This is a genomic window from Marinobacterium lacunae (genome assembly GCF_000705555.1).
In the GTDB taxonomy this organism is placed as follows: Bacteria; Pseudomonadota; Gammaproteobacteria; order Pseudomonadales; family Balneatricaceae; genus Marinobacterium_D; species Marinobacterium_D lacunae.
This window is the reverse complement of sequence record NZ_JMQN01000018.1, coordinates 114,380-172,050: the sequence shown is the minus strand read 5'-3', so window position 1 is coordinate 172,050 and position 57,671 is coordinate 114,380. Positions and strand designations below refer to the sequence as shown.

Here is a 57,671-nt window from a genome sequence, read left to right as displayed (position 1 = left end):
CAGCTCAAGGACGAATCGGAGAAAACCGTCGACGAGCTACGCACCGCGCTGACCGATATTTTGGTTTCCCAAGGCTTTCAGGATATTACCGGACAACTTATTCGGCGGGTTATTACCTTGTTGACCCAGGTTGAGAGTCAGCTGGTCAAGTTGATGGATATGGCCTCCAAGGTCGAGCGCCTCAGCGGCATAGAAGCTGGCACCCCGAGCCGTCCACAAGCGTCCGCCCGTACCGTATTGAACGATAAAAAGAGTAAAGAAAGCAGCGAAGTCGAGGCTGAAGGTCCCCAAGTCCCGAAGGGTGGATCTTCGCTTGCCTGTGATCAGGATGACGTTGACGAATTGCTTTCAAGCTTGGGTTTTTGATTAGGAGCGCCCTATGAGTTTCGATGTCGATCAGGAGATTCTCGAGGATTTTCTCGTTGAAGCAGGGGAGATCCTGGAGCAGCTCTCTGAGCAGCTTGTGGACCTTGAGCAGCGTCCGGATGATCGGGATCTGCTGAACGCCATTTTTCGAGGCTTCCATACCGTAAAGGGCGGGGCAGGCTTCCTTCAGCTCGAGGCGATGGTGGAGTGCTGCCATAAGGCCGAGAATCTGTTTGATCAGCTGCGCAACGGTGAGCTGGCGGTGACTCCTGAGTTGATGGATGTCGTCCTGCAGGCGCTGGACGCGGTGAATTCCATGTTTGATTCGGTGCGCAATGCCGTCGAACCTGAACACGCCTCGCCTGATTTGCTGCAGCGTCTGACTGATATCGCCGAGGGGCATGGGGCTGTTGCAGCTGCGCCTGCGTCTGCGTCAGCCAAACCAGCAGCTCCCGCTGCGCCTTCCGCACCGCTTCCCGCCAACCCCAATACGCCGAACGATGATTTCGAATCGCTGCTGGGGGATCTCGCGGGAGTCGCTGAGTCTCCGGCTGCCGCGTCTACGGAAGTATCGGGTGATTCCGATCTTATAACCGAGGATGAGTTCGAAGCGCTTCTCGATGAGTTGCACGGCCCGGGCGGTGCGCCGGGGACGGAAAGTCACAGTGCTCCAAGTGCTCCTGCCGCCAAGCCGGCCGAGTCGCCGGTGAGCACTGGCGGAGGCGACTTGATTACCGACGACGAGTTCGAAAATCTGCTCGACCAGCTTCAGTCAGAAGGTCGGGGGGCATTTGCTTTTACCGGTTCGGGTCAGCCGGATGAAAGCCCGGTTGTTCAGGAGATTGCCCCTAGGGCGGCAGCTCAAACAGCTGTGGAGCCTGCCCCCGCAGCTGCGCCGGTCGCTGCTCAGCGTACCGGAGGTGCTCAGAAGCCTGCGCCTGAAACCAACGTACGTGTCGATACGCGCCTGCTCGACAAAATTATGAACATGGTGGGTGAGTTGGTGCTGGTCCGTAACCGTCTGGTGCGTCTTGGTGTGACGCACGAAGATGAGGATATGGGCAAGGCACTGGGTACTCTGGACATGGTCACCGCGGATCTGCAGTCTTCGGTCATGAAGACCCGAATGCAGCCGGTTAAGAAGGTGTTCGGTCGTTTCCCGCGCTTGATAAGAGACCTTTCCCGCAACCTCAAGAAAGAGGTAGCACTGGAATTGCGCGGTGAGGAAACCGATCTTGATAAAAACCTGGTGGAAGCGCTTGCAGATCCTCTGATTCACTTGGTGCGCAACGCAGTTGACCATGGTATTGAGCCGCCTGATGTGCGTGCTAAAGCCGGTAAGCCCCGCGAAGGGCACGTACTCCTGTCGGCCGAGCAGGAAGGTGATCATATCCTGCTGATCATTCAGGATGATGGTGCCGGCATGGATCCGGAGAAGCTGCGAAGCTTGGCTGTAAAGCGTGGCATGCTTGATGTTGAGGCTGCCCGTCGCTTGAGCGATCAGGAGTGTTTCAACCTTATTTTCCAGGCTGGGTTCTCGACCAAAACGGAAGTTTCCGATGTCTCCGGTCGTGGTGTAGGCATGGATGTGGTCAAGACCAAGATCACCCAGCTCAATGGTACTCTCAGCATCGATTCCGTTATTGGGCAGGGTACCCGCATTGCGATTCAGGTGCCGCTGACGCTGGCAATCATGCCGACGCTGATGGTTATTCTTGAAGGGCAGGCATTTGCGCTGCCGCTGGTAAACGTCAACGAAATTTTCAACCTTGATCTGACCAAGACCAATATCGTCGATGGTCAGCAGGCGATTATCGTGCGAGAGCAGGCATTGCCTTTGTTCCATCTCAAGCGGTGGCTTGTCAACGGCGAGGAGTACGCGCCACTGCCGGAGCAGGGGCATGTTGTCATCGTAACGGTGGGGACAACCCGTGTCGGCTTCGTAGTCGATCAACTGGTGGGTCAGGAAGAGGTGGTGATCAAGCCATTGGGTACGATCCTGCATGGCACACCGGGTCTCTCCGGTGCCACGATCACAGGTGATGGTCGCATCGCATTGATTATCGATATACCGAACCTGCTCAAGCACTATGCGCAGGCTTGATCGCGCGCGAACAGGTGAGCACGGAGGTGGTCAATGGCGATAAAGGTATTGATCGTCGACGACTCTGGCTTCTTTCGTCACCGCATAGAAGAGATATTGCGCGAAGATAAGCGCGTTGAAGTCGTGGGAAGTGCGGTTAACGGCAAGGAAGCTGTTGAAAAAGCCCGTGATCTTCGGCCCGATGTCATCACCATGGATGTCGAGATGCCGCAGCTTAACGGTATCGACGCGGTCCGCATTATCATGCGAGAGTGCCCGACCAATGTGTTGATGCTCTCATCCCTGACCCATGAAGGGGCGCGCATAACCCTTGAGGCGATGGAAGCAGGCGCTGCGGATTATCTGCCCAAGGATATTCGCGCCTGGATGGACAAGAGCCAGAGTATTCGGCAGCAATTGATCGAGCGCATACTGGCGCTCGGTACGTCCCGCCGATTCCGATCAGGTTCTGTTTTCGAGCATCGTTACCCTCGTTCCCGCGCCTCCGGCAGCTCGACAATGGTCTTTCGACCGGAGTCAGCCCCTTCTCCACGTGCGGGGCAGGAGCGCACAGCTGCTGCGGATGCTCGGCGCACTGTAGCCCCGCGTCCAGAGCGTGAGAGTGCTAGGGCACCCTCACAGTCACCTGCACTGAGGCCGCGTGCGGCCGAAGAGAAGGATCCTCCGACCAGTCAGGCGTCAAGGGTGCGTTTTCCCGATTGCCGTCTGGTGGTGATCGGTACATCGACAGGGGGGCCGGCGGCCCTTCAGCAGATCCTGACGCAGATTCCGGCGGAGTTTCCCTACCCCATCCTCCTTGTGCAGCATATGCCGAAGACTTTCACTCAGGTGTTTGCCGAGCGTCTTAATCAGCAGTGCAAGATTGCGGTTAAAGAGGCTGAGGATGGCGATCGTCTTAAACCCGGAACGGCTTTGCTGGCGCCGGGCGGTTTGCAGATGATGGTCGACCCGCGCCAGACTGACCGTGTACGCATTCTTGAAGGTGATGTGAAGCTTACGTACAAGCCCAGTGTCGATGTGACTTACGCGTCGGCGGCCAGGGCCTATGGTTCGAGGGTGTTGGCGCTGATACTGACGGGCATGGGAGCCGATGGTTGCGATGGTGCTCGCCTTCTGAAGCGGGAAGGGGCGACCGTCTGGGCGCAGAACAGGGCCAGTTGTACGATTTATGGAATGCCACAGGCTGTTGTGAACGCCGGGCTTGCGGATGAGATATTGGATTTGGAAGACATCGGGCCCCTGCTGGCCCAGCAGCGTAGGCGTGGCTGATGTTCGGACTCTTAGGGATAGCACTGGCGTTACTGGCGATAATTGGCGGTAACTATCTGGGGGGAGGGCAGCTCTCTGAACTCTACAACCCCACGGCTGCGATGATTGTTGTAGGTGGAACGCTGGCGGCTTCGGTCATCCAGGCGCCACGTGAGGATTTCAAACGGGCATGGCGTCTGTTTGGATGGGCGTATACCGCTTCTAATCCTGATTTTCAGGACGGCATGAAATCGATTCGTGGCTGGTGCCTATTGGTGCGCCGCCGAGGCATGATTGTACTAGAGGGCGAGGCGCGTAAAGAGTCGGACGCCTTTGTTGCGAACGGACTTCAGTTGCTTGCCGATGGTCGCTCACCGGAGATTATTCGTTCAGTGTTGGAAGTAGAGCTGATTGCAAACGAACAGCGCGATCTTCAAGCCGTACGAGTGATTGAAAGCCTGGGTGGCTATGCACCTACGCTGGGTATTATTGGTACGGTTCTCGGCTTGATACAGGTTATGGCCAACCTTGCCGAGCCGGAGACCTTGGGGCACGGTATTGCGACAGCCTTTGTCTCCACAATTTACGGAGTCGGTGTGGCGAATCTTCTGTTGATTCCGACCGCCAACAAAATCAAACGTCTGGTACAGGGACGCGCACAGTATCACGAGATGCTGATGGACGGCCTGGTCTATATCGCTGAAGGTCAAAGCCCCGAGGTGATCCGCCAGCGCCTACAAGGCTATCTGGGAGCGGATGATGCCGCGTCGAAGACCGCCTGAGCCCGATGCGCCGCTGGACCGGTGGGTGCTTTCATGGGCGGACTTTCTAACCCTCCTGTTCGCCTTTTTCGTCGTGATGTACGCGATCTCCTCGGTCAATGAGGAGAAATACCGGTCGATGTCGGAGGCCCTTTCTCAGGTATTCTCGGGTCCCGGCGCCCCGAAAGGCGCAAACCGGGCGTTGGATGGCGGCAGCGGACTGCTTGAGGGCGGTGAGACCGATAAAAAGTCCTCTGCCAATCTGGTCGGGCCCGCAAACGAAGGGGCTACCCTGCTGCTCAATCAGGTGCGCGCCCAGCTCGAGTCGGATTTCAGCGAGCAGTCGGCATCGGGAGAGATCGAGGTGAGTGGCTCCGATCTTTGGTTTTCGATCGAGTTGCGATCAAACCTGCTGTTCGCAAGTGGTGGCGCGATACCGTCTATCGAGGCGGACAGTATATTGGCACGTATAGCTGAACGCCTGGAGGGGTTGGATAATCCTATTCACGTTGAAGGGTTTACAGATAATGCGCCCATCTCCACCGACCAGTTCCCTTCCAATTGGGAGCTTTCAGCCGCGCGCGCTGCGGCTGTCGTTAGACTCTTGGAGATGAACGGTATTAATCCGGCGCGCATGGCTGCCGTAGGTTATGGCGAGTATCAGCCAGCCTATAGCAATCGTACCGAAGAGGGGCGCAGATTGAATCGCCGCATCGTCATTGTGGTATCGCGTGACGAGAAGGTGCGCAGGGCCGTCGTGTCCTATGGCAGCGAGCAGGTAAGCTCGGATGCGGTCAGCACGATGCTGACCGATGATCAGGATTCAGAGGCCGCTCCTGGTGCTATGGAGCAGGTTGAAACCGAAGATGGGATACTGTTTCGGCAGGCTAATCCGGAACAATAACTGGAAGAGACTCTATGCAGGTATGGGCTGTTGCTAACCAGAAAGGGGGGGTCGGCAAGACAACGACCGTCGTCACACTGGCGGGTCTGCTGGCTGAAGTGGGTTACAAGGTGCTGCTGGTCGATCTTGACCCTCACGGCTCACTGACCAGTTACTTCCGTTACGATCCGGATGAGCTGGAGCACAGCGTTTACGACCTTTTTGAGCAGCTGCAGGTAGAGCCTGAACGCACCCGAGGCCTGATTCTCGATACCAACCGTGAAGGTGTTGATTTGATGCCTGCGTCTACCGCCTTGGCGACGCTTGAGCGCCGGGCTGTAGGCAAGGAGGGGATGGGACTTCAGGTGGCTAAGGCGCTGGCGACTCAGAAGCAATCCTACGACTTTGCCCTGATTGACAGCCCGCCGGTGTTGGGGGTGTTGATGGTGAATGCATTGGCCGCCTGTAACCATTTGTTGGTACCGGTACAGACTGAGTTTCTTGCACTCAAGGGGCTGCAGCGAATGATCAGGACCATTGAGATGGTCAACCGGGCCCGGCGTAACAAGCTCGAGTACACTATTGTGCCGACTTTCTACGATCGCAGAACGCAAGCCTCTGTCAGCAGCCTGCGTGAGCTGCACCGCCTGTACGAAGAGAATATCTCCAGTGCGGTCGTGCCAATTGATACCAAATTTCGAAATGCCAGCTTAAAGGGGCTAGTACCCTCTTCTCTGGATGCCGGTAGTCGCGGTGTGCATGCCTATGCGAAACTGCTGAGAAATCTGCTGGAGCGGCGCAGACAGGGTAAAGTCGATGGCTGATCAGAAAAAAGTTGTTTTTGAGTATATCGAAGCGCTGCTGGCAGACCCGGACAGCATCGAAGGCTTTGTGCCTGCCGAAGACTCTTCGCCTAAAAAGCCGCCGAGCGAAACAGGTGATGAAATGCTGCCTGTCGTTGACAGCAGAACTGAGCTCTCGGACAGCGATATGGAAGAATCTATTGACCCGGCAGCGTATGGCCTAAGCGATACTGTCGAGCCTGAGCCTGAGCCTGAGCCTGAGCCTGAGCCTGAGCCTGAGCCTGAGCCTGAGCCTGAGCCTGAGCCAGAACCAGAACCAGAACCAGAACCAGAACCAGAACCAGCGATGGTTGCCCAAGCACCCGCTGCACCCGCTGCACCCGCTGCACCCGCTGCACCCGCTGCACCCGCTGCACCCGCTGCACCCGCAAGCAAGGCGCAGGTAAAGGTCATGAACTGTGTGCTGCTGGACATGCACGGCTTGAAACTGGCCGTGGACTTTGAACGCATAGAAGGTGCGTTGCACATTGGAGATCTGGCGCTGGATATCGCCGGTCAGCCCGAGTGGGTTTTGGGTGCATTTGGTTCGGAATATGACCAGACGCTTGTAGTGGATACAGCGCTGTGGCTCATTCCTGAGCGATACAAGCCTGAGCATTCCAAGTATGAAGAGGTTGTTATTTTGCAGGGGCGTAAATGGGCCTTGGCTTGCGACGGGCTGATCAAGTCGGTGCAGATACCCATGGATCAGGTCAATATCAATGAGGACAAGGCCCACCGGTCCTGGCTGACCGGGACGTATATGGCCGAGCGTTGCGCGATTCTCGATATTGATCAGTTAGTGGAAGAGTTCGAGGCGATGCTGGCGTGAGCGATATGACGGGCCTTAATCTCCTGTTGTTTGGGCTAGTCGCGCTGGCGCTTCTGGTCAGTGCGCTTTGTGCGTATCTGTTCGTTAGGGTGCAAAAGCAGGAGCGGCGGCATCAGGCGCTGATCAATGTGCTCCGCAATGAGATCCGGGCGATGACCAACGGTTCTATCGGTATGGGTAATCGCCTTTTGGCCATTGAGCACAAGCTGAATATGACGGTGGAAAAACAGCAGGAGCTCGAGAATCGCGATCCGGGTGTGCTGGCTTACAATCAGGCTGCGCGTCTCATGGAGATGGGGGCCGATGTCGATGATCTGGTGCGAAGCTGCGGTATTGGCCGTCCTGAAGCTGAACTGATGGCGCTGCTGCATCGCGAGTTGAACACCGGCGAGTCATTGCCGTCCCGTCACTGAGGTCTGCCGGGCTCGCTTTCGCTGCTGCGGTCGCCGTCGGGCTTTGGCTTTAGTCCATAGGCAAAGGCGATCACTTCAGCAATCGCGCGGTAGAGTGACTCCGGAATCTCATCTCCAAGCTCCAGCCTGATCAACACCTCGAGCAGTTCGGGGCTTTCATAAATATGTACGTCATGCTCACGGGCCAGCTTGATGATTTGCTCGGCGATCAGGCCTGATCCTTTGGCCGTGATGCGCGGTGCAGCGCCCGTTTCAGCGTCATATTTCAGCGCCACTGCCTTGAGTGACTGGATATCGTCTTCGTGATCGCTCATGTGTGCAGGTCCACCAGCCGTCGACTGACAGGCGCTTGATTATCATGAGGTTGTCGCCCCCGCTCGACGTGCAGTGTATCCACCTTAAATCCGCTTGAGTTTAGTTGGTCGGCAAAATCATCCAGTCGGGTTCGAATGAGTTGTGCCGTTTCACTTTGCTCGGCCCAGAAGCGCGCGGTGATCTGCCATTCATTTTGCAGGCTGATACGACTGTCGATAGCCCCCAGATCCTGCAGGTTGAAGTGAAGGTTGATCGACCACTCCGAGACATACTGGTCCTCTTCGTCACGCCGTTTGTGCTGAGTGATGCGTATCTCTGTATTGTCCAGATGCTCGTCGTTGACCCTTATCGGAAGGTCGAGTCGGTATTGCCTCTCGATACTACCATCCGGCAGGTCCTGCCAGTGTTGCAGGCTTGCCGCCTGGTGAGTGGCGGTGCGGGCTTGTATCCCCTGCAGTAACGACTGAAAACGAGCACGCGCCTCAGCGGGCAGGCGCTCTCCGATCTGCTCAAGCCGGGCCATATTCTCCCTGAGTGAGGGCTGTGTGCCTTCCGGCCCCTTGGAATGGGTGTTTTTTGGGCTGGGTGCCAGACCTGTAGAGTTCAGTTGCTGTTGTACCGCTTGTCGTGTCGACTTGGCGTCCGGCTTCGCGGATACCGAGAACATGCTCAACATAGAGCGTACGACCTGACCGATCGCATCCCGCTGGCGTCCCGAGTCTGAGCGACTGAACTGGCGCAATTGGTTCAATGCATCGCCCATCGGTACCTGCACCGGCAGACTGTCACGCAGGATCTGCTGCAGCCCCTCCTGCATTCGCGCCTGGGCATCAGGCGAAATCTTGGGTGGCAATATATCGAGCTGAACAGTGTTTTGATCAACCCGTGTCAGTCTCACTTCCAGACCGGCTTGCAGTGGGCGTGGGGTCACCAGTTCGATGCGCTGGTTGTTTACCGACAGCTGCACGGTATTGGGTGACGACGCGGGGCTCTGAATTCCGGGGCTTGTGACCGGTGTTGGACGCAAAGCGGTATCGGCCTGAGTGGCCGTTTGACTGTTAAGTCCTTGCACGGTCATCACGCGCGGCTGCACGTTTGGGGCTTGAGGTGGGGAGGTATTACCGGCGCGATCTCCCTGAGGCACCTGCGCGGCATTGCCGGTGCCGGCTGCAGGTCCTGGGGTTGGGGCTCTTGTGCCTGCTTCAGTTGGCATTGTCGGGGCCGGGTTATTGCTGCCGATGTTGGATAGTGCAGCCTGAGAGCCTTCAGCCCGAGCGCTTTGAGCAGGCGTAGCCGGTGACGGGTTTGGATTCGCTGGGCGGGCATCCGAAGCGGTACTGGCTGAAGCGGGTGATGAGTTAGTCGGCGCTTGGGTAGTTTGGGGGCTGCTCTGTGGTGGCGCTGATGTGCTTGGTGTACCGACGCTGGCAGGCGCCTTTGGATCCGCAGCCGTTTGAGCAGTAGCTGTCGCAGTTGCATTGCTTACCGCCGGTAGGCTGTTTTGTGCCGAAGGTAAAACACGGCCCGTCTGGGGTTGGTTAAGGGGCAGTGCCCGCAACAGTGCGTCGATCTGCTGTTGCGCGTTGTTCGGTATCTGAAGACGCAGCCCTTGCGCTGCACCCCCTGCATCCGTGAGGCTGGGTGTTTGAATCGTGGTGGACGGCTGTGCGGTGGCAGCGGTCTGACGGGCTTGGCCCTGCTCGGCGACACTCAGCTGCAAAGCACCGTCGCTGCCTCTGCTGAGCGTTACCTGAGCGCCGATCGATAACGGGCGGGAGGTCATCAGTTCCATCAGCAGGTTTTGTGCTTCAACCTTGATCCTGAACAGGTTTGGCCGCTGCGTATCAACGACGACTTCCTTTACACTTGCGCTCAGCGTTCGACCGGCATCCAGTTGCGTGCGCGGGTCGGCCCCACGGGTTTCGCCCTGGCGACTGAATGTCTGTAGTGACTGTACCGCAAGCGTCAATGGCAAGGTCCGGTATCTCCGTTATCGCAGTGTAAAGCGGCCTTAGGTAGGACAGTGTACAACCTTCGACCTAATTGGCGCCGGTCGTCCCCTTGCTGCCTGACGTCAGTGGGGAATCTGTTTATAATGGCGCGTTTGAAAATAGTCGGCCAGCGTCGGCACAACTGAAGCATCTATGGACCGCCTTAGGCGGCATCCATTCACGGATTGGGAGTCACTGTTTGTCCGGGCCGATGTTACAAGTGGAAAACCTGTTTTGCGAACGGGATGACCGCATGCTGTTCGAGGGCCTCGGTTTTTCGGTCGACGCCGGTGAAATCGTCCAGATCGAAGGCGCCAACGGCAGCGGTAAAACCACGTTATTGCGCATACTCAGCGGCCTTTCCCGTAACTACGAAGGCGACATCTTCTGGCGCGGTGAACCGATCGATCGTGTGCGGGATCAATTTTGTCGTGAGTTGCTCTATTTCGGACATCAGCCGGGTGTAAAAGCTTTGCTGACCCCAGAGGAGAATTTGCGCTGGTACTGTGCCCTTCATCCCTCATTGGATGCATCTCGGGTGGCTGAGGCGTTAGAGCAGGTGGGTCTTGCGGGCTTTGAAGATGTGCCGTGTCATTCGCTTTCCGCCGGCCAGCATCGGCGAGTCTCCCTCTCCCGGCTTTATCTGAGTGATGCGCCTTTGTGGATACTCGATGAGCCGTTTACCGCAATCGACAAGCGCGGGGTGGCCGCGAAAGAGGCGCTGATCGGCCGGCATATTGCGCGCGGTGGCAGCGTGATCCTGACCACTCATCAGGATTTGCAGGGCAGTAGCGTTGTACGTTCGATCAATCTGGACCGGCAGGGTGGACATTGATGGCTGACCTGATAACGCAAGCCGCGTCGGAAAGGGCGCAGATCGGCCCCGGCGGACTGTTTGTCGCGACCCTTCGTCGTGACCTGATGCTGTCATTGCGACGTAAGAGCGAGCTGGTGAACCCGTTGATCTTCTTCTTGATGGTGATCACGCTGTTCCCTCTGGGGGTCAGTCCAGAGCCCGGTTTCCTTGCCCAGCTTGCCCCCGGGGCCCTGTGGGTAGCCGCCTTGCTGGCGACGCTGTTGTCGATGGACAGTTTGTTTCGTACCGACTTTGACGATGGATCGCTCGAGCAGCTGCTGCTTAGTCCCCAACCGCTGTTTATCGTGGTGCTGGCCAAAGTGCTGGCGCACTGGATGCTCAGTGGATTGGCGCTCACACTTGTGGCGCCGGTTATCGCGGTGATGCTGTTCTTACCGGCGGAGGGTATGCCCGGGTTGATGTTGAGCCTGCTGATCGGTACACCAACGCTCAGTCTTGTCGGCGCCATCGGTGCTGCTTTGACTGTAGGGCTCAAGCGCGGCGGTGTATTGATCTCTTTGCTGGTGTTGCCGCTCTATATCCCGGTGCTTATTTTTGGTACCAGTGCGGTTCAGGCTGCGGTGACGGGACTGCCGTTGGGCGGCTATCTCGCCTTGCTCGGGGCCTTGCTGGCGTTAGGGCTTGCGCTGGCGCCGCTGGCGATTGGTGCAGCGCTAAGAATTTCTGTAAGTGGTTGATTGGTAGGTGAATAACGGATATGGCTGACAGTAAATGGATGCCGCGCTGGTTCTACCAGTTGGCGTCACCGCGTTGGTGTTATCAGATATGCGGCAAGCTTCTGCCCTGGTTTACCGTGGCAGCATTGGCGTTGCTGATCGGCGGCACCCTATGGGCACTGATCTTCGCGCCCGCCGATTATCAGCAGGGTAACAGCTTTCGAATAATCTACCTGCATGTGCCCTCCGCTATTCTGGCGCAGTCCTGTTATATGCTGATGGCTGTTGCTGGCGCCATCGGCCTGATCTGGAAAATGAAGGTTGCCGACATGGTGGCCAAGGCCTGCGCGCCTATCGGCGCATCTCTGGCGGTGCTCGCGCTGCTGACTGGCGCCATCTGGGGTAAACCGACCTGGGGTTCCTGGTGGGTTTGGGATGCCCGATTGACCTCGATGCTGATCCTGTTTTTCCTCTATCTCGGCGTCATGGCATTGAACTCTGCCATCGAGAGCGAGTCTACCGCTGCGCAGGCAACCGCCGTGCTGGCATTGGTGGGGCTGGTCAACATCCCGATCATCAAGTACTCCGTCGAATGGTGGAATACGTTGCACCAGCCAGCCACGTTCAAGCTGACCGAGAAACCCGCCATGCCAGCGGAGATGTGGGTACCGCTTCTGGTGATGGTGATCGGGTTCTATGCATTTTTTGCCGTCACTCTGATGATGCGTCTGCGTAATGAAATTCTGCGCCGTGAACGTCGCGCGGGCTGGGTCAAAGAACTTCTGCTGTCCAAGTGAGGTAAGTGTGAGTTTCAACTCCTTTTCCGAGTTTCTGTCGATGGGCGGGCATGGCCTGTACGTCTGGCTCAGTTATGGGCTGGGCGTAATCATTATTCTGGGTAACCTGATAGCGCCGCTACAGGCTGGGAAACGTCTGCGTGCCCAATTGACCCGCCGTCTGATAAGGGAGAGCAAAGGCTCATGAATCCGAAGCGTAAGCAGCGTCTGCTGATAGTTCTGTTCATTGTTGCCGGTGTCGGGGTTGCCGTGGGCCTGACCCTGTTCGCCCTGAACCAGAATATCAACCTGTTCTACTCACCCAGCCAGATCGCTGCGGGCGAAGCGCCTACCGAAACGCGGATCCGTGCCGGTGGCATGGTGGTCGATGGCAGTGTTCAGCGCGCGAATGACAGCCTTGAGGTCGGGTTCGATATCACCGACTACGAGCACACCGTCCATGTGCGCTACACCGGTATCCTGCCGGACCTCTTCCGTGAGGGGCAGGGTATCGTGGCTCAGGGTGAACTCGATAAGAGCGGTGTACTTCAGGCTGTAGAAGTGCTGGCCAAGCACGATGAAAACTACATGCCGCCGGAAGTGGCCGAGGCGCTGGAAAAAGCCGGCAAGATGCCCAAGCCTACCGGTCAGGAGTTCAATAAATGATTCCTGAGCTCGGTCAATATGCATTGATACTCACAGCGTGTCTGTCGGTTCTGCTGGGCACTATACCCATGGTGGGGGCGACCGTCGGCAATGCGCTCTGGTGCAGTTATGCCAGGCCGCTGGCGATCGCGTTGTTCGGTTTTGTGTTGTTCAGCTTTTTGTGCCTGGGCTGGTCGTTTTTGCAAAGCGACTTCTCCGTTGCCTATGTTGCGAACAACTCCAACACCGCGTTGCCCTGGTATTATCGGCTAAGCGCCGTGTGGGGCGGTCATGAAGGGTCGCTGCTGCTCTGGTTACTGATCCTTACAAGCTGGACCCTGGCCGTTGCGTTGAAAAGTAAAAACCTGCCTGAAGATATTCTGGCGCGGGTGCTTGCCGTCATGGGCCTGATCACCACCGGCTTTGCACTGTTCATCCTGTTTACCTCCAGTCCCTTTGAGCGGATTCTTCCGCGGGTACCCGAGCAGGGCGCGGACCTCAACCCGCTGCTGCAGGACTTTGGCCTGATTGTGCACCCCCCGATGCTCTACATGGGCTATGTCGGATTTTCCGTTGCCTTCGCCTTTGCGATTGCAGCGCTCTTAAGTGGTCGTCTGGATGCCGCCTGGGCGCGTTGGTCACGTCCCTGGACCAACATCGCCTGGGCGTTTCTGACCCTCGGGATCGCCTTGGGCAGCTGGTGGGCTTACTACGAGCTGGGCTGGGGCGGCTGGTGGTTCTGGGATCCCGTTGAAAACGCATCCCTGATGCCCTGGCTGATCGGAACCGCACTGGTGCACAGTCTTGCTGTTACTGAAAAGCGCGGCGTATTCAAAAGCTGGACCGTATTGCTGGCGATCTTCGCGTTCTCGCTGAGTTTGCTCGGCACCTTCCTGGTTCGTTCGGGCGTGCTGACATCAGTGCATGCGTTCGCCTCGGATCCTGACCGCGGATTTTTCATTCTGGCGCTGTTGGCGATCACCATTGGTGGTTCGTTGTTGCTCTACGCAATCAAGGCATCGCACGTGAAAAGCGAGTCCAGCTTCGGACTGCTCTCGCGTGAGAGCTTCATGTTGATCAATAACGTTCTGTTGACCGTATCCTGCGCGACGGTGTTGCTGGGTACCCTGTATCCGCTGCTCGTGGATGCATTGAACCTCGGTAAGATCTCCGTGGGCCCGCCGTATTTCAATGCGCTGTTTGTACCACTGGGTGCGCTTTTGGTGCTTACGCTTGGCGTCGGTATTCTGCTGCGCTGGAAGCAGACCCCGGCAACACTGATACTGAAACAGATCTGGTTGCCAGGCGTATTGGCGTTGATCGCCAGCGGCATCTCGTTGGCGTTGCTACCCCATTGGCCCGGTATCTGGACATCAGCCGGATTGTTGCTGGCCTGGTGGGTTGTGTTTACCGCGGGGCGAGACCTCCTCAACAGGGCTCGAAACAGAAGCCGCGGTTTCTCGGCACTACTCAATCAGTCCCGTGCCTACTACGGCATGATGCTGGCGCATGGCGGTATCGCCGTGCTGGTTGTTGGTATTGCCCTGGTTTCTACCTTCAGCGAGCACAGCGATTTGAGAATGCAGCCAGGCGATCGCAAGCAGTTTAACGATTACGAGTTCGTATTCGACGGTATTCGCAAAGTCGATGGCCCAAACTTTCACTCCGATACAGGTGTCATACGGGTGTTGTACAAGGGCGAACCCTACACCGAAATGTATCCGGAGAAGCGCCTGTACACGGCCCGTGGCAATGTCATGACAGAAGCCGCAATTGATCCGGGACTGTTTCGGGATCTCTATGTGGCACTTGGTGAATCGCTCGGCGATGACGCCTGGGCGGTTCGTGTGCAGTACAAACCGTTTGTTCGCTGGCTGTGGTTGGGCGGTCTGATGATGACCGTTGGCGGCATACTGGCTGCCACTGATCCACGCTATCGCAAGCAGGCCCGCCGTGAGTTGGCCGCTGCCTGAAACCCTGGATAGGACTGACCGTTTATGCGCCGCATAATGCTTTTCGTACCGCTGCTGATCTTTATCGGTTTGGGCTATTTCCTCTGGCGGGGGCTCTCAATCGATCCTACAGAGTTGCCCTCGGCACGACTGAACCAGCCATTTCCCGCATTCGAACTGGCATCGTTGACCGAGCCATCACGGATGATGACGCAGGATGATCTCAAAGGTCGCCCCGCACTGGTGAATATCTGGGCCACCTGGTGTCCTACTTGTAAGGAGGAGCATGCGTTCCTTAATCAGTTGGCGCAGCAGGGTGTGACGATTTACGGCATCAACTACAAGGATGAACCGCTGAAGGCGCGGGAGTGGCTCAAGCGTTACCTTGACCCCTACGCAGAGGTCGTACTGGATAAGGATGGCTCTTTGGGTATCGATCTGGGTGTATACGGAGCGCCCGAAACCTATGTTATTGATGCCAAAGGTGTAATCCGTTATCGACATGTAGGTGCAGTCGACGCTGTGGTCTGGAAAGATCTTAAAGCGGTCATGGATCAGATTGAGGCAGAGGGCGCTTCATGAACCATGTATTGAGATCGCTGTTGATCAGTGCCGCTATGATGTTTGCTGCGTCCTCGGTTCAGGCCACCATCGAAGCCTATGAGTTTGAAGACAAGGCCACGGAGGAGCGTTTTCAACAGCTGACGGAAGAGCTGCGCTGTCCCAAGTGTCAGAACAACAATATTGCCGACTCCAACTCGCCCATCGCCTCTGACCTGCGCCGGGAGGTCTACCGCATGCTGAATCAGGGCGCCAGTGACGATGAGGTGATTGACTTCATGGTGACGCGGTACGGTGAGTTCGTGCTGTACAAGCCACGCGTGACTGAGATGACCTGGATCCTCTGGTATGGCCCGTTTGTGCTGCTTGGCATCGGTGGTTTGGTTGTCTTGTTGATCAGCCGGCATAAACGCAGGCCTGTATCGCGTGAAGTGGAAAGCGGTCTTGATGCGAGTGAACGCGAGCGACTGAATCAATTGCTGGAACAGGATAAAAAACGATGATGGCACTATGGGGCTCAATTGCTCTGCTGACCCTTATCGCCGTAGCCGTGGTTTTCTGGCCGCTGCTAAGCGCCTCCCGCCGTACTCGCAATGCCCGTACCGATCAGGCGGAGGATCGCCAGCATCAGAATATCGAGATATACCGTGAGCGCCTGGCTGAGCTGGAAGAGGAGCGTGTTGCAGGTACTCTGGACGATGAAAATTTCGAGGTACTTAAGTTAGAGCTTGAGCGTAACCTGCTGATTGATGCAGAGCAGCCGGTCGAAGAACTCAAGCACCCAAGACCCAGCGGCGCCCAATTGGTGACTGTTGTGCTCTTGGCACTGCTGGTTCCGGTTGCATCCCTCGGCCTGTATCAGACACTGGGCAGCGCGCCGGATCTCGAAGTTGCAATGAATCCGCCGAAGGCCCCTGCCACCCTGGAAGAGGCGATTGCTCAACTCGAGCAGGAGCTCGAGCGCCATCCGGAAAATGCAGAAGGTTGGTATCTGCTGGCCAATACCTATGTAAATCAGGGGCGTTTCGATGAAGGGATCAGTGCCTTCAATAAGGTCCTTGAGGTTTTGCCGGCAGAGGCTCCGCAAGTAGCCGGCGTTCATGGACAGATCGCACAGGCCCTTTATTTCCGCGATGGCGGAAAAATGTCCGATGAGGTGCGCAAGCAGATCGATCTCACACTCTCGATGGATCCAGGCGATATGGCGGCACTGGGCATACTCGGCATCGATGCCTATGAAACTGGAGACTACCGTCAGGCGATAGAGTACTGGAGTCGTGCGCTGCCGGGTGCAACCGGTGATGCCGCGCAGTCATTGCGATCCGGTATCGAACAGGCGAAACAGCAGCTGGTGGCGGCCGGTGAGCCGGTACCTGAAATGCCTGCGGTGAAAGGTGCCGTCATCAACGTGTCGGTGGATATTGCGGACGAACTGAAAGCAAAAGTGTCCCCGGATCAGGTACTCTTTATCTATGCCCGCCCTGTCGGAGGACGTATGCCGCTCGCTGCAGTCAGACGCAAAGCGTCGGAGCTGCCGATTGAGGTTGAATTGAACGACAGTATGGCTATGATGCCCGGCGCTGAACTCTCCAGTGTCGGCGAAGTCGAAATTGGAGCGCGGATCAGTAACTCTGGTCAGGCAATAGCCGCGCCGGGCGATCTGATCGGTAGCCTCTCACCGGTGGCTGTCAGTAGCGATGCCCAATCGGTTAAACTGGTGATCGACAGGGTAGTAGAGTAGTCTGTTAAGCGAATAATTCGAACATGAATCAGATAGCGGATAGGAATAGAACCTAATCATGGAGATCAGTCTGCGCGAATGGCTCATCATTGGCGGAATTCTGGTAATTGCGCTGATTCTGTTTGATGGATGGCGTCGGATTCGCGGTAATCGCAATCGTATCCGCCTGGATATAGATCGTTCCGCTATTGGTGAGGCTCAGGCAGAAGAGTCGCCGCTATCCAATCCCGAGTTGCCAAATGGCGGTGCCCGTCGCCGCAACCATCAGGGAGTGGAGGTGGAGCGTCATGAGCCCACCTTCGCAGCTGACGCATCGCCTGTGGATGAAGAATCCGACCGTCTACCCGAGTTTGACGTTCAGCCCGCGCGGGCCAACTCTGATGAACGCATACGCGAAGAAGAGGAGCAGCCGCAGTTCGAGGTGAACAGAAGCGGAGCGACCAAGTCGCCTGATGATGCACTTCAGCATATGGACCCTCTGTTCGACGACGTACCGGTTGAACCGCGGCCGAAGCGTGCCAAACGCGAACCCGTACCCACTATGGATACCGCCTACAAGCAGGCTGTCGCCGAGGAAGCATCCCCGCCGCTGAGAGCGCAGCGTGAAGAGGATGATGGCGATGCCGAGCCGTTGGAGATGAGCTTTGATTTCGATCCAGAGCAGCCAATTCCTGTTTTGATGGATCGGGTGCGCGCGTCGTCTTCAGCGGTCGAGCGGGACGATAGTCGTGCGGTCGACGCTGCATCACCAAAGCGTACGGCGGCAAATAAGCGTAGACATCCACAGGCGCACCCCGAGTTGCCATTCGACGATACTGACACAGAAACAGAAGATGTTGTCGAAACCCACTATGAGTCTCAGACCGATGTCACTGAGCCTGCACCGCTAAAAGCAGACAGAAATGTGGATACTGGTCGCGCGAATACGGCTGCGTCCGTATCGAGCGAGCGCGACAAGAAGGGGCAGCGCCCCGCACCTGAGATAACGCCCAATCCCGAAGACATGCTGGTGATTTTTGTCGTAGCACGTCGCGGTGAAACCCTGTCGGGCGCGGTTATTCACCGCATCGTGGATGCCTGTGGCATGGACTTCGGTGAAATGGGCATTTTCCACCGTTATGAGCAGCCCGATGCAAAAGGCAGTCTGCAGTTCAGCATGGCCAATGCGTTGCAGCCGGGGACGTTCGATTACGCGACGCTGGATACTATCGAAGTGCCCGCCGTGACATTCTTCATGTCAATGCATGACCCCGCCGATGCCCTGGAGGCTTACGAGTGCATGCTGGCAACAGCCGAAACACTGGCACGCCATCTGGACGCCGAACTGCTTGATGGCGACCGCTCGGTGATGCGTCCGCAAACCAAGGAGCATTACCGCGAGCGTATTCGCGATTTCGAAATACATAGACGGGTGAAGCGCGCTCACTGACCCTCGTCAGTTGCCGCTTGCGTCCCGATACACGTAAGCGGCCCAGCGTTACTTACCCTCAAGCCATACCCTCCTGAGACAGCCGTTGACTGATGAACACCTCCGTTTCTGAGCGAATACTCGCGCTTCGTGAACAGATCGATAGCCACAATCATCGCTATTACGTGCTTGATGAACCCAGTATCCCCGATGCCGAATATGATCGCCTGTTCCGTGAGCTGAAAGCGCTCGAAGAGGCTCACCCGGAGCTGGTCACATCCGACTCCCCCACCCAGAGAGTCGGGGCCAAGCCCATTGGCGGCTTCGCGGAGGTGTCTCATGAGCTGCCCATGCTGTCACTGGACAACGCGTTCAGTGCCGAAGAGTTGCGCGCCTTTGTAAAACGTATTGGAGATCGGCTCAAAGATGTGGATACCACCCGACTGACCTTTGCCTGCGAGCCCAAACTGGATGGTTTGGCCATCAGTCTGCTCTATGAAAATGGTCTGCTTGTAAGGGGGGCAACCCGCGGTGACGGCTACACAGGCGAAGATATCACCCTGAATGTGCGCACCATCGCCAATATCCCGTTAAAACTCATGGGTAGCGGATGGCCTCAGCGTCTCGAAGTGCGAGGCGAGGTGTATATGCCCAAGGCCGGGTTTGAAGCATTGAACGAGGATGCCAGAGCACGCGATGAGAAGACGTTCGTCAATCCGCGTAATGCGGCAGCTGGCAGCCTGAGACAGTTGGATCCGTCGATCACGGCGAAGCGCCCACTGGAGTTTTGTTGCTACAGCACCGGCGTTGTTGAAGGCGGGAGCCTGCCGGACAGTCACAGCGAATCACTCAAGCAACTGCGTGAGTGGGGGCTCAAGATCAACCCCGAAATGAGGGTGGTCGAGGGTGCCGAAGGGTGCCTTGAGTATTATCGGCAGATGGAACAAAAACGGGGATCTTTGCCCTATGACATCGATGGGCTGGTGTTCAAGGTCGATGACCGTGGCCTTCAGCAGCTGCTGGGCTTCGTCGCCAGAGCTCCGCGCTGGGCCATCGCGCATAAATTCCCGGCCCAGGAGGAGATAACACGTCTTAACGATGTGGAGTTTCAGGTTGGCCGTACCGGGGCGGTCACGCCGGTTGCGCGACTGGAACCGGTGTTTGTCGGTGGTGTGACCGTCAGTAATGCCACGCTGCACAACATGGACGAGATCGCCCGACTGGATGTGCGTATCGGCGACTATGTCATGGTCAGACGTGCCGGTGATGTCATTCCCCAGATTGTTAAGGTGGTCACAGAAAAGCGCAGCGGCGATGAGCGGCCTGTCGAACTGCCGGATCACTGCCCTGTGTGCGGCTCGGAGGTGGAGCGTACCCAGTTGGTCAAACGCGGTAAAAGTGGTCAGCAGGTCAGTCAGGGGGCGATCTATCGTTGTGTGGGGCGCCTGGCCTGTCAGGCCCAGTTGAAACAGGCGCTGATCCACTTCGTATCGCGCAAGGCGATGGATATCGACGGCCTGGGTGAAAAGAATATAGACCAGTTGGTAGAGCGGGAGATGGTAGCCTCGCCTGCTGACCTGTACCGCCTGACCAAGGCGCAGTTGCTGAGGCTTGAGGGGTTTGCCGAGCTCTCCAGCGAAAACATCGTCACCGCTATCGATCAGAGCCGTACGGTAACGCTCGACAAGTTTATCTATGCACTGGGTATCCCCGAGGTGGGAGAAGAGACGGCGCGCGTCTTGTCGAACAGCCTGGGTACGCTGGAGCGCATCCGCAAGGCGCTTCCTGAGCTGCTGACTTGGTTGCCCGATATCGGGCTTGAAGTGGCGCATGAAATCCATAACTTCATGCAGGATGAACACAACGCGTCGGTGATCAACGCGTTGCTCGAGTTGAATGTCAAACCCATCGAGCCTGGAGAACTGGCGGCACAGCTGCAGGGTAGCGTTACCTTTGCCGATCTGATCGACAAGCTCAACATCGCGGGCGTTGCCAAAACCGGCGCGACGCTATTGGCCGATCAGTTCCAGACCCTAGAGGCGTTGCTGAATGCTGATGAAGCGGCACTGAGTGCTATTCCCCGCTTCGGCAGTCGGGCGCGCAATGGGTTGCTCGAACGTCTGGCGGATCAGCTCTGGTGTGAGCGAGCAATTGCACTTGAGCAGCAGCTGCGGGATTTCGGCATGCATTGGGAGTCCGCTGTAGAGCGTCCTAAACAGAGCTTGCCGCTGGAAGGCGAAACCTGGGTGCTGACTGGTACGTTGGAGCAGCTGACGCGAGACGATGCGAAGGCGAAACTCCAGGCTTTGGGGGCCAAGGTCGCGGGCAGTGTGTCCGCCAAAACAACGGCCGTTGTGGCGGGTGAGAAGGCGGGTTCGAAACTCGCCAAGGCTGAACAACTTGGTATCCGGGTGCTGAATGAAGCACAACTTCTTGAGCTGCTGGCGTCCGAGGGGCAGGCGCTGTGATCCTGCCTTGGCAGCAGCTCTCCTCAGATGCCTTACGCGGGTTGATCGAGGAGTTTGTGACCCGTGACGGCACCGACTATGGTGAAGATGAGGTCTCCCTTGAACGGCGGGTAGAGCAGGTCATGGCCCGGCTGCGCTCAGGAGAGGCCGTGTTGCTGTTCAGTGAAAGTACAGCTGAGTGCTCTATAGTGGCCCGGGAACGGGTAGAGAAATAGAGATTCTGTGCCAGCAGCCCGATTAGCAGGCGTGAGCGTCTCAGGAGGTCGTCGTGGAACAGCTTGACCAGATAACCAGCTTGATCGCATTGTCGATGGGCGTTGCGTGGGCCAGTGGCATCAATCTGTATGCGACAGTTCTCATGTTGGGTGTGCTATCCAACATGGGGCACATCACCCTGCCTCCGGGTCTCGAGATCGTGTCAGATCCACTGGTGCTGATGGCGGCTGGGTTGATGTACTGTGTCGAGTTCTTCGCCGACAAGATACCTGGCGTGGATACCGGCTGGGATACGCTGCATACATTCGTGCGCATACCGGCCGGTGCGGCTCTGGCAGCTGGCGCGGTAGGCGATATATCGCCGGCTGTGGGCTTGGCAGCAGCACTGGTAGGGGGATCACTGGCGGCGGGCAGTCATGGCCTCAAGGCGGGTACGCGGGTGATGATCAACACCTCACCGGAACCCGTGACTAACTGGACCGCATCGATCACTGAAGATCTGGTCGTGATTGGTGGCCTGTGGACGGCCCTGAATCATCCCTGGTGGTTTGTCGGCGCACTTATCCTGTTCGTGCTTTTCCTGATATGGGTGCTGCCAAAACTCTGGCGGGGTATCAAGCGGGTGTTCGGCTTTTTGGCGAGACTGTTCTCAGGTGACAGCCAAAGCCGCGCCCAGACGACGGGAGTCCCACCCACGACTGGAACGCAAGGCAACAATCATTTGCCTCCGGGCTCCGGTAGCTCATCTTAAATCCTGACTAGGCCCAGCTCTCTACGCGCGCATTATTGATCAGTAGGCGGAGCAGGTCGGAGCGGGTAATGATACCGATAACTTTCTCTTCATCATCAATGACCGGAAGTGCCCGCACCGGGTAGTTGACGAAGGTCGCCGCCAGTACCGAGAGCTCTGTATCCATCGCCGCGACGATCACCTGACTCTGGTAGACCTGGGACACCGGTAGCGCCGATCCATCTCCGTACGGCTCGATATCGCGGTCTGACAGCAACCCGATAGGATGCTCCTCGCCATCGATAACCGCCAGGTGATGTATGCCGTTGGCCTTCATCTTGGCAGCAGCGCTCTGCACGGTATCTGTTGTTCGGGCGGTATACACCGGCGACACCATGATCTGGCGGGCTGTCAGTCCATGTTTGCGCCGCTCGGTACCTGAAAGCCCGGAGCTGCCATAGGTGTTGGGGCTGTTGCGCCGCGTGTCGGCAGCCGGCAGCCGACGCTGTTGTTGCCGTGGAGCGTTATCGATATTGGCGAGAGTGTCTTCAAGCTCCCGTGCTTCATCACGGGCGATATCGTCACTCTCGGGCAGGGAGTTGGAGCGACTCGGCTCTGTCAGGGCGTCAACGCCCTTGGGCTTGAACAGCGCCGACACGGGGGTCTTGATACGGTACCCCTGGTCATACACTACCAGCGCCATATTTAACCTCGATTTAAGGACTATCTATATTATATCGTCCTTCGGATCAGTTTCTTGATCACAAAACGCACCGGGCTCACTGCCTCGACAACGGGTTGAGACAAGGGCAACGGGCTCTCATCCACCAATGAGGCGATAAGCTGTGCACTGATTGGACAGCTGACCAGCCCTTTAGATCCATGACCGGCATTGATGAACAGCCCCGGCAGGTGACGCATCCCGGGTTCGAACCGCCAGTTGGAATCCTTCCTCAGTCGAGCGAAACGCTCCACGACCCAGTCGGTATCGGGCACTGGGCCGACAATCGGCATGTAGTCGGGGGTAGTCGCTCTGAAGGCTGCACGGCCATCGGCGCTCTGCATATCCAGCGTATCGGCAAGTTCTGGGATGGCGCGTCTGAGCAGTTGGAGGTTGGCTTGATGCTCTTCGTCGCGGACATCGAGATCGGTATCGTGCAGCTTGAAACTGGCGCCGAAACAGTAACGTCCATCCAGTGGCGGAGAGATATAACCCTCACCGCATACCACACGTTGCAGTGTGCTATGCATGGCCGGGGCCTGGGCCTGTGTGGTTTGCCCACGGATCGGCTTGAGCGGCAGGCCTTGCAGGGGAGGTAGCGTGCTGGCCTCGGCTGCACTGCAGACGATGATCACCGGTGCGTTGAACTGTCCGTCGTTAATCCGCCACTGCCCGCTTGAGTCGCAGCGGGTCAGTGATGTGACGGACGTATCGAAGTGACATCGGATGTTGGGATGTTCCAGCAGGTGCCGGCACAAGAGGGGGGGCGATACCCAGCCCGCCTGTGGAAAATAGAGCCCACCTGCGCTGACCTCAACACCAGCAAGGGTGCTGGCCTGCTGTTGTGTTACCGCGCTGACCAGTTGGCTCGGATAGAGGCCCGCTTCGATCACCTGCTGCTGGTGCGCCGCCTCTTTGTCTGTCAGGGCAAGACTGAGCACCCCGCACAGCTCCCCCATATCCGGCTGCGCGCTGGTAAGTCTGCGCACTAAAGCCGCCGTGTACTGAAGCCCTGCTATATGAAGCTCACTCTGGCGGGTCGGTCGCGTCGGGAGTTTGATAAACAGCGCGCCCTGAGGATTACCGGAGCCCTCTAGTGCGGGTGCTGCATTGCGCTCGAGCAGATCGACTCTCCAGCCGCGATTGGCCAGTGCTGCTGCAGTGCTGCAGCCGGCGATACCTGCGCCGATCACAATAGCGTGTCTGGGAGCATCTACTATCGGTTGGGGCCGGGCCATCCAGGGGGCAGTGCGCTGCTCAGGCAGTGCTTCGGTGTCGAAATAGCCGTTGAGCATCTCCCGCTTGCGCCCGAATCCCGGCTGTTTGGTGACGTGGAATCCAACCGAGGCCAGCCCCCGACGCACCAGGCCAGCAGCTGTAAAGGTGGAAAAGGTTGTGCCTTTGCGGGAGTGCGCGGCAATTTCGGCGAAAAGCTGTTCACTCCACATGCCGGGGTTGCGAGACGGGGCGAAGCCGTCGAGAAACCAGGCGTCAACCTGTCCGTTCAGGTCGGCCAGCATGTCCTCGGCATCGCCGAAGGCCAGCGTCAAGGTGATGCGTGCTGAATCGAACTCCAGCGTATACAGCCCCCGCAACGGCGGTGGCCAGGCCGCCTTGAGCTGCTGCGCGCCATCGGCGAACTGGGGCCAGTGTGAGAGCGCTTGAGCGAGATCCTCCGGCAGCAGCGGGTGTTTTTCGAAGGAGATATAGTGCAGCCGAGCATCCGCGGGCGCGAGATCCAGCCAAAGTTTACGGGCACACAGAAAATTAAGGCCCGTGCCAAAGCCTGTCTCGGCCAGTGTAAAGCGCTCGCCAGAGGCGAGTGAGCGCCAGCGCGAAGGCAGGTCGTTGGCGGCCAGGAAGACGTATTCGGTCTCGGCCAGTCCGCCCGATTTATTGAAGTAGATATCGTCGAACTGCACCGAGACCGGGGTGTCGTCCTGCCAGCTGAGTTCCGCTGGCGTCAGTTTTTCGTCGCGCCTGTTCAATCCGCAAAGGGTCCAATTAGATCGGTTCAGTGGCTGGATCGGCCCACGCCGTAGTAGGTAAATCCAAGGTCATGCAGCAGCTGAGGATCATATACGTTGCGCCCGTCGACGATAACCGGCTCGCGCATCAAACGATGGAGCTCGGTATAGTTCGGTGACCAGTACTCGGGCCAGGCTGTCAGCAACAGCAGCGCATCGGCGTTATCCACAGCCTCATAGGGTTTATCGCAATAGACCAGCTGTTCATGATCGCCATAGTGGAAGCGGAAGTCTTCCAGCGCTTCCGGGTCATGCAGGTGGACAGTCGCCCCCTGCGCGAGCAATGCATCGACAACCCGCAGGCTCGGCGCGTTTTCCACAGTCGCGACGCCCGGCTTGAAGGCGAGGCCCCAAACGGCGATCCGACGTCCGCCCAGATCGCAGTGATAGTGTTGCCAGAGTTTGCGGAACGGCAGTTCTTTGTGCTGTTCGTTCTGCTTGAGTACGGTTTCGAGCAGGGTAGAGCCGCGGGTCTTACTCAATAGCCCGGCGAGGCCCTCGATGTACTGTGTGAAATGCTGTCCGCCGAAGCCGCAGCCGGGCGACAGGTAGTAGGGTCCCACGCGCTGGTCGGTGCTCATGCCGTCACGCACGGTTTCGATGTCGACGCCCACGTGGTCGGCCAGCATTGCCAGCTCGTTGATGTAGCCAAGGCGAAGCGCCAGCATGCCGGTGATGGCGAATTTGGTGAACTCCGCCTCGCGACGACTCATCAAACGCACCTCTGTGCCTTCGCGGGTAAACGGGCGCATCAGTGCGGTGAACATGGTTCTGGCCGAGTCGCTTTCGCAGCCGACCAGCATCACCTCTGGGTGTGCGAACTGGCGCATGGCCTGACCGCCCTGCAGCATATCCGGCAGATACACTACATGCTGGTTTTTCTCGGTGTCGAGTCGGTCCTGAAGCGCGTCGCTGGCGCCGGTTCCCAGGTTGCTTTGGTTGATCACCAAAAGTGAGCCCTGATGCACGGCGGCAAGGTGAGTGACGATCTCGCTGGCCGCGTCAAGTTCGCCGGGTCCTATGGCTAGCCAATGAACCTCGGCCGAGAAGGGATCGGCCTCTTCGCTGGAGCGGATGCGACCGTCAGCGACATTGTGCTCAATCTGAGCCATCAGGCCGGGCTCGATGCGAATGGCGCTTTCAGCCGGTGCCAGAGCGGATCCCGCCTTGATGATGTCGTTGCCATAGCTGGCCAGTTGCGCCGCCGCGATCCAGCCGGCCAGTTCATCACCCCATACACAGATTTTCATACTCAGGTCGTTCTCCCGGTTAGCCTTTCTCGCGCAGGGTATTGATCCGCTTCAGCAAGCCGAGAGTTGCACTGTCGAGCGTATCCGACTGCTGAGCCTTATCAAGTTCGTCCAGCATTGCCGTTGCCATCTTCTTGCCAAGTTCAACACCCCACTGGTCGAATGGGTTGATGCCCCAAATCACCGCTTGGGTGTAAACCTTGTGCTCGTAAATGGCGATAAGCTGTCCCAATGCATAAGGGGTCAGCTCATCAAGCAATATGACGGTGCTGGGCTGATTGCCGCGGTAACGTTTCCAGGGCGGTGCGCTGGCGGCGCTCTCTTCATCCAGCGCCTTGTCCCCCAGTGCAAGTACCCGCGCCTGAGCGAGGCAGTTGGCAAGGGCCAGACGGTGCTGCTGTTGAAGGCTGGTGCTGCGATCGGTATAGCGTTTGGCGGGCACGATAAAATCGCACATCACCGACTCGGTGCCCTGATGCAGCAACTGATAGAAGGCGTGCTGTGCGTTGGGGCCGATCTCTCCCCAGAGAACTGGGCAGGTGTGACCGTTCGTCTCGCTGCCATCCAGGCGCACGCTTTTGCCGTTGCTCTCCATCTCCAGCTGTTCCAGATAGGCTGGAAGATGCGCAAGTCTCCCGTCGTACGGCAGGATGGCATGCGCGTGAATGTCGAGCAGGTTGATATTCCAGATGCCCACCAGTGCCAACAGAACAGGGAGATTCTCGCGCAGTGGTGCCTGATGAAAATGGCTATCGATACTGTGCGCACCGGCCAGCAGTTGGCGAAAACCGTTCATGCCGATGGAGATGGCGATGGGCAGGCCGATGGCCGACCACATGGAGTAGCGCCCGCCGGTCCAGTCCCAGAACAGCAGCTGGTTTTGGCTCGGGATACCCCACTCGCTGGCTTTCTCCGGCTGAGCGGTGATGCCGATAAAGTGATGACGCAGAATGACATCGACACTCAGTCCGCTGGCGTCGATCAGCCACTGCCGCGCGGTTTCGGCGTTGGCCAGCGTATCGATCGTGGTAAACGATTTCGATGAGAGTACGAACAGGGTTGTCGCCGGGTTCAGCGTGCGCAAAAGCCCGGACAGCTGACTGCCATCCATTGAGGATACGAAATGCAGCTCTATGCCTTGTGCGGCGTCAGGCTTGTATTCGCTTAGGGCTCGGCAGGTCATCAATGGGCCCAGGTCGGAGCCGCCGACCCCGATATTGACAACAGTGTCGATGGCCTCGCCACTGTAGCCACGCCATTGCCCCGAGTGCAGTGTCGCAACCAGCGATTCCATTTTGGTCAGCGTTGCCTGCACGCCGGCGATTACATCCCGCCCGTTTACATTCAGGCTCTTGCCGGCGGGGGTACGCAGGGCAGTATGCAGCGCGGCACGACCCTCCGTGCTGTTGACCGGCTCTCCCGAGACCAACGCATCGATCTTCTGCTGCAGTTCACAGGACTCGGCCAGCGCGACCAGCTGGTCCAGTGTCTCCGGCAACAGACGTTGGCGGCTGAGGTCGAGCAGCAAGCCGTCGTGTTCGAAGGTGAGCGTATCGAACCGACCGGGATCGCTCAACAGTTCACTCAGATGGCGAGATTTGAGCGATTGCGCGGCATCGCGCAGGTCGCTCCAGCAAGTATCAGGGTTCACGGTAACTCCTTGCCCGGTTGGAGGGGATCAGATCGACCCGCCTCTTCAGAGAGTGAGACCGTTGATGAATTCGCGCAGTGCCTCTCCCGTTTCAGGATGGCGAAGGCCCAGCGCGATGTTGGCCTGAAGAAGGCCAGCCTTGTTGCCGCAGTCATAGATCTTGCCGCGCATATTGTAGGCTTCCAGCGGTGATTCCTGGGTCAGCGCGAGCAGTGCGTCGGTCAGTTGAATCTCGCCACCGGCGCCGGGCTTGGTCTCTTTGAGCAGCTTCATGACCCGGGCTGGCAGGATATAGCGTCCGACAATGGCCAGATTTGAGGGGGCTTCTTCGGCTTTGGGCTTCTCGATCATGCCCTTGATCTCGGCGGACTCCCCGGAGGCTACCTTCGCACCGCCGCAATCGACGATACCATAGCGCTGTACGTGTTCCTGCGGCACTGACTCGACCATGATCTGGCCCTTGCCGTTTTCGGCGTAGCGGGCACTCATGGCACTGAGGTCGCGTTTGCCGTCCGGATTGTCGATGATCATGTCGGGCAGAATAACGGCGAAGTCATCGTCGCCAACGATATGGGCGGCACAAAGCACTGCATGACCCAAGCCCAGTGCCTGCGGCTGGCGAACCGAAACAATCTCGACATCGTCCGGAATGGTGTCGTTAACCGCTGCGCGCAGATCATGTTTGCCCTTGCGGGTGAGTTCGACCTCAAGTTCATAGTGATGATCGAAATGATCCTCGATGGCCTGTTTCCCACTGCGCGTTACCAAAATGATTTCACGGAATCCCGCTTCGATGGCTTCTTCGACGACATGCTGGATGACCGGCTTGTCGACCACTGTCAGCATCTCTTTCGGGATCGCCTTGCTGGCGGGAAGAACTCGTGTGCCAAGGCCGGCAACGGGAATAACAACTTTAGTCAGCATCTCTACCCTGTACCTCGAATCAACCGTTTAAAAACACATTAACACAAAGCGGTTTATCAACACATGGCGTGTTGTTGCAGCGCAACACCGCAGGGGCATTAAAGGGGGCGCATGGCGGGCTTTATCGCGGGGTCGCGTGCGCTCAAGCGCCGTCGGACGGAGGGGGCTGGCGCTTGCGGGCGGTGTTCGCCAGCTGTTGGCCCTGGGTGTGCTTGACCATTTTCACTCGGTGGTGGAGCGCACTTTTGGCCATCATGTGGGCACTGACCGGGGCCGTGATCAGCAGGAACAGTGTAATCAGCAGCTCATGTACCACCAGACGCTGTTCGGCGACAAAAAAATAGATCATGGAGCCGATCAAGAGCCCCGCCAGACCCAGCGTTGTCGCCTTCGTCGGCGCGTGCAGACGGGTATAGAAGTCTGGCAGGCGCAACAGGCCGAATGAGCCCAAAAGCACGAACAGTCCTCCCATGAGCAGGAAGGCGCAGATAATGATCTCGACGGTGATAGACATGGGCGCTCCTATTCGATGATGTCGCCGCGAAGCAGGTATTTACAGATTGCAGCGGTACTGACAAAGCCCAGCATGGCGATCAGCAAAGCGCTTTCGAAATACAGGGCAGAGCCCTTGTATAGACCGAAAAGCAGGATCAGCCCGATGCTGTTGATGTAGAGGGTATCCAGAGCCAGTATACGGTCCGGCAGGTCGGGCCCCCTGAGCAGGCGCAACAGATTCATGATCAGCGAAATACAGATCAGCGTGCTGACAATGATGATGGTCGTACTCAGCATCCGAATATCTCCTTCAGCGGCGCTTCGTAGCGCGCCTTGATCTGTGCGACCAAAGCAGCTTCATCGGTTGTGTGCAGCGCATGGATGTAGAGCCATTTTTTGTCTTCCGACACTTCCGCACTGACGGTCCCGGGCGTCAGAGAAATGGTGCTGGCCAGAATAGTAATCGGCAAGGCGCCTTCAATATCGAGCGGGATGGGCACAAAAGCCGGTTTTAGCTTGCGTGTCGGTCCTATCACGCGCATGGCTACCTCGAAGTTGGCGACCAGAATGTCATAGAGAACCATCAGGGTGTAACGCAGTGCCAGCAGATGGTTGCGTACCCGCGGTTGGGCCATCTGCATGGGGGCGACCAGTATCGGGATCGCCAGTGCGAGAAAGGCGCCCAGTACAATATGTCCCGGTGCCAGCGTGTTGTTGAGCAACAGCCAGACAATAAACAGGATCAGACTCTGCGCCGGCATCGGTAGCCAGCGGCGCGAGCGCGGGATTGTCATGAGCCACCTCCGGGCAACAATGCATCGACTGAACGGCTCATTTCGTGCAGTTGCGTTGCTGTATCGAGTGTGAAATCGGAAACCGGACCGCCGAATATCACCAGCAGAGGCGACATGCCCAGCAACAGGAATACAGCGACAAGCTGCAAACGGGAGACCCGTTCGCAGGAGTCGGGCTCCCGGCTGGTGTGCCAGAACAGAGTAGTACCGGCCCGGGACATGGCAATCAGGGCTGCCAGTCCGCCGATCAGAATCGACGGATAGACCCATGCAGCCTCGGTACCGATGTCGGCCGCTTTCAGCAGCAATGCCTTGCCGACGAAGCCGGAGAAGGGGGGCAGGCCCACAATGGTCAATGCACCGATGAAAAATGCGATGCCGATGCCCAGCGGCTGGCACATGCGCCGTGCGGCGACAAAACGGTCCTCGGCTTTGCCGCGCTGGCGGCCGATCATGTCCGCGAGCAGGAACAGACCGGCGCAGACGAGTGTGGAGTGAACAAGGTAGTAGAGCAGTGCGCCGGTGGATTCGATTCGGTTCATCGCCAGTCCGACCAACAGTGTCCCCACCGAAAGCACGACCAGTTGCGCAATCAGCTCACGCAGGCTGGAGGCTGCCAGTACGCCGATGGTGGCGGCGGTCAGAGTCAGTATTGCCAGCGGCCAGAGCCAGGGCGTTGCGATATGCGCAAGACCGCCAGCCTCATCGCCAAAGATGACGGTAAAAACACGCAAGATGCTGTAGATACCGACCTTGGTAAGAATGGCGAACAGCGCCGCGACGGGGGCGCTGGCCGAGGCATAAGTACGGGGCAGCCAGAACTGTAGCGGCAGGATGGCTGATTTCAGTCCGAACACCACCAGCAGCATCAGCGCACCGGCACTGGCGATCGCTTGCTCGGCGGCATCCAGATGCGCGACTTTCTGCGCCATGTCGGCAATGTTCAATGTCCCCAGTGTGCCGTAGAGGATACCCAGTGCGAACAGGAAGATGGATGATCCCACCAGATTAAGCACAACGTAGTGTACGCTGGCGCGGGTTTTCTGTTTGCCCCCACCGTGTATAAGCAGCGCATAAGAGGCGATCAGCAACACTTCGAAGAAGACGAAAAGGTTGAAGATATCGCCGGTCAGGAAAGCCCCGTTGATGCCCATAAGCTGGAACATGAACAGGGGGTGAAAATAGGCACCCTGCCGGTCATCTCCGGCGCAGGCGTACAGCATGCAGGCAAAGCCCAGTGCAGAGCTTAGCAGGAGCATCAGCGTCGACAGCCGGTCGGCAACCAGCACAATGCCGAACGGTGGTGTCCAGTCACCGAGTACATAGAGCTGAATGGTTCCACCGTTGGCATGTAGCACCAACCACAGTGAGACAAGCATCAGCGCACCCAGTGCAGCCAGGGAAAGTGAGCGCTGACGTGCGAGGTCGCCACTGATCGGCGGCAGCAGCATCAACACCCCGCCGAGCATCGGGATCAGGATCGGCAGTATGGCCAGGTGTTCCATTTACGGCCTCTCCTTGTTCGAAGACTCGTCAGTGATGCTTGGCAGGCGGCCGTCGACGTGATCGTTACCCAGATCGGCACGTGCACGCATTGCCAGAATGACGGCAAAAGCGGTCATGGCAAAGCCGATCACGATGGCGGTGAGCACCAGTGCCTGGGGCAGCGGGTCGGTGTACTGAGTGGCCTCATCCATCAGCACTGCTGCGTCTTCCACGTTCAGGCGCCCGCTGGCAAAGAGGAACAGATTGACCGCATACGAGAGCAGCGTCAGCCCAACGACTACCGGGAAGGTGCGTCCACGCAGTGCCAGAAATATCCCGCAGGTCGTCAGAATTCCGACGCAGAGTGCATAGGTCATCTCCATATCAAAGCTCCTCCTTGGTCAGCACGGGACGCTCGGCTGTCGTCAGTTTGCCGAGGTTGGCCAGAATCAGCAGAGTGGCCCCGATTACCGTGAGGTAAACGCCGAGGTCGAACAGCATGGCGCTGGCCAGTTCGAAGTCGCCGATCAGCGGCAGATGGAAGTGGTCAAACCACGAGGTCAGGAACGGACGTCCCGCCACCCAGCTGCCAAGTCCGGTCATCATGGCGATCAACAGGCCGGAGCCGATTAGCCACTGGTAGTTGAGCTTGAGGCGGTCTTTGATGAAGTCCACACCGTGGGCCACGTACTGCTGAATGATGGCCACCGAGGTGATCAGGCCAGCAATGAAGCCGCCGCCGGGCATGTTGTGTCCCCGCAGGAATATGTAAACCGAGACCAGCAGGGCCAACGGCAGCAATAGCTGTGACACGACTGCCAGAATCATCGGGTAACGGTCGTCCGACCAGGGGCGTCCGCGTTCGTCACCGGCCGGCATGAACAAGCGCATGCGGTTGATCAGCTTGAAGATCCCCAGTGCCGCGATGCCCAATACGGTGATTTCACCCAAGGTATCGAAGCCGCGGAAATCCACCAGAATCACGTTGACCACGTTTGTACCACCGCCGCCGGTCTTGCTGTTGGCAAGGAAAAATTCCGAAATGGAGTGGAATGGACGCGTCATCAGGGCATAGCAGAGCGTACCGACGACGCCACCCACGGCCGCCGAGAGAGCCAGATCGCGCATCATCTGGTGGGGGCTGGACTCCTTGGGCGTGCGCTGGGGCAGGAAAAACAACGCCAGCATCAGCAGAATGATGGTCACAACCTCGACAGAGAGCTGCGTCAGCGCCAGATCAGGCGCGGAGAAGCGGGCGAAGGTCACCGAGACAATCAACCCGACAATCGACAGCGTCAGCAGCGCGATCATGCGCTTGCGATGCCAAATCACCGTGGCCAGAGCGCCGAGAATCAGTAGCGCAGCACCTGTTATGGTGACGCCGTCTGCGGGCAGTTGAGGTCGGCTGCCGGTGGTTTGGTTAAGCGACATCATGGGCGCTGCGGTCAAGGCGATGGTGAGCAGCAGCATTAGCATCAGGTAGCGCTGGAGCGAGCCGTTTTCAAGCCGCTCATTGAGCCATCGACAACCCGCGATAATCGATTGCATGAGGCTTTCGAAGACCTCTTTGGCATCCTTTTCCGGGAACTGGGCCTGGAACTGAAACAGCACCCGGCGGTTGTAGTAGATCAGCAGGCCGCCGATCAGGGCGACGGTACTCATCGCCAGCGGCAGGTTGAGACCGTGCCAGATGGCAAGGCTGTAACTGGGCACAAGTCCCTGCAATACGGCGGACGAGGCGCTGTTAAGCAGGTCGCCGATCACATAGCCGGGCAGAATGCCGACGAGCAGACACAACGCTACCAGGATCTCCACCGGGAGTTTCATGTAACGTGGCGGCTCGTGAGGCGTGCGTGGCAGGTCGATCGGTTCACCGTTGAAGAAGACGTCATGGATGAAGCGCAACGAGTAGGCCACCGAGAACACCCCGCCGCAGGTGGCAAGTACCGGGACGATCCAGGATAGAGAGCCCAGTGTGCTCTGGTGCAGTGTCTCGGAGAAGAACATCTCCTTGGACAGGAATCCGTTCAGTAGCGGCACGCCGGCCATGGAGGAGGCCGCAACCATAGCCAGCGTCGCGGTATAGGGCATGTACTTCCACAGGCCATTGAGCTTACGCATATCGCGCGAGCCCGACTCATGATCGATGATGCCGGCGGCCATGAACAGCGACGCCTTGAACGTGGCGTGGTTAATGATATGAAACACCGCCGCAACGGCCGCCAGCTTCGTGTCCATGCCGAGCAGCAGGGTTATCAATCCGAGATGACTGATGGTCGAGTAGGCCAGAAGCCCTTTCAGATCATGCTTGAACAGCGCGAAGTAGGCACCGAGCAGAAGCGTGGTCAAACCGGTCAGGCTGACAATGAGGAACCACATATCGGTGCCGGAAAGCACCGGGTAAAAACGCGCCAGCAGGAAAATACCCGCCTTGACCATGGTGGCCGAGTGCAAGTAAGCACTTACCGGAGTGGGAGCCGCCATGGCGTGAGGCAGCCAGAAGTGGAAAGGGAACTGAGCCGACTTGGTGAACGCACCCAACAGCATCAGCACCAGAATGGCCGGATAGTAGCCGGATTCACGAATCTGGATCGTACTGGCCAGAACCTGATCGAGGCTATAACTGCCGACCACGTTGCCAATCAACAGGATGCCCGCCAGCAGTGCCATGCCGCCAGCACCGGTAACGGTCAGCGCCATGCGTGCGCCGCGGCGTGCCTCTCGCTTATCTGACCAAAAGCTGATCAGCAGGAATGAACTGATACTGGTCAGCTCCCAAAACACCCAAAGCTGGATCAGGTTATTGGATAGCACGATGCCGAGCATCGCTGTCATGAACAGGATCAGGTAGCAGTAAAAACGCCCCATCGAATCTTTCGGCGAAAGATAATAACGGGCGTAAAGAATGACCAGCAGGCCGATGCCGAGAATCAGCAGGGAGAACAGCAAACCCAATCCGTCGAGCCGGAACGCCAACTCAAGATCCAAAGCCGGAATCCAAGGCAGGGCGCTTTTCAACGTGGCACCGGAAAGTACGCTGGGTGCGTGGCTGAGGATAATCATCAGAGAAAGCGCGGGCAGAAGCGCGGTTGCCCAGGCGCAAAGTGTTCGCCCGCCTCGCTCGGTGAGAAGCGGCACCAGAGTGCCGAGCAGGGGCAACAGTGGTACCCAGATCAGATTCATGGCTGGGGATTACTCCTGTCAGTCATGCAGTTCATCTTCGTGTAAGGTCAAGCAGTGTATCATGCTGTTTTAGAAGGTTATATGTATAGGGTTTTCGTAGGCAAAAGTATCGAAAGATACTGAGCTTAATTCGATTTTTTCGATGTGTTTATGGGGTGGTCGAGCGGGGATAGGGCTGAATAGTGAGCAGCGCGCTAGCTGCGCTCTGCTCACTTAGATAATGATCAGTTACTCAGATCGCGGGCGAACTCCTGTACACCGGCCTCTTTCAGAAGCGAGTCAACCAGCGGAGCCATGGCGCGATGCTTCAGTGCGCTGTTCACCAGCGCTTCCGGAAGGCTCTGGTCGTTGGCAGCCCCTTCCTTGTCGAACATTCCCTTGCCGCTGCGCTCACCACCGATCTGGCTCAGGCCATCGATAGAGATGATTTTCATACCCTCGATATTTTCCAGTGGCTTCACGCTCTCGCGCACAATGCCCGGCAAGGCGTCGTGCAGACTGAGTACACGCTTGAGCGCAATCTGCGCATCGCTCAAGCTGTTCAGGGCCTCGTTCATCAGACGCTGACCTTCAGCATCCACGGCATATTTCTCGCGGTCGGCCTCCACCTTGATACGAATAGCGTCGGCTTCGGCGTGCGCCTGAAGACGCAGCGCTTCCGCTTTGTCTTCCGCCGCCATTTTTTCCGCTTCGGCCGAGATTTTCACTCCGGTAGCCTGACGTTCAGCCTCTTTCTGCGCCTCGATCAACTCAATCGCCTTCTCACGTTCGGCAATCTCCACCTGCTTGGCGGTTGTTACCTTCTCTTCGGCACGTACCGCATCCGAGCGCGCTTCGTTGGCCAGTTTATCGGCCAGCGATTGCTCCTTGGACTTCTCGGCTACCGCAATGGCCCGCTCCTGCTCGGAGATCTCCAGCGCCTTCTGTTTCTGAATCTGCCGCTCGGCCAGCTGACGTTCGCGCTCGATCTCCTGCTCCTGCAGACGACGCTCTTTCTCGATCTCCAGCAGTCGGGTAGCCTGTTCGGCGGCTATCTTGGACTGGTCGATTTCGCGTTGCGCCTCTATCTCAGCCTGCTTCGCGCTACGCTCCTTGTCCGCGCGCTCTTTGGCAATCTCGGCCTGCTGATCTGCCTCGCGGGTGGCGATTTCACGCTCCTGTTCCATTTTCGCGTAGCGGGTTTCCCGTTCAATCTCGAGACGCTGACGCTCCGCTTCCAGGTTTTTCTGTTCGATCAGAACGCGGGTTTCCTGCTCGATTTCGTTCACTTCCTTGCGCCGCGCTTCGATGGAGCGGGTCATGCGTGCCAGACCTTCGGCATCGAACACGTTATCCTGCGAGAAGAAGTCCCGTGGGGTTTGGTCGAGACCAGTTAGGGATACCGATTCCAGTTCCAGACCGTTTTTCAGCAGATCTTCACTCACCACCTGTTGCACTTTCTGCACAAATTGGCTGCGCTGCTCATGCAGTTCGGCCATCTCCATCTCGGCTGCGACGGAACGCAACGCATCGACGAACTTGCCTTCGATCATCTCCTTGAGTGCGTCCGGATCCAGGGTGCGCACCCCCAGCGTCTGCGCCGCATTGGCAATGGCGTCGGTATCGGGTTTTACCCGCAGATAGAATTCCGCCAGCACGTCGACACGCATCCGATCTTTGGTGATCAGTGCCGCCTGCTCCTTGCGCGATACCGCCAGACGCAGCGTGTTCATGTTGACCGGAATGATCTCATGCAGGACCGGCAGTACCACTGCACCGCCATTCATGATGACTTTTTGTCCGCCCATGCCGGTACGGACAAAAGAGCGCTCTTTCGATGCGCGGGTATATAAGCGGGCGAAAATCATGCCCACAACCAGTAGGCCGACAAAGATGATGCCAGCGTAAAACGTTACCGAAAACAGGTTATCCATTGAAACTCCTTGAAGGTTAAGTGCAATCCATGGTCTTTATTGCAGATGTTGATTGTCAGAGCGGATGCACCGGTACACCGCGCCCTGTTTTTGTACCAGCAACACGCTCTCGCCCGCGCTGTAAGATTCACCATCATCCGGCTCCACCATCATGTAGTGAGTGGTGCCAAAACGGTCACGAAAGCGCGCTTCTGCAGGGCTGCCCTCGCGGGCTTCGCCCAGCGTGATGGTGGCGACCTGGCCGATGAACGATGCGGTGGAGACCGCTTCGGTTTCGTCTTTGAGCAGTACCTTGCCCAACATGCCGGCCAGCAGACGCGTCAGGGGCAACGCCACGGCCAATGCCGGCACTGTTGCGACGATTGCAGGAAGCGTAAAGCCCAGGGTGGATTGCATCAGTGACTGCAGTGCTACGCCGCTAAGGCCAAATAGCATCAGTATCAGTACCAGAATGATCAGAACCGGCACCTGACCGATACGCAACCAGGCAAGAAAACGGCTCAGCCCTAGGTTGGGTGTATCACCATCGACGCTTAGATCGACTTCCGGCAGCAGAGCGTCAACAAACTGCGACAGCCCCATACCGATCACCACCAGTGCCCCTTCGAGCACAGCGATGATCAGCATCAGTACCAGCGCAACGGCAAAGGGGTAGTTAGCGTCTGCAAACAGAAAGGCCATTAACCGTCCGCCTGCGATTTAACCCGGGCCAGACGCTCCTGAATACGGTTCTGGCGCGCCAGTTGATCCAGTTCCGCGAGTTTGCGCTCATCTCCGCTACTGACGCCCGGCGCGCCCGCTGTGTTCAGTATTCGGTTAAACGCATCGGTTGCCTGTTCAACCTGGGTTTCCACCGTAGCGGAGCCTGCATGCTCGGCCTGAACCGCGGCACCACTGGCCTTTGTATACTCGCTCAGGGTCTCCTGCATTTCGCGCTTTTTGGCCTGGAGGGCCTGAATATAGGCGTTCAGCTCCTTAATTTCGGCGTCGCTATCAGCAATGCTTTTTTCCACCACCGGGATCATGGCTTCAATATCCATCTGGCGTGATATGGCCGCTTCCGCCAGGTCGTCCCGCCCTTGGGCAACGGCCAGGCTGATCTGCTGCTGAAGTTCCGCGTGACGCGTATTGTCGCTATTCAGACTTTTGGCACTGAGATAGCGTGCGGCTTCAACCTTGCCGAGTTGCGCACGCACTTCGCTGATGGCGCGGTCGATTTCGCGAATAGCCTCTTCCATAACGGCAGATGGTGCGGCGTTTTCCAGACTGTCGACCAGTGAATTGGCAGAAGCCGACACCAGTCGGCCTATGCGTTTGAATAATCCTTCAGACATAACGCGACTCCTTGGCATTTGAAAAATTGGGGTGATGGAGACCATTCTGTCGTTTCGTTATGACCATTAAGACCATGTCCATAGACAGCGGGGCTCCAGCGGCTGTTATTGTTGGTACGGGTATCTGACGCAGGGGGATAGCGGAAATTGACGGATATAAAGACTGGCCTGCGGAGGATGCTGTGCTCTCGGGCTGAACGCTTTCGCTAGGGTCAGTCTGCAGGACCAAAATGACGTTGGTGAGTACGCCAGTGGGTATGTTCGGTGTCAGGTCCACGTGATTGTTTTTGCAAACACGAGTCCTGAAAGATTGTGACGTGCTGATCATCCTGTTTCAGCCTTCCCTGTCCTTGGGGCGCTTCCAAATGTATACAGACCGTCCGCGAGGATCAACAACTATATTTGGCTTATTCCAGGGGCGTGTTGTGACTCCGTGGAAACCGTGAATAAGCTTTTGAAAGTGGGGCGGCGAACCTTTGTTTGTGCTGTTATGGTGCGTTACTGATCGGTAATGGTGCATATTTGCGTTTCGCTAAGGAGCCGCCTTCCAGTGAGGGTAGGGCACTGGTGTGAAAAGAAAATAAGCCGCTAAGCGGCTGAAATACAAAGGGTAAAAGATGGCGGCGGATCGTGGTTTATGCAGGCGGCGTCATACTTGGCCCGATCTTTGTACTGGCCTAATCAACCGTACTCTTGGCGATACGGCGAATACAATCTGGAAAATAGAGCGCTAGGGTTCCGGTCACCTCCAAATGAAAGGTGACGACTGGTCCGAGAGCACTCGACCTCTCAGCTGAGCGTTAGGGCTCTGCGATGGGTTACACGGCGGGACAAAAGCCCGGGAGACTTGTTTGGCGTATTGGCCAAGAGTACTCCGTAACAACCGTGACACCCTGAACGCAGACCGAAACGCATTCTGGAACTGAAGCTGAAGAGGTTCGACATGAAGAAATTTTCTGCAAAAAAGCTGTCCGCACTCGCTCTATCTGCTGCACTGATCTCTCCCACCGCCTTTGCCAAAGATGATTTCAAGATCTGCTGGTCGATCTATGTCGGCTGGATGCCCTGGGCCTATGGCGCCGAAGAGGGGATCGTCAAGAAGTGGGCCGACAAGTACGACATCACTATCGATGTGGTGCAGATAAACGACTACGTCGAGTCAATCAACCAGTACACCGCCGGCGGTTTCGACGCCTGTACCATGACCAACATGGATGCGCTGACAATCCCCGCGGCCGGTGGCGTGGATAGCACCGCACTGATCGTCGGCGATTTCTCCAACGGTAACGACGGCGTTGTGTTGAAGGGCAAAGAGTCTCTGGCCGATATCAAGGGCCAGAACGTGAACCTGGTCGAGCTCAGCGTATCCCACTACCTGCTGGCACGCGGTCTTGAAACCGCCGGTATGTCCGAGGCGGACGTGCAGGTGGTCAACACCTCCGATGCCGATATGGTCGCCGTCTACGGCACCGACGATGTTACTTCTGTCGTGACCTGGAACCCGCTGCTCAGCGAAATCACCGCCATGCCCGACTCGCACAAGGTGTTCGACTCCTCCCAGATTCCGGGCGAGATCATCGACCTGCTGGTGGTCAACACCGATACCCTGGCCGAGAACCCGAAGCTGGGTAAGGCGCTGGTCGGTGCCTGGTACGAGATCATGGGACTGATGAGCGGCACTGGCGTGGAGGCGGAAGCGGTCCGTACCTACATGGCACAGGCGTCCGGTACCGATCTGGCTGGGTACGATGCGCAGCTGGCCAGTACCGAGATGTTCTACACCCCTCAGTCCGCGCTTGAGCTGACCAACAGCGATACCCTGAAAACCACTATGCAGCATGTGGCCGAGTTCTCCTTCGATCATGGCCTGCTCGGTGAGGGTGCCCCGGATGCCGGTTTCATCGGTATCGAAACCCCCTCAGGCGTATTCGGCAGCGAGAGCAATATCAAGCTGCGCTTCGATCCCACGTATATGCAGATGGCGGCCGACGGCCAGCTCTAATCTCCTGAAGAACCGGAACGGGGGCGTGTGCCCCCGCAGGGATCTTTCATGAAACGAATGATCAACAAGACGCCGGGATCGGTATTGCGAATGTCGCTGGGGTTGTTGCCCTTCGTACTGCTACTGCTGATCTACATGGCCGGTTCCGACGCCCGTCTGGAGCTGAACCCGGACGACAAGCTGCTACCCAGCTTTGCGCAGATGGGTGATGCGATCCACCGCATGGCGTTTGAGCCCAGCAAGCGCACCGGCGAGTACCTGTTCTGGGCCGATACCGGCAGTAGTTTGACCCGGCTTGGGTTGGGTGTGGTGATCGCCGCGCTGATCGGCTTGCTGTTGGGGATGCTGACCGGTGCGCTACCGATGATCGGTGCCGGAGTCTCGCCGCTGCTGACGGTGATCTCGCTGGTGCCGCCACTGGCTCTGCTGCCGATCCTGTTCATCGTGTTTGGCCTGGGTGAGCTGTCCAAAGTGGTACTGATCGCCATCGGCATCACGCCGTTTATCGCCCGCGATATCCAACGCCGCACCGAAGAGATCCCTTCAGAGCAGTTGGTAAAGGCCCAAACGCTGGGCGCCAGTACGCTGCAGATCCTGATCCGCGTGGTACTGCCGCAGTTGATGCCGAAGCTGATCGACGCGGTACGACTGTCGTTGGGTGCCGGTTGGCTGTTCCTGATTGCGGCGGAAGCGATCGCCTCCACCGACGGCCTGGGTTACCGCATCTTCCTGGTACGTCGATACCTGTCAATGGATGTGATCCTGCCCTATGTGGCCTGGATTACGCTGCTGGCGTTCCTGCTCGACATCGCACTGGCCTGGTTGAGCCGCCGGCTCTACCCCTGGAACGTACAAGGAGGCCGCTGATGATCGAAGCCCCAAAAATGATAGAGGCAAAGAACCTGTGGAAACGCTACGGCGACAACGTGGTGCTGGAGCGGATCAACATGTCGGTGGCCGAGGGTGAATTCGTCACCATGGTCGGTACCTCCGGCTGTGGTAAGAGCACCTTCCTGAAGATGCTGCTCGGCACGGAGACGCCCACCAGTGGTGAGATGTTGCTCGATGGCAAGCCGATCCCGGATGAGCCGGGGCCGGATCGTGGCATCGTGTTTCAGCAGTACTCCGTGTTTCCGCATATGACCGTGCTGGAAAACGTGATGACCGCCAAGGCGTTCGCCCGTAACGGCATCACCGGTTACCTGTTCGGTGGTGCTAAACGCCAGGCCCGTGATGAAGCGAAAGCGATGCTCGATCAGGTGGGGCTCAGCCAAGCCTTGGATAAGTATCCTCACGAGTTGTCCGGCGGCATGAAGCAGCGTCTTGCCATCGCCCAGGCATTGCTCGGCAAGCCGCGCATCCTGCTGCTGGACGAGCCGTTCGGTGCATTGGATCCAGGCATCCGTGCCGACATGCATGAGCTGGTGCTGAACCTCTGGCACGAGCACAAGCTGACCGTGTTCATGGTCACCCACGATCTGAAAGAGGGGTTCTACCTCGGCACCCGGCTCTGGGTGTTCGACAAGCTCAGACAGGACCCCCAGGCCCCAAACGCCTACGGCGCCAGCATCACCTACGACCTGCCGGTGGGCAAGCTCGACCGTGCAACCTACGAAGAGATTGATGACAACCTCAGGCCCGTTGCTCAGCTCGCCTGAGCGGCATAAAGGCAAAGCGTTGAAATACCGTCTGAACCGAGGTTGAGAAGGAAACAAGAGATGAACGAGATCCAATACACAACAGAGATCGCACCGGGCGGCCACTGGTCGCTGCGGCTGCGCAAGGGCACGCTGATGCGGCTGACCGATATCGTCGGTGGCGCAAACGTCGGCATGCTGTTCTACAACCCGGAAAACCTGCTCGAGCGCTACAACGCTCCCGATACGCTGAAATGCCAGCACACCTTCAAGCTGACCCGGGGCAACTGCCTCTACTCCGATATGGGGCGCATCTTTGCGTCCATCGTCGAGGACAGTCTGGGCTGGCATGAAACCGTCTGCGGTAACAGCCATGCCGATCAGGTCGCCGCGCGCTGGGGCAAGCGTGACTACCAGAACGACCGCAATGACTGGCACCAGAACGGCTATGACGCCTTTCTGGTGGAACTGGCCAAGTACGGGCTGGGCCGCGCCGACACGGCGGCCAATATCAACTGGTTCAGCAAGGTGGGCACCGATGCCGAGGGCAATATGGCGCTGGTCGAGGGGCATAGCGCAGCGGGGAGCAGCGTTACGCTGCGCTTCGAGATGGACACTCTGGTGCTGCTGCATACCTGCCCCCATCCGCTTAGCACCGCTGCCGAGTATCCCCGCAAGCCGGTACGGATCGAGCTGGGCGAGGCGGAACCGGTTGCCGATGACGACTACTGCCTGAACTTCCGCCCGGAAAATCGACGCGGGTTCCAGAACAACGCCCTGTACCACCTGGGCAGATAAGGAGAGCGCCATGCTGACCGAAAGTACACGCCAGCCGGAGCAGGCTGTTTCCCGCACCACGATCGATGCCGGTGACTACTACATCGGCACCGTCAAAGCGGGCCAGACCTTGCGGATCCTCGATCTGGAGGGTAACCAGGCCGCCGACACCCTGTTCTACAGTGCTGCCGACCCCAGCGAGCGTTACAGCGCCATGGATACCATCCGTGAGCAGGGCAACGTCTACCTGACCACCGGCTCGGTGCTGCGCTCCAACGAGAATACGCCGATGCTGGAGATCGTCGCCGACACCTGTGGTCGCCACGACACACTGGGCGGCGCCTGCGCCACCGAAAGCAACACGGTGCGTTACGACCTCGAGAAACGCTGCATGCACGCCTGCCGCGACAGCTGGATGCTGGCGATCGCCGAGCACCCGGAGTACGGCATCGAGAAGCGCGATATCAGCCACAACATCAACTTCTTCATGAACGTGCCGGTAACGGAAGAGGGCGGACTGACCTTTGAAGACGGCATCTCCGCGCCGGGCAAGTACGTGGAACTGACCGCGTTGATGGATGTGGTGGTGCTGATCTCCAACTGTCCGCAGCTGAACAACCCCTGCAATGGCTATAACCCAACGCCGGTCGAGCTGCTCGTCTGGGATAACTGATATCGATACAAGCCCCTCAGTGGACGACCACTGTTGAAATCAAAAAGCGGGACGACCCGCATCAGGGTTTTGACCATGTTTACCAAAGTTCTGATTGCCAACCGCGGTGCCATTGCCACCCGCATTATTCGTACCCTCAAGCGCCTCGGTATCGGTTCGGTCGCCGTCTATGCCGACTGTGATGCCGACAGCCTGCACGTGCGCCTGGCTGATGAGGCGTATTGTCTGGGCGAGGGCGGTGCCGCCGATACCTACCTGAATGTGGAGCGCCTGCTGCAGATCGTGGCTGAGAGTGGTGCCCAGGCGATCCATCCCGGTTACGGTTTCCTCAGCGAGAACGCCAGCTTCGTGGGTCGCTGCGAAGCGGCGGGTATCGCCTTTGTCGGCCCGACGCCTGAGCAGATGCAGGCGTTTGGCCTTAAGCACCGGGCGCGTGAGTTGGCGCTTAACGCCGGTGTGCCGCTGCTGCCCGGCTCTGATCTGCTGACCGATCTGGATGCCGCAAAAAGCGAAGCTGTGCGGATCGGCTACCCGGTGATGCTGAAGAGTACCGCCGGTGGCGGCGGTATCGGCATGCAGCTGTGCCATGACGAAGCGGAACTGGTCGGCGCCTTCGACAGCGTCAAACGCCTGGGAGCCAGCAACTTTGCCGACGATGGTGTGTTTCTGGAGAAGTTTATCAAGCGGGCTCGCCATATCGAGGTGCAGGTGTTTGGCGATGGTCAGGGCAGTGCGCTGGCATTGGGCGAGCGCGACTGTTCCAGCCAGCGCCGCAATCAGAAGGTGGTGGAGGAGTGCCCGGCGCCCAATCTGAGCGATGAGGTGCGCGTCGAGCTGCACACCACCGCCGAAAAACTGCTCTCCAGTGTCAGCTACCGCAACGCCGGTACCGTGGAGTTTATCTACGATGCCGACACCGACGCTTTCTACTTCCTTGAGGTAAATACCCGACTGCAGGTGGAGCACGGCGTGACCGAGGAGGTCTACGGTGTAGATCTGGTCGAGTGGATGCTGCGTCAGGCCGCAGGTGAGGTGCTGGCGCTGGATACCAAACGCGGCGAACTAAAAGCTAGTGGCCATGCTATACAGGTGCGCGTGTACGCCGAAGATCCCTACAAGGGTTTCCAGCCCTGCGCAGGTTTGTTGACCGAGGTGGAGTTTCCAGCAGGTGAGGGGGTGCGCATCGACCACTGGATCGAGTCCGGCATCGATGTGCCGCCGTTTTTCGACCCGATGTTGGCCAAGATAATCGTGCATGCCGAGGATCGTGATGCTGCGCTGGCCAAGCTGCAGCAGACGCTGGACGATACGCGACTCTACGGCAGTGAAACCAATCTGGGCTATCTGCGTGCGTTGAGCCGAGATGACGTGCTGGCCAAGGGCGAAGTGACTACTCGCTATCTGAACAGTTTCGTATACCACCCGGCACGGATCGATGTGATCCAGGGGGGGACGCAAACGACGATTCAGGACTTCCCCGGCCGCATGGGGCATTGGGATGTGGGTGTGCCGCCCTCGGGCCCATTCGACAGTTACGCCTTCCGTCTGGCCAACCGCCTGTTGCAGAACGCCGAGGATACTGCGGCACTGGAGATTACGCTGCAGGGACCGGTGCTGAGCTTCGCCAGCGATACCCAGATTGTACTGGCCGGCGCTCAGATTGAGGGCAGGCTGGATGATCGGTCATTGCCGCTCTGGCAGGTGGTCGAAGTGAAAGCGGGTCAGCAACTGAGTCTGGGGCGGATCAAGGATACTGGTGCGCGTTCTTATCTGGCGGTACGTGGCGGATTTCAGTGCCCCGATTACCTTGGTTCCAAATCCACCTTTACTCTGGGCCAGTTCGGCGGTCATAACGGACGGGCTTTGCGTGCCGGTGATGTGCTGAAGCTGGATGCCTCCGCCGAGCCGGTAACCCCGGTTGTGCTGCCAGAGGCGTTGAAGCCGGCCCTGTCCAACTCCTGGCAACTGCGGGTGATCTACGGCCCCCATGGCGCGCCGGATTTTTTTACTTCTGAGGATATCAATACCTTCTTTGCCACCGACTGGGAGATCCACTACAACTCGAGCCGCACCGGCGTACGTCTGATCGGCCCGAAACCGAATTGGGCCCGCAAGGATGGCGGTGAGGCGGGGTTACACCCCTCCAATATTCACGATAACGCCTACGCCTTTGGTACCGTGGACTTTACCGGCGATATGCCGGTGATCCTGGGGCCGGATGGTCCCTCTCTGGGCGGTTTCGTTTGTCCCGCCACGGTGATCACGGCGGACCTGTGGAAGCTGGGCCAGCTCAGGGCAGGAGACAGGGTACGTTTCGTGCCGGTTTCCATCGAGCAGGCGGTCGCGCTGGAACGGGCGCAGATGGCGCAGATAGCCTCCTTGACTGAACAGACCTTAGAGTGGAAACCGGTGGAGCTTACCTCCCCGATTCTGAAAACCCTGGATGCCTCAAAGTTTGGAGACGAGATCGTCTACCGTGCCGCGGGCGATCACTTCCTGCTGGTGGAGTATGGTGAGCAGGCACTGGATGTCCGCTTGCGTTTTCGTGCCCATGCGTTGATGCAGTGGCTACAGAAAAACCGCTTGCCGGGTCTGCGTGAGCTGACGCCGGGTATCCGTTCATTGCAGATCCATTTCGACTCCCAGCAACTCAGTCATGCCGAGCTGCTTGAGCATCTGGAAAAGGCTGAACGGTCGCTGGCCGAACAGCTGACCGAGCTCACCGTACCCTCGCGCATCGTGCATATCCCGCTGTCGTGGGATGACGTGGCCTGCCGTCTGGCGATCGAGAAATATGACCAGTCGGTACGCAAGAATGCGCCCTGGTGCCCCAGCAACCTGGAGTTTATCCGCCGTATCAACGGGCTTGAAACTATCGACGAGGTGAAGAAGGTCGTTTTCGATGCATCATATCTGGTGATGGGCCTCGGCGATGTCTATCTGGGCGCACCGGTGGCGACACCGATCGATCCACGCCACCGTCTGGTCACCACCAAGTACAACCCGGCGCGGACCTGGACCGCGGAAAATTCCGTTGGTATCGGCGGTTCCTACCTTTGCGTTTACGGCATGGAGGGGCCAGGTGGGTATCAGTTCGTCGGTCGCACACTGCAGATGTGGAACCGCTATCGCCAGACCCGGGAGTTCGAGAACCCCTGGCTGCTGCGCTTTTTCGATCAGATCCGCTTCTACGAGGTGAGTCACGACGAGTTGCAGAGGATACGCCGCAATTTTCCGCAGGGCCGTTATCCGCTCAAGATCGAGGAGTCGAGCTTCTCGCTGTCCGATTATGAGCAGTTCATTGAACAGAACGCAGCGGATATCGAAGCTTTCAAGGAGAAGCGCAATGCCGCATTCGAAGAGGAGCTGGCGTGCTGGCATGCCAATGGGCAGTTCAACTTCGAGACCGAGGAGGTTGAAGTCACTGACCAGCAGGAAAGTTGGCCGGAGGACAGCCAGGTCGTCGATAGCCCGGTTTCAGGCAGTGTCTGGCAGACCGAGGTGAAAGTGGGTGACACGGTAGAGGCGGGACAGACGTTGATGATTCTGGAGTCGATGAAGATGGAAGTTCCGATCCATGCATCCTGCGCGGGCGTTGTCAGCCATATGCTGTTGAGCGCGGGTAAAAGGGTGAATGCCGGGCAGGCACTGGTGGTGATTGAATCGTCTGTACTGGACGAGCAGGTTTAAGGAGATCGATATGAGCAGCAAAATGACCATTGCGCGTCTGCGCGCCGCCTATGCAGCAGGTACCCTGACACCCACTCAACTGATGGACGATATTCGTGAACGTTCAGCGCAGTATACCGACCGTAATATCTGGATCCATCAGCTGACCGAGGCGGAACTGCAGCCCTACCTGGAGGCGCTGGAACACAAAGCAATCGACAGTCATCCGCTCTGGGGTATCCCCTTTGCAATCAAGGACAATATCGATCTGGCCGGCATCCCGACAACAGCAGGCTGTCCCGAGTTTGCTTACACGCCGAGCGAGAGCGCACAGGTGGTACAGCAATTAATCGATGCCGGTGCCATCCCTGTAGGTAAGGCCAACCTGGACCAGTTCGCCACCGGTCTCAATGGTACGCGCTCACCCTATGGGCCGGGACGCAACGCCTTTGATCCCCAGTACATCAGCGGTGGCTCCAGTGCCGGTTCCGCCGTTTCGGTTGCGCTGGGCCTGGCCAGTTTCAGTCTGGGCACCGATACCGCCGGTTCCGGCCGGGTGCCGGCCTGTTTCAACAACCTGGTGGGGCTCAAGCCGACGCGAGGGTTGCTATCCAGCACAGGGCTTGTACCGGCCTGCCGCAGCCTGGACTGCATCAGTATCTTCGCCCTGACTGCGGATGATGCCAATGAAGTGCTGGCGTGCGCAGAAGGATTTGATGAGCGTGATGGCTATAGCCGGGCCAACCCCTTTGCTAACCAGAGCCGCCACTATGGATATCGCCAAGGGGCACTCAAGGTCGGCATCATTCCAGCGGCGCAGTTGAAGTTCTTCGGTGATGCAGCGTATGAGAAAGCTTACAGAGAGACGCTGGATAGCTTGAGCGGCCTGGAGTTTGAATTCGTCGAGATCGACTACGAGCCGTTTAACGAGGCGGCGCTGCTATTGTATGAAGGCCCCTGGGTGTCCGAGCGCTATATCGCCTGTCAGCCGCTGATCGATGAAAAGCCGGAGGTTATCCATCCAGTGGTGCGTGCGATCATTGAACCGGGCGGCAGGCCCCTGGCTACCGATCTGTTCAAGGCGCAGTACCGCCTGGAAGTGCTGAAGCAGAAGTGCCTGGCGCAGATGGAGGGGCTGGACTGCCTGCTGACCCCCACAGCCGGACGTTTGTTCACCGTTGAAGAGTTACTGCAGGAGCCGATCCTCTACAATTCCCAGCTCGGTTACTACACCAACTTTATGAACCTGTTGGATATGACGTCAGTAGCGGTGCCAACCACGTTCACCGATGCAGGAATGCCTTTTGGCATCACCTTAGTGGGTCATCACTTCAGCGACCGTGCCTTGCTGTCGATCGCCAATCGTATTCAGCAGGGGCTGGCGCTACCGCTAGGTGTAGAGCCGGCTGGCAAAGCAAGTGCCGAGCAGGCAGGGCGGCATACTAACCCGGTCAGCAACCCGGATTGGATAGACGTATTGGTTTGCGGAGCGCATCTGGAAGGGTTACCCCTTAACTGGCAACTGAGCGAACGAGGGGCGGTATTGAAGCAGGCGACGGCTACCGCCCCGGTCTATCGCATGTATGCGCTTGCTGGCGGCCCGCCGTATCGGCCAGGACTGGTACTCGATGAAGCAGAGGGTGCTGCGATTGATGTCGAGATCTGGTCAATGCCGGCTGCCGAGTTTGGTAGTTTCGTTGCCGGAATTCCGGCCCCCCTGGGTATCGGCAAGGTGCGTCTGGCGGATGGCAGCAGTGTAAGCGGCTTTATTTGTGAGCCATACGGTCTTCAAGGGGCTGTGGAGATAACCCGCTTTGGCGGCTGGCGTGCCTATCTAACATCCAAAGCATGACTTAAAGGCGCCTCAGGGCGCCTTAATGTCTTTAAGATCGACAGACAGCTTCTGCCAGCGTCCCAATAGCTCCAGTAACAAGAAGGCACGTTGTTCACCGTCATACTGAAGAAAGACTGCGTCGAGGCCTCGGAAGGGGCCCTCCGCTATCTCGACCTTCTGATCCACTTGAAGCTGATGGACGGGTTCCTTGTCGCTGCGCAGTTTGCTCCGTAACGCTTCAACCACGTTGTGGGGCACGATGGCGGGATTGTTGCCAAAGCTGACCATCCGAGCTACGCCGCGAGTGGAACGAATTGGGCGCCAGTTGCTCTCAACTTCCGACAGGTAGATGAACAGGTAGCCGGGAAACAGTGGCTCGATCTGCTCAACGCGTTTTCCTCGCTTGATCTTTTCAACGCCGACTTGAGGGAAAAAAACGTCATAGCCTTGATTCTCAAGCTCGGCACAGGCGCGTGCAGCCTGCCCCGGCTTGGATTGCACGACATACCAATGAAAGCCAGACATCTTGTACCCAATCAATCGAAAAGCCAGTACGGATTATAGGCGTGTAGGGCCGCCAACCAAAGTCGTGTAGAATCCGCCTTAATCAAATATCGTGGGTGCCCTTTGTTCAGGGGTACTGAAATCTGGGTTTTGAGGAGTATCCGACAGGCAACCTCCGGGCGGTAGCGTGTCTGAAGGCCAGGAAAGGTCAGCTGGGCGTGGGTGTGTCAGGTGGTCAGTGTCGGGTTCGGTACTTCTCGATCGACGGGTAAGACGAACAGTGAAAATTGCAATTGCCGGTACCGGTTATGTAGGTCTCTCCAATGCCATCCTCCTTGCCCAACACAACGAAGTGGTGGCGCTCGACATCGTCGAAGAGAAGGTTGCGCTGCTCAATGATCGTAAGTCCCCGATTGAGGATGTGGAGATCGAGCAGTATCTGGCGGAGAAAACACTGAACTTCCGCGCGACGCTGGATAAAGAGAGCGCATATCAGGGCGCTGAGTTCGTCGTAATCGCCACACCGACCGACTACGACCCAGAGACCAACTACTTCAACACCAAAAGTGTCGAAGCCGTTGTCCGCGATGTGCTGGCGATCAATCCATCTGCGGTGATGGTGATCAAATCAACCGTGCCGGTGGGCTACACCGCCAGCGTGCGAGAGCAGTTCGGCACCGACCAGATCATCTTTTCCCCTGAGTTCTTGCGCGAAGGCAAAGCGCTTCACGATAACCTCTACCCATCCCGCATTATTGTGGGTGAGCAATCCGAACGCGCCGAACGCTTTGCTGCCCTGTTGCAGCAGGGGGCGATCAAGCAGGATGTACCGACCCTGTTCACCGACAGCACCGAAGCTGAAGCGATCAAACTGTTCGCCAATACCTACCTGGCCATGCGCGTCGCTTACTTCAACGAGCTCGACAGCTACGCCGAAACCCACGGACTGGATACCCGACACATAATCGAAGGTGTCGGTCTCGACCCCCGTATCGGCAGCCACTACAACAACCCCTCTTTTGGCTACGGCGGCTACTGCCTGCCGAAAGACACAAAGCAGCTGCTCGCTAACTATGCTGATGTCCCCAGTAACCTGATTCGTGCAATCGTTGACGCCAATACCACGCGAAAAGACTTCATCGCGGACTCGGTGTTGCGGCGTAAACCGAAGGTCGTCGGTATCTACCGTTTGGTGATGAAAAGCGGCTCGGATAATTTTCGTGCGTCTGCCATTCAGGGGGTTATGAAGCGGATTAAGGCGAAAGGTGTGGATGTAGTCATTTATGAGCCGGTACTGGAGGAAGACTACTTTTTCAATTCATTGGTAATTCGTGACCTTGCTGAATTTAAGCAAAAAAGTGATGTGATTATTGCGAACAGGATGACTGCTGATATTGAAGATGTCAACTGCAAGGTATATACGCGGGATTTGTTTGGCGGCGACTCTTAAGGTGCGGGTAAAATATATTTATGGTTGCAAAAATTAAACAACTTTGCCATTTGCTTACTGCTGATCAGCGGAATAGATTGATAAAATTACAGTTTTTGGTAGTTATAATGGCATTTTCGGAAGTGGCTGGAGTTGCCTCTATTGGCCCATTCATGGCAGTAGTGGGCGATATGGGGCGCTTGCAAGGCGAAGGGAAACTGGCCTATTTATATAAAATATCTGGATTTGAATCTCCCAATGATTTCGTTTTTTTTCTAGGCGTCGCCGTCTTGGTGATATTGACTTTGGCAGCCGTAATTTCAATGTTTACGACGTGGCGCTTAGCGATGTATGGTCAACAGGTAGGTGCTGAGCTAAGTACTCGACTTTATAAACATTACATGAGTCAACCTTGGTTGTTTCATGCTAGCGGAAGTAGCGCACAACTGACAAATAAAGTATCTCAAGAATGTAACCGACTGACTAATCAAGTTATTGCGCCGTTGCTGCAGCTGACAGCGAAGATGGTTCTGGCGACGGTTATGTCTATTGCTATCTTCTTAATCAATCCCTCAGTTGCGTTGATCGGCGTTCTTTTATTCGGAGTGTCCTATATTCTGTTGTATAGGTTAGTTCGACACCATTTGGCTTCTAATGGAAAGGTCGTTACAGATGCTAACAGGGCACGCTTTAAATTAATGAATGAAGGTTTTGGAGGTATCAAGGATACTTTAGTGCTCGGCCGTCAAGCTGATTTCAATGAGCGTTTTGAGGTAGCTAGTAGTGCACTGGGGCATGCGCAGGGAATTAATAGAGCAATAGCTCAAGTTCCGCGTTACGTGATGGAACTTATTGCATTTTTTGCAGTAATCTCTCTTGTTCTTTACCTTATGAAATCAAAAGAAGGTGATTTGGGTGCTTTATTACCAGTGCTGTCAATTTATGCTTTGGCCGGTTTTAAACTGTTACCCTGTTTTCAACAGGTATATACAGGGGTGACTAGCTTGCGCAGTCATATATCAGCATTTGAAAGTCTAAAGGATGACTTTGAGGCGAGTAAGTTCTCTAATCATATGCCAAAAGTTAACTGTGAAGATAAAATTAATATTCTTGGCGACATATCTCTTAAAGGTATATTTTTCCGTTACCCAGGGAAGAATGATGCGGCCTTAAAAAAGGTCGACATAACTCTTCCTGTTAATGCTGTAATAGGTTTGGTAGGACCCTCTGGGTCTGGTAAGTCAACTATTATCGATATATTACTAGGACTTATCGAACCGCAGGAAGGAAAAATTTATATAGATGGTAGTCCTCTCCGTCCGGACGAAAAGTGTGTATGGCAACGTTGTATTGGATATGTTCCGCAATCAATATTCCTGGCTGATGCAAGTATTAGAGAAAATATTGCTTTTGGCTTGCCAAAAGAAAGTGTTGACGATGAAAAAGTCCTACGAGCTGTAAAGCTGGCTCACCTAGAAGAGTTGGTCGAAAGATTAGAAGACGGTATTGATACGCGTGTAGGGGAACGGGGGGTGCAGCTATCAGGAGGCCAGCGGCAACGCATAGGAATAGCTCGTGCGCTATATGATGACCCAAAAATACTTATAATGGATGAGGCAACCAGTGCGTTGGATGGTATTACAGAGAAACTTGTAATGGATGCCATCCATGAGTTATCAGGTAAGAAAACAGTGATAATGATTGCACATCGACTAGCGACTGTTGAATGCTGTGACTGCATATATGTATTAGACGGCGGTACTGTTATTGACAGTGGAACCTATAGCCAGCTTGTTAAAAATAATAATATTTTTAAAGCTATGGCTAATCAAAATTAATCGATATGAGTTCTAGCTATTCCATAGAATAGGTTGTGTAAAGTAAATGAGCGTAACATATATAGGTTTTTGGAAGGATTTTAAGCCGGAAAATTGGCTTATTCACAGGTTTTTTGAAAATATATCCACCGGAAATAAATTAACCGTCGTTGGTCCTTTTTTGACAAAAAAAGATCATTTGTACTTAAGATTAAATGCCCTTTTTAATAAAAAGGCTGACTTTTTCGTAACGGGCGAAAATGAAAATGTGCGGTTTGATATTGCTCGGTGCCAGATTGGCTTCTGGAAATCTTATAGCGGAAATCAGTATGTTCTCCGTTTCCCAAACTGGATGTGGCATATAGATTGGGAGGGGCTGGATGAACAGCCTGAATATTTACGATATGGTCGGCGTTTGTCTTTGGATCGGTTGTTGAATCCAATAAGATCTACATATGAAGATAGATCCAAAAGAGTGAAAAAAGCAGTGATCTTTACATCGCACTTAAGAGAGCCGAGAGGAAGGCTTTATGAAATCGTTAATAATATATTAGGCTGCGATGGCTTCGGCTCTGTATTTAGTAACGCTGGTATGAGTTTTGAAAAATACAACATTTTAGAGGGTTATAACTATTGTCTTTGCCCCGAAAATAGTATTGGTGATGGATATATAACTGAAAAGATACCTGAGGCTTTCTATGCGGGCTGTATACCAATAACATGGTGTAGACCAGAAGATTTGTTGGTGGACTTTAATGAAAATGCTGTAGTTAATTTGTATGGTCTGGATGATTCCGCTATAGAAAGTGTTTTGCGTAGATTGTTGAATGATAAAGAATATGTGGAAGATAAATTAAATACGCCTTTGTTAAAGCGTAAGCCAAATATTAATGATTTAAAAGAATTTATTGAGGTCAATAAATAGATTATTAGAACTTTGTGCGTTTGTTTTTATAAAGCTGTAATTTAAAGCGGTTTCTTCAAGGTTTTAATAGATTTTTATTAAGTATGTGCCGGGATATGAAATTTAATATTTTGATGTTGCGAATACTTTTAGATAGATGTGATTAAAAAAGGTGTGCTGATGTGGGCGAAAAAAAAAATTGAAGATTTTTTATATTATAAAAAAAGAGTGAAAAATTATCAAATCAACCAAGAAAGGCTAAAGCTTAATAGATATAGCCAATACTTGGATAATGGATTTATTTTTATACATATTCCTAAAGCGGCAGGATCTTCCGTTAATATGAAACTATATGGAAATCTTGGGCTTGGGCACGCGAGCATAAATCACTATATAGATGTTTTTGGGAAGCCCGCGGTTGATGCGCTATATAAGTTTACGTTTGTAAGAAACCCAAACGCTCGTGTTGAGTCGGCTTATAACTTTCTTAAAAATGGAGGTATGAATAGCACCGATGATATATTTGCGCAAAAGAAAATTTCTTTGTTCGAAGATGTAAATGATTTTGTTGTTAATGGTCTTGCAAAAGATTTTAGTATTCAAAAATGGATTCATTTTATACCACAGTATCGTTTTTTAGAATATAAAGGCTGTTTGCATGTGGACTTTATAGGTAGGTTTGAAAATATTGATAAGGATTTTAAATACATATCTATGAATTTGGGTTTGAAAGGTGATCTGCCCGAATTAAATAAACAGATTCCGTCAGACTCTAAACTGAATCCTGAAGCAAAAAATATCCTTAGAAAAATATACCATAAGGACTTTGAATATTTTTGGTATTGATTATTAAATGATATGAAAAAAGTATCAAATATAACGGTTTTAACGGCAAGTTATAATTCAAAATTGTATTTGCGAGAAACAGTTGTTTCCGTTTCGAAACAAACATGCTTGCCCTATGAGCATATTATTATAGATGATTGTTCTGTCGATGGATCCTATGAATTAGCATTGGAGCTGGAAAGGGAGTTTGAAAATGTTCGAGTTATAAGACATAGTGAAAATAAAGGGTTCCCTGCATCACTTAATACCGGTATAAAAGAATCAAGGTCCGAGTTTATAGGTATATTAGATAGTGACGATATTGCCTTTCCTTTTTGGTTGGAGTTGGCTTCCGATAAGCTAGAGACTTCTACTAAGTACGGGCTTGTTGGTGGAGGCTGTGTGCTAATGACAGAGGACGGTTTAATTACTGGTGAAATAAAATATACAAGTGTATCGGGTAATGTTACACAGCGTATCAAACAGGGTAGGTATCTTATTTTACACCCTGGGTCTGTGATTCGTAAAAATGTTATTCAGGCTATCGGTGGGTATAGGTCGAATTTAAAAAGTTTAGAAGATAACGACATGTTTATAAATTTATCATATGTCTCTGATCTATATAATTTGGGAGTTCCATTGATTTATTACAGGAGGTTGAGGGGGTCGCAAAGTAGGAAGACCGAAGTATTTAAAAATAAAATGAACGAATACATACACCAGAAGGTGGCCATTTTGAGTTCGGGGTTATCGATAGAGGAAGCCGATAGTCAGCTAACTGATATAGTGAACGATTTAAATAGGCTTCCTCGCTTAGAGCAATTGCCGACTGGGGAATATGAAAAAGAAATGGCTGTTTCATTTTTTAACGGTGGCAAATACTGGTTGTCGATTTTGTATATGAAGGATGCTTTTAAAAAAGGGCAGCCTATCAAACCGTATATAAAACATATCGTTTTTAGTTTGTCGCCGGTGTTGATAAGAAATATGTATCTACGATTTAAAAACTACCGGCGAAATTTTTGTGTGTAAATAACGAATAGGAAATGTGGTTCGGCTGAGTAACTTGTAAAAATATATTCACTAAATTTTTATACCTTATATATAGAAAGTGCTATTTTATTGAAGTTTTATGGCTTTAGAGACTTAGAAATCTCAAGGTCTATTTTTGTAGCATAGTAGGTAGTGTTTGTTTATTGGTTTTTATTCAAATAAAATTATGCTTTCTTATTGATTTTGATATTTATAGAGTTTTATTTCGCTTTTTTATGAATTATTAATAGTTTTCGATGCTTTACGTTTTTTAATTTAAAAGGTTTTTGAATGAATTATTTGCATGTTCCATGTTACATGTCTTCTAAAGTTAAGCACGGTGGGTACAAGAGGAGTATTCAGATATCTAAGACTATAGAAAATTTGGGTGGTACATTATTCGATCCTTATGCATTGAATAAGAAAGAAGCGATTAGGGCGTCATTCCATAACCCTGTATTTTTATTTAGATCTTTTTTTACTTCTATTATTTTTATAATTTTTTTTGGTGTCAATATTAAATTTTTTTTCCCGCTGGTCGTTTATTCTACTCTGCTTTTGCAAAGAGTTAGTAAAAAGGATTTTGATTGTGTGTTGTTAGAAGTTGGCCCGGGATTTCCAATTGTATTCATGCGATTGTTGAAAATGTTGAATGTGCAGTATGACGCCATGCCACACAATATCGAGTTTATGGTTCCATCGCAGACCGAAGTATTTTTTAGAAGTGATAATCATCTTTTCAGTAATGAAATATTTGGTTATAAACATGCTCGCAGAGTTTTTGTTATTTCGAGGCATGATCAGATCATGTTGTCAAATATGGGTGTAATGGCATATGTTTATAGCTATTACCCTGTTGCAGATGAATATGAAGCCGTTATTAAAATAAGAGAGTTTCGAAAACAAAAGGAGAAAAGTTATCGGGCATTATTGATGGGTACGATAAGTAATCCTCCAACATTCCGAGGGATTATGAATTTTATTAGCGAAATAAAATCTCTTAATATAAAAATGCATAATTATATTTTCGAAATCGCTGGTTATGGCACCGAAAAACTTAAGGCATATGAAGGCGATAACGTAAAGGTATTAGGCACCTTAAGCGATAAAGAGCTTATTTCCGTTCTTTCTGATGTTGATATGTTAATTATAAGTCAGCCGCAAACAAGTGGCTTTCTTACGAAGATCGTTGAGTTTAACTTGTCTGGCATTCCAGTAATTGTTATATCGGATTATTTTCAATCAGAGAATTTGGAAGAGTATGGAGTCTATCGAGTCGATAATATAGAGGAAGTAGATTTTATATTAAATACTAAGTTGTCTTTTTCATATTTCAACTCGCCTGATATTAAAATTTTTTTGGATCTGTGACCGTGGGTTGGGTTAACTTTGGTTGGTGTTATAATTGACTGCGCTTCCGTTGTTTTTGCGCGAGGTGTAGAAGAGTAAGCAAATAGAGGTGCTGATGAATACCAAGTTCTTTTAATATTAGTATGATATTGACTGGGTTTCCGACAAGGTATTGGAAAATATATGAGGTTAAAAAGTTAATTGTTTTGATTGGTTAAGATAGTGATGGAAGTTAAAAACTATGCTCAGGTCAGATAGAAATAAATTTATATTTATTCATGTTTATAAGAATGCTGGTACAAGTATTACCAACGCCTTGATGCCCTTCTCCGCGGCAAAAGCTACAAGGTTAGCCAATAAATTATATCGGCGGTTTAGTGATGAGCCATCAAACGCTGAACCAGGCTGGGGTAACCAGCCTTATCGTAGTCATATAAGTGCTGCAGAAGTTCGGGATAGGATGGGGGAGGAAGAATATTCAAAGTATTTTTCTTTTGCTTTTGTTCGCAACCCATGGGATTGGCAAGTATCTTTATACACTTACATGTTGAAAAAAGAGTCACATGCTCAGCATGAGCTTATAAAAAGTTTAGGTAGCTTTGAAGACTATATCGCGTGGCGGTGTGAACACGAGGCCCGTTTTCAAAAGGATTTTGTATATGCTCCGGATGGTAGTCTTATCGTAGACTTTGTTGGAAAGTATGAAAGCCTTCAGGAAGACTTTGATACTATATGTAAAAAAATAAGTATTGATGCTAAGCTTCCTTGGCTCAATGTATCTAAAGATAGAAATTATAAGCAGTATTATGATGAAAAGACTAAGAATATGGTTGCTGAAACATTTAAGGCTGATATAGAGCTTTTTGGCTACGAATTTTAAAGCATATTCTTGAGATATTATTGCTTTGTCTATCAAAAATATTAGTGTGATTACGGCGACCTACAATGCTGAGGCCGTTATTAGTGATTTAATAGAAAGTATTAAAGCGCAGACTGATAATGCATTTAGTTGGATATTAGTGGATTCTAATTCAACGGACAACACAATTAGATTAATAGAAAGTAGTGATTTAGATAACGTTACTATAATTTCTGAACCTGACTTCGGTGTGTACGATGCTTTGAATAAGGGTATAGATGTCTGCCGCACAGACTATTATTTGGTTGTCGGTGCTGATGATATTTTGAGCCCAACCGCAATTGAAAATTATAAGTCTGCAATAGTAAATGGTAATATGCCTGATTTTATTGCGGCCTCTTGGATAACAGATGGGAAGCTATGTCTTCCGCGCAAGGGTAAGTCGTGGATCAAAGGTATGTCAGCGGTTGCGTCATGTCACTCAGTGGCGTTGTTGATTAAGAAAAGCCTGCATTCCAGTGTTGGATATTACTCTCCTAAGCTCCCAATATGTGCTGACCAACTGTTTGTCAAGCGAGCTATGAATGAAGGCGCATCAATCTACGTTGCTGATTTCGTGGCGGGAAACTATAGCTCAAGTGGTATGAGTGGTACTCAGACCTTGCACTATCTGGTTGATTTTTATAAATCTCAAATAATATCTGGAGAAAATAAGTACGTTCAAACGTTTTTGTTTTTTCTAAGATTGCTCAAGCATATACGGAAAATTTAGATTTTTGATGTTTATAGTTATCTTT

General features: G+C 55.0%; 53 protein-coding genes and 1 riboswitch (1 of these 54 cut by a window edge). Of the genes, 36 read left to right on the top strand and 17 right to left on the bottom strand.

All coding sequences use genetic code 11. The features are described 5' to 3' along the window. The 8 genes in view from ADIMK_RS07630 to ADIMK_RS07595 are tightly spaced (at most 33 nt apart) and all read left to right on the top strand, a layout consistent with a single transcriptional unit that may run on beyond the window. Positions 1-366, top strand: the final stretch of a protein-coding gene (locus ADIMK_RS07630; RefSeq protein WP_051692675.1) for a protein phosphatase CheZ. Its footprint begins 453 nt before the window's first position; the window shows 366 of its 819 coding nt (coding positions 454-819); the start codon falls outside the window, past its left edge; it ends in the stop codon at positions 364-366. A 13-nt stretch (positions 367-379) separates the two neighbouring features. After that, entirely contained in the window at positions 380-2,470 is a 2,091-nt protein-coding gene (locus ADIMK_RS07625) for a chemotaxis protein CheA (RefSeq protein ID WP_036185811.1), read from the top strand. A 33-nt stretch (positions 2,471-2,503) separates the two neighbouring features. Then, positions 2,504-3,739, top strand: coding sequence for a protein-glutamate methylesterase/protein-glutamine glutaminase (locus ADIMK_RS07620; RefSeq protein WP_036185809.1), 1,236 nt, complete (start codon positions 2,504-2,506; stop codon positions 3,737-3,739). Then, positions 3,739-4,500, top strand: a complete 762-nt coding sequence (locus ADIMK_RS07615; RefSeq protein ID WP_036185807.1) for a flagellar motor protein — start codon at positions 3,739-3,741, stop codon at positions 4,498-4,500. Before ADIMK_RS07620 ends, ADIMK_RS07615 begins: the two co-directional genes overlap by 1 nt. Beyond that, on the top strand, positions 4,478-5,383 hold the full coding sequence (locus ADIMK_RS07610) for a flagellar motor protein MotB (protein WP_036185805.1): 906 nt from the start codon (positions 4,478-4,480) through the stop codon (positions 5,381-5,383). The genes ADIMK_RS07615 and ADIMK_RS07610 overlap by 23 nt, the downstream gene beginning before the upstream one ends. Before the next feature lie 14 nt (positions 5,384-5,397). After that, a complete protein-coding gene (locus ADIMK_RS07605; protein ID WP_036185804.1) occupies positions 5,398-6,186 on the top strand; it encodes a ParA family protein in 789 nt (262 codons plus the stop codon). Next, on the top strand, positions 6,179-7,036 hold the full coding sequence (locus ADIMK_RS07600) for a chemotaxis protein CheW (RefSeq protein ID WP_036185802.1): 858 nt from the start codon (positions 6,179-6,181) through the stop codon (positions 7,034-7,036). The genes ADIMK_RS07605 and ADIMK_RS07600 overlap by 8 nt, the downstream gene beginning before the upstream one ends. 5 nt (positions 7,037-7,041) lie before the next feature. After that, on the top strand, positions 7,042-7,449 hold the full coding sequence (locus ADIMK_RS07595; RefSeq protein WP_036186219.1) for a DUF2802 domain-containing protein: 408 nt from the start codon (positions 7,042-7,044) through the stop codon (positions 7,447-7,449). On the opposite strand, the gene ADIMK_RS07590 is transcribed toward ADIMK_RS07595, so the two are convergent. Beyond that, a complete protein-coding gene (locus ADIMK_RS07590; RefSeq protein WP_036185800.1) occupies positions 7,443-7,763 on the bottom strand; it encodes an EscU/YscU/HrcU family type III secretion system export apparatus switch protein in 321 nt (106 codons plus the stop codon). The genes ADIMK_RS07595 and ADIMK_RS07590 overlap by 7 nt on opposite strands. Beyond that, complete coding sequence (gene fliK / locus ADIMK_RS07585) at positions 7,760-9,739, bottom strand: flagellar hook-length control protein FliK (protein WP_156042836.1); 1,980 nt, start codon at positions 9,737-9,739, stop codon at positions 7,760-7,762. The genes ADIMK_RS07590 and fliK overlap by 4 nt, the downstream gene beginning before the upstream one ends. Positions 9,740-9,966: 227 nt before the next feature. Here fliK and ccmA point away from each other — a divergent pair, with 227 nt between their 5' ends. From ccmA to ADIMK_RS07520, 13 genes are all read left to right on the top strand, one after another. Beyond that, a complete protein-coding gene (gene ccmA / locus ADIMK_RS07580; RefSeq protein WP_438267746.1) occupies positions 9,967-10,590 on the top strand; it encodes a cytochrome c biogenesis heme-transporting ATPase CcmA in 624 nt (207 codons plus the stop codon). After that, positions 10,590-11,309 carry a heme exporter protein CcmB gene (ccmB, locus tag ADIMK_RS07575; RefSeq protein WP_036185792.1) on the top strand — a complete coding sequence of 240 codons (720 nt, stop codon included), beginning with the start codon at positions 10,590-10,592 and terminating at the stop codon, positions 11,307-11,309. Before ccmA ends, ccmB begins: the two co-directional genes overlap by 1 nt. 20 nt (positions 11,310-11,329) lie before the next feature. Further along, the gene (locus tag ADIMK_RS07570) at positions 11,330-12,085 is read left to right on the top strand and encodes a heme ABC transporter permease (protein WP_081849710.1); all 756 of its coding nucleotides are present in this window, start codon (positions 11,330-11,332) and stop codon (positions 12,083-12,085) included. A gap of 7 nt (positions 12,086-12,092) precedes the next feature. Further along, positions 12,093-12,272, top strand: coding sequence for a heme exporter protein CcmD (ccmD, locus tag ADIMK_RS07565; protein ID WP_036185789.1), 180 nt, complete (start codon positions 12,093-12,095; stop codon positions 12,270-12,272). After that, a complete protein-coding gene (gene ccmE / locus ADIMK_RS07560; protein WP_036185786.1) occupies positions 12,269-12,730 on the top strand; it encodes a cytochrome c maturation protein CcmE in 462 nt (153 codons plus the stop codon). The genes ccmD and ccmE overlap by 4 nt, the downstream gene beginning before the upstream one ends. Further along, positions 12,727-14,682 carry a heme lyase CcmF/NrfE family subunit gene (locus tag ADIMK_RS07555; RefSeq protein ID WP_036185784.1) on the top strand — a complete coding sequence of 652 codons (1,956 nt, stop codon included), beginning with the start codon at positions 12,727-12,729 and terminating at the stop codon, positions 14,680-14,682. Before ccmE ends, ADIMK_RS07555 begins: the two co-directional genes overlap by 4 nt. Positions 14,683-14,706: 24 nt before the next feature. Further along, positions 14,707-15,243 (top strand): DsbE family thiol:disulfide interchange protein, encoded by a 537-nt coding sequence (locus ADIMK_RS07550; protein WP_036185782.1) that lies wholly within the window; start codon positions 14,707-14,709, stop codon positions 15,241-15,243. Continuing rightward, positions 15,240-15,725: a cytochrome c-type biogenesis protein gene (locus ADIMK_RS07545; RefSeq protein ID WP_438267744.1), complete on the top strand. Its 486-nt coding sequence runs from the start codon at positions 15,240-15,242 to the stop codon at positions 15,723-15,725. The genes ADIMK_RS07550 and ADIMK_RS07545 overlap by 4 nt, the downstream gene beginning before the upstream one ends. Continuing rightward, a complete protein-coding gene (gene ccmI / locus ADIMK_RS07540; RefSeq protein ID WP_036185775.1) occupies positions 15,722-16,963 on the top strand; it encodes a c-type cytochrome biogenesis protein CcmI in 1,242 nt (413 codons plus the stop codon). The genes ADIMK_RS07545 and ccmI overlap by 4 nt, the downstream gene beginning before the upstream one ends. A 58-nt stretch (positions 16,964-17,021) precedes the next feature. Beyond that, the gene (gene zipA / locus ADIMK_RS21300; RefSeq protein ID WP_051692674.1) at positions 17,022-18,392 is read left to right on the top strand and encodes a cell division protein ZipA; all 1,371 of its coding nucleotides are present in this window, start codon (positions 17,022-17,024) and stop codon (positions 18,390-18,392) included. Positions 18,393-18,484: 92 nt separating this feature from the next. Then, on the top strand, positions 18,485-20,839 hold the full coding sequence (ligA, locus tag ADIMK_RS07530) for an NAD-dependent DNA ligase LigA (protein ID WP_036185774.1): 2,355 nt from the start codon (positions 18,485-18,487) through the stop codon (positions 20,837-20,839). Continuing rightward, positions 20,836-21,054 carry a YheU family protein gene (locus ADIMK_RS07525; RefSeq protein ID WP_036185773.1) on the top strand — a complete coding sequence of 73 codons (219 nt, stop codon included), beginning with the start codon at positions 20,836-20,838 and terminating at the stop codon, positions 21,052-21,054. Before ligA ends, ADIMK_RS07525 begins: the two co-directional genes overlap by 4 nt. 53 nt (positions 21,055-21,107) lie before the next feature. Continuing rightward, positions 21,108-21,806: a DUF4126 domain-containing protein gene (locus ADIMK_RS07520; RefSeq protein ID WP_081849709.1), complete on the top strand. Its 699-nt coding sequence runs from the start codon at positions 21,108-21,110 to the stop codon at positions 21,804-21,806. 7 nt (positions 21,807-21,813) lie between these two features. Here ADIMK_RS07520 and ADIMK_RS07515 read toward each other — a convergent pair whose 3' ends face one another. From ADIMK_RS07515 to ADIMK_RS07450, 14 genes are all read right to left on the bottom strand, one after another. Beyond that, positions 21,814-22,488, bottom strand: a complete 675-nt coding sequence (locus tag ADIMK_RS07515) for a CBS domain-containing protein (protein ID WP_036185772.1) — start codon at positions 22,486-22,488, stop codon at positions 21,814-21,816. Positions 22,489-22,517: 29 nt separating this feature from the next. After that, positions 22,518-24,494: a bifunctional tRNA (5-methylaminomethyl-2-thiouridine)(34)-methyltransferase MnmC2/FAD-dependent 5-carboxymethylaminomethyl-2-thiouridine(34) oxidoreductase MnmC1 gene (gene mnmC / locus ADIMK_RS07510; protein WP_051692671.1), complete on the bottom strand. Its 1,977-nt coding sequence runs from the start codon at positions 24,492-24,494 to the stop codon at positions 22,518-22,520. 26 nt (positions 24,495-24,520) lie between these two features. Then, on the bottom strand, positions 24,521-25,783 hold the full coding sequence (locus ADIMK_RS07505) for a nucleotide sugar dehydrogenase (protein WP_036185770.1): 1,263 nt from the start codon (positions 25,781-25,783) through the stop codon (positions 24,521-24,523). A gap of 19 nt (positions 25,784-25,802) precedes the next feature. Next, positions 25,803-27,434, bottom strand: coding sequence for a glucose-6-phosphate isomerase (pgi, locus tag ADIMK_RS07500; RefSeq protein WP_036185768.1), 1,632 nt, complete (start codon positions 27,432-27,434; stop codon positions 25,803-25,805). 45 nt (positions 27,435-27,479) lie between these two features. Continuing rightward, a complete protein-coding gene (gene galU, locus ADIMK_RS07495) occupies positions 27,480-28,358 on the bottom strand; it encodes a UTP--glucose-1-phosphate uridylyltransferase GalU (RefSeq protein ID WP_036185766.1) in 879 nt (292 codons plus the stop codon). Positions 28,359-28,500: 142 nt separating this feature from the next. Beyond that, positions 28,501-28,872 carry a Na+/H+ antiporter subunit G gene (locus tag ADIMK_RS07490; protein WP_036185764.1) on the bottom strand — a complete coding sequence of 124 codons (372 nt, stop codon included), beginning with the start codon at positions 28,870-28,872 and terminating at the stop codon, positions 28,501-28,503. An 8-nt stretch (positions 28,873-28,880) separates the two neighbouring features. Next, complete coding sequence (locus ADIMK_RS07485) at positions 28,881-29,150, bottom strand: K+/H+ antiporter subunit F (RefSeq protein ID WP_036185760.1); 270 nt, start codon at positions 29,148-29,150, stop codon at positions 28,881-28,883. Continuing rightward, positions 29,144-29,647 carry a Na+/H+ antiporter subunit E gene (locus ADIMK_RS07480; protein WP_036185759.1) on the bottom strand — a complete coding sequence of 168 codons (504 nt, stop codon included), beginning with the start codon at positions 29,645-29,647 and terminating at the stop codon, positions 29,144-29,146. Before ADIMK_RS07480 ends, ADIMK_RS07485 begins: the two co-directional genes overlap by 7 nt. After that, entirely contained in the window at positions 29,644-31,152 is a 1,509-nt protein-coding gene (locus tag ADIMK_RS07475) for a monovalent cation/H+ antiporter subunit D (RefSeq protein WP_036185758.1), read from the bottom strand. Before ADIMK_RS07475 ends, ADIMK_RS07480 begins: the two co-directional genes overlap by 4 nt. Beyond that, the gene (locus ADIMK_RS07470; protein ID WP_036185757.1) at positions 31,153-31,515 is read right to left on the bottom strand and encodes a Na+/H+ antiporter subunit C; all 363 of its coding nucleotides are present in this window, start codon (positions 31,513-31,515) and stop codon (positions 31,153-31,155) included. A 1-nt stretch (position 31,516) separates the two neighbouring features. Further along, entirely contained in the window at positions 31,517-34,315 is a 2,799-nt protein-coding gene (locus ADIMK_RS07465) for a monovalent cation/H+ antiporter subunit A (protein WP_036185756.1), read from the bottom strand. A gap of 224 nt (positions 34,316-34,539) precedes the next feature. Continuing rightward, the gene (locus tag ADIMK_RS07460; protein ID WP_036185752.1) at positions 34,540-36,228 is read right to left on the bottom strand and encodes a flotillin domain-containing protein; all 1,689 of its coding nucleotides are present in this window, start codon (positions 36,226-36,228) and stop codon (positions 34,540-34,542) included. 36 nt (positions 36,229-36,264) lie between these two features. Further along, positions 36,265-36,909, bottom strand: coding sequence for a YqiJ family protein (locus tag ADIMK_RS07455; protein WP_036185749.1), 645 nt, complete (start codon positions 36,907-36,909; stop codon positions 36,265-36,267). Further along, complete coding sequence (locus tag ADIMK_RS07450) at positions 36,909-37,562, bottom strand: PspA/IM30 family protein (protein WP_036185746.1); 654 nt, start codon at positions 37,560-37,562, stop codon at positions 36,909-36,911. The genes ADIMK_RS07455 and ADIMK_RS07450 overlap by 1 nt, the downstream gene beginning before the upstream one ends. Positions 37,563-38,281: 719 nt before the next feature. Further along, positions 38,282-38,409, top strand: a riboswitch (guanidine-I (ykkC/yxkD leader). 96 nt (positions 38,410-38,505) lie between these two features. On the opposite strand from ADIMK_RS07450, the gene ADIMK_RS07445 reads away from it, so the two are divergent. The 7 genes from ADIMK_RS07445 (at position 38,506) to atzF (ending at position 48,172) form a co-directional block, all read left to right on the top strand. Then, positions 38,506-39,564, top strand: coding sequence for a putative urea ABC transporter substrate-binding protein (locus tag ADIMK_RS07445; RefSeq protein WP_051692669.1), 1,059 nt, complete (start codon positions 38,506-38,508; stop codon positions 39,562-39,564). Between the two features lie 48 nt (positions 39,565-39,612). Then, positions 39,613-40,431, top strand: a complete 819-nt coding sequence (locus ADIMK_RS07440) for an ABC transporter permease (protein WP_036185741.1) — start codon at positions 39,613-39,615, stop codon at positions 40,429-40,431. Continuing rightward, positions 40,431-41,222, top strand: coding sequence for an ABC transporter ATP-binding protein (locus ADIMK_RS07435; RefSeq protein ID WP_197027500.1), 792 nt, complete (start codon positions 40,431-40,433; stop codon positions 41,220-41,222). The genes ADIMK_RS07440 and ADIMK_RS07435 overlap by 1 nt, the downstream gene beginning before the upstream one ends. 60 nt (positions 41,223-41,282) lie before the next feature. Beyond that, on the top strand, positions 41,283-41,999 hold the full coding sequence (locus ADIMK_RS07430) for an urea amidolyase associated protein UAAP1 (protein ID WP_036185739.1): 717 nt from the start codon (positions 41,283-41,285) through the stop codon (positions 41,997-41,999). 10 nt (positions 42,000-42,009) lie between these two features. Further along, positions 42,010-42,651 (top strand): urea amidolyase associated protein UAAP2, encoded by a 642-nt coding sequence (locus ADIMK_RS07425; RefSeq protein WP_036185733.1) that lies wholly within the window; start codon positions 42,010-42,012, stop codon positions 42,649-42,651. A gap of 75 nt (positions 42,652-42,726) precedes the next feature. Then, positions 42,727-46,341: an urea carboxylase gene (gene uca / locus ADIMK_RS07420; RefSeq protein WP_036185732.1), complete on the top strand. Its 3,615-nt coding sequence runs from the start codon at positions 42,727-42,729 to the stop codon at positions 46,339-46,341. Between the two features lie 10 nt (positions 46,342-46,351). Continuing rightward, entirely contained in the window at positions 46,352-48,172 is a 1,821-nt protein-coding gene (gene atzF / locus ADIMK_RS07415) for an allophanate hydrolase (protein ID WP_036185731.1), read from the top strand. A gap of 12 nt (positions 48,173-48,184) precedes the next feature. Here atzF and rfaH read toward each other — a convergent pair whose 3' ends face one another. Continuing rightward, complete coding sequence (rfaH, locus tag ADIMK_RS07410) at positions 48,185-48,679, bottom strand: transcription/translation regulatory transformer protein RfaH (RefSeq protein WP_036185729.1); 495 nt, start codon at positions 48,677-48,679, stop codon at positions 48,185-48,187. A 259-nt stretch (positions 48,680-48,938) separates the two neighbouring features. Between rfaH and ADIMK_RS07405 the strand changes: the two genes are divergently transcribed. The 8 genes from ADIMK_RS07405 to ADIMK_RS21295 all read left to right on the top strand — a co-directional run bounded on the left by ADIMK_RS07405 (position 48,939) and on the right by ADIMK_RS21295 (position 57,646). After that, the gene (locus ADIMK_RS07405; RefSeq protein ID WP_036185727.1) at positions 48,939-50,108 is read left to right on the top strand and encodes a nucleotide sugar dehydrogenase; all 1,170 of its coding nucleotides are present in this window, start codon (positions 48,939-48,941) and stop codon (positions 50,106-50,108) included. Positions 50,109-50,128: 20 nt separating this feature from the next. Next, on the top strand, positions 50,129-51,925 hold the full coding sequence (locus ADIMK_RS07400; protein ID WP_036185724.1) for an ABC transporter ATP-binding protein: 1,797 nt from the start codon (positions 50,129-50,131) through the stop codon (positions 51,923-51,925). Between the two features lie 46 nt (positions 51,926-51,971). Then, a complete protein-coding gene (locus ADIMK_RS07395; RefSeq protein ID WP_036185719.1) occupies positions 51,972-52,829 on the top strand; it encodes a glycosyltransferase family 10 domain-containing protein in 858 nt (285 codons plus the stop codon). 159 nt (positions 52,830-52,988) lie between these two features. Then, positions 52,989-53,654 carry a sulfotransferase family 2 domain-containing protein gene (locus ADIMK_RS07390; RefSeq protein WP_051692667.1) on the top strand — a complete coding sequence of 222 codons (666 nt, stop codon included), beginning with the start codon at positions 52,989-52,991 and terminating at the stop codon, positions 53,652-53,654. Positions 53,655-53,666: 12 nt separating this feature from the next. Beyond that, positions 53,667-54,665: a glycosyltransferase family 2 protein gene (locus ADIMK_RS07385; protein WP_081849707.1), complete on the top strand. Its 999-nt coding sequence runs from the start codon at positions 53,667-53,669 to the stop codon at positions 54,663-54,665. Positions 54,666-54,956: 291 nt separating this feature from the next. Next, positions 54,957-56,036 carry a glycosyltransferase family protein gene (locus ADIMK_RS07380; RefSeq protein ID WP_036185715.1) on the top strand — a complete coding sequence of 360 codons (1,080 nt, stop codon included), beginning with the start codon at positions 54,957-54,959 and terminating at the stop codon, positions 56,034-56,036. Between the two features lie 220 nt (positions 56,037-56,256). After that, complete coding sequence (locus ADIMK_RS07375; RefSeq protein ID WP_036185712.1) at positions 56,257-56,895, top strand: sulfotransferase family 2 domain-containing protein; 639 nt, start codon at positions 56,257-56,259, stop codon at positions 56,893-56,895. 25 nt (positions 56,896-56,920) lie between these two features. Next, positions 56,921-57,646 carry a glycosyltransferase gene (locus ADIMK_RS21295; protein WP_051692664.1) on the top strand — a complete coding sequence of 242 codons (726 nt, stop codon included), beginning with the start codon at positions 56,921-56,923 and terminating at the stop codon, positions 57,644-57,646. The last annotated feature ends 25 nt before the right edge of the window (positions 57,647-57,671 follow it).

What these genes read in the sequence shown, in the direction of transcription:
- ADIMK_RS07620 (WP_036185809.1), top strand. Translation starts at nt 2,504, where the DNA reads ATGGCGATAAAGGTATTGATCGTCGACGACTCTGGCTTCTTTCGTCAC.
- ccmB (WP_036185792.1), top strand. Translation starts at nt 10,590, where the DNA reads ATGGCTGACCTGATAACGCAAGCCGCGTCGGAAAGGGCGCAGATCGGC.
- ADIMK_RS07440 (WP_036185741.1), top strand. Translation starts at nt 39,613, where the DNA reads ATGAAACGAATGATCAACAAGACGCCGGGATCGGTATTGCGAATGTCG.
- ADIMK_RS07435 (WP_197027500.1), top strand. Translation starts at nt 40,431, where the DNA reads ATGATCGAAGCCCCAAAAATGATAGAGGCAAAGAACCTGTGGAAACGC.
- ADIMK_RS07390 (WP_051692667.1), top strand. Translation starts at nt 52,989, where the DNA reads ATGTGGGCGAAAAAAAAAATTGAAGATTTTTTATATTATAAAAAAAGA.
- ADIMK_RS07545 (WP_438267744.1), top strand. Translation starts at nt 15,240, where the DNA reads ATGAACCATGTATTGAGATCGCTGTTGATCAGTGCCGCTATGATGTTT.
- ADIMK_RS07505 (WP_036185770.1), bottom strand. Translation starts at nt 25,783, where the DNA reads ATGAAAATCTGTGTATGGGGTGATGAACTGGCCGGCTGGATCGCGGCG.
- ADIMK_RS07590 (WP_036185800.1), bottom strand. Translation starts at nt 7,763, where the DNA reads ATGAGCGATCACGAAGACGATATCCAGTCACTCAAGGCAGTGGCGCTG.
- ADIMK_RS07455 (WP_036185749.1), bottom strand. Translation starts at nt 36,909, where the DNA reads ATGGCCTTTCTGTTTGCAGACGCTAACTACCCCTTTGCCGTTGCGCTG.
- ADIMK_RS07460 (WP_036185752.1), bottom strand. Translation starts at nt 36,228, where the DNA reads ATGGATAACCTGTTTTCGGTAACGTTTTACGCTGGCATCATCTTTGTC.
- ccmA (WP_438267746.1), top strand. Translation starts at nt 9,967, where the DNA reads ATGTTACAAGTGGAAAACCTGTTTTGCGAACGGGATGACCGCATGCTG.
- ADIMK_RS07605 (WP_036185804.1), top strand. Translation starts at nt 5,398, where the DNA reads ATGCAGGTATGGGCTGTTGCTAACCAGAAAGGGGGGGTCGGCAAGACA.
- ADIMK_RS07595 (WP_036186219.1), top strand. Translation starts at nt 7,042, where the DNA reads ATGACGGGCCTTAATCTCCTGTTGTTTGGGCTAGTCGCGCTGGCGCTT.
- galU (WP_036185766.1), bottom strand. Translation starts at nt 28,358, where the DNA reads ATGCTGACTAAAGTTGTTATTCCCGTTGCCGGCCTTGGCACACGAGTT.
- ADIMK_RS07385 (WP_081849707.1), top strand. Translation starts at nt 53,667, where the DNA reads ATGAAAAAAGTATCAAATATAACGGTTTTAACGGCAAGTTATAATTCA.
- ADIMK_RS07480 (WP_036185759.1), bottom strand. Translation starts at nt 29,647, where the DNA reads ATGACAATCCCGCGCTCGCGCCGCTGGCTACCGATGCCGGCGCAGAGT.
- ADIMK_RS07515 (WP_036185772.1), bottom strand. Translation starts at nt 22,488, where the DNA reads ATGGCGCTGGTAGTGTATGACCAGGGGTACCGTATCAAGACCCCCGTG.
- ADIMK_RS07375 (WP_036185712.1), top strand. Translation starts at nt 56,257, where the DNA reads ATGCTCAGGTCAGATAGAAATAAATTTATATTTATTCATGTTTATAAG.
- ADIMK_RS07425 (WP_036185733.1), top strand. Translation starts at nt 42,010, where the DNA reads ATGCTGACCGAAAGTACACGCCAGCCGGAGCAGGCTGTTTCCCGCACC.
- zipA (WP_051692674.1), top strand. Translation starts at nt 17,022, where the DNA reads ATGGAGATCAGTCTGCGCGAATGGCTCATCATTGGCGGAATTCTGGTA.
- ADIMK_RS07470 (WP_036185757.1), bottom strand. Translation starts at nt 31,515, where the DNA reads ATGGAGATGACCTATGCACTCTGCGTCGGAATTCTGACGACCTGCGGG.
- ccmI (WP_036185775.1), top strand. Translation starts at nt 15,722, where the DNA reads ATGATGGCACTATGGGGCTCAATTGCTCTGCTGACCCTTATCGCCGTA.
- ADIMK_RS07475 (WP_036185758.1), bottom strand. Translation starts at nt 31,152, where the DNA reads ATGGAACACCTGGCCATACTGCCGATCCTGATCCCGATGCTCGGCGGG.
- ADIMK_RS07445 (WP_051692669.1), top strand. Translation starts at nt 38,506, where the DNA reads ATGAAGAAATTTTCTGCAAAAAAGCTGTCCGCACTCGCTCTATCTGCT.
- ADIMK_RS07450 (WP_036185746.1), bottom strand. Translation starts at nt 37,562, where the DNA reads ATGTCTGAAGGATTATTCAAACGCATAGGCCGACTGGTGTCGGCTTCT.
- ADIMK_RS07395 (WP_036185719.1), top strand. Translation starts at nt 51,972, where the DNA reads ATGAGCGTAACATATATAGGTTTTTGGAAGGATTTTAAGCCGGAAAAT.
- ADIMK_RS07380 (WP_036185715.1), top strand. Translation starts at nt 54,957, where the DNA reads ATGAATTATTTGCATGTTCCATGTTACATGTCTTCTAAAGTTAAGCAC.
- ADIMK_RS07550 (WP_036185782.1), top strand. Translation starts at nt 14,707, where the DNA reads ATGCGCCGCATAATGCTTTTCGTACCGCTGCTGATCTTTATCGGTTTG.
- ADIMK_RS07485 (WP_036185760.1), bottom strand. Translation starts at nt 29,150, where the DNA reads ATGCTGAGTACGACCATCATCATTGTCAGCACGCTGATCTGTATTTCG.
- ADIMK_RS07490 (WP_036185764.1), bottom strand. Translation starts at nt 28,872, where the DNA reads ATGTCTATCACCGTCGAGATCATTATCTGCGCCTTCCTGCTCATGGGA.
- ADIMK_RS07600 (WP_036185802.1), top strand. Translation starts at nt 6,179, where the DNA reads ATGGCTGATCAGAAAAAAGTTGTTTTTGAGTATATCGAAGCGCTGCTG.
- ADIMK_RS07625 (WP_036185811.1), top strand. Translation starts at nt 380, where the DNA reads ATGAGTTTCGATGTCGATCAGGAGATTCTCGAGGATTTTCTCGTTGAA.
- ccmE (WP_036185786.1), top strand. Translation starts at nt 12,269, where the DNA reads ATGAATCCGAAGCGTAAGCAGCGTCTGCTGATAGTTCTGTTCATTGTT.
- ligA (WP_036185774.1), top strand. Translation starts at nt 18,485, where the DNA reads ATGAACACCTCCGTTTCTGAGCGAATACTCGCGCTTCGTGAACAGATC.
- ADIMK_RS07555 (WP_036185784.1), top strand. Translation starts at nt 12,727, where the DNA reads ATGATTCCTGAGCTCGGTCAATATGCATTGATACTCACAGCGTGTCTG.
- ADIMK_RS07465 (WP_036185756.1), bottom strand. Translation starts at nt 34,315, where the DNA reads ATGAATCTGATCTGGGTACCACTGTTGCCCCTGCTCGGCACTCTGGTG.
- uca (WP_036185732.1), top strand. Translation starts at nt 42,727, where the DNA reads ATGTTTACCAAAGTTCTGATTGCCAACCGCGGTGCCATTGCCACCCGC.
- atzF (WP_036185731.1), top strand. Translation starts at nt 46,352, where the DNA reads ATGAGCAGCAAAATGACCATTGCGCGTCTGCGCGCCGCCTATGCAGCA.
- ADIMK_RS07400 (WP_036185724.1), top strand. Translation starts at nt 50,129, where the DNA reads ATGGTTGCAAAAATTAAACAACTTTGCCATTTGCTTACTGCTGATCAG.
- ADIMK_RS07615 (WP_036185807.1), top strand. Translation starts at nt 3,739, where the DNA reads ATGTTCGGACTCTTAGGGATAGCACTGGCGTTACTGGCGATAATTGGC.
- ADIMK_RS07570 (WP_081849710.1), top strand. Translation starts at nt 11,330, where the DNA reads ATGGCTGACAGTAAATGGATGCCGCGCTGGTTCTACCAGTTGGCGTCA.
- ADIMK_RS07610 (WP_036185805.1), top strand. Translation starts at nt 4,478, where the DNA reads ATGCCGCGTCGAAGACCGCCTGAGCCCGATGCGCCGCTGGACCGGTGG.
- ADIMK_RS07430 (WP_036185739.1), top strand. Translation starts at nt 41,283, where the DNA reads ATGAACGAGATCCAATACACAACAGAGATCGCACCGGGCGGCCACTGG.
- rfaH (WP_036185729.1), bottom strand. Translation starts at nt 48,679, where the DNA reads ATGTCTGGCTTTCATTGGTATGTCGTGCAATCCAAGCCGGGGCAGGCT.